Origin of the sequence: Yersinia fenwicki (assembly GCF_043099325.1) — a bacterium.
In the GTDB taxonomy this organism is placed as follows: domain Bacteria; phylum Pseudomonadota; class Gammaproteobacteria; order Enterobacterales; family Enterobacteriaceae; genus Yersinia.
Genome location: NZ_CP170755.1, coordinates 2,996,702 through 3,054,372, shown reverse-complemented (window position 1 = coordinate 3,054,372; position 57,671 = coordinate 2,996,702). Strand labels below are relative to the sequence as shown.

The window sequence follows — 57,671 nt, the reverse complement described above, 5'->3', positions numbered from 1 at the left end:
TTGCTCAAGTGGAAAGTAAACCCACCACGGTGGAGCGTGATGAGTTACTGCACGGTTTGCAAGGGTGGTATCGCTTTTTTGATTGTAATGCTATCGAAGACCCGAACACACAAGCCTTACTGGATAAAATTATTGCTGCGGAATCATCTCTTTATCAGCGGCGCAAGAGTCTTACTCTAACCCATCTCAATACTGCTGGTGAGCGTGTTTCCGCTTCCTTGGGGGAGTTATTAACCAACCAAGGTACCAATGAGAATGCGGAATGTCGGCATAGTTCACATTTGGCGTTACGTGAATTGGAACAATGGCTACTACATAATGGCTTGCCCGAACTAATCAGTTTGCGTAATCGTTTTGCGCGGAATTTGGGTTATCGCAATTACTTTGATTACAAAGTGAATAAAACCGAGCAGATGACTCCAGAACAGTTATTTGCCATTTTAGACCGTTTCGAAGAACAGACTCGTGAGGCGAATTTACGCAGTTTACAGCAATTAGCGGAAGAGAGAGGCCCAGAAACGCTGGAGCCATGGAATATCCGCTTTGCCAGTGGGGGCGACGTCACCCGCCAGTTAGACCCCTATTTCCCTTTTGCCGAGTCACTAGATCGCTGGGTCAATAGCTTTAAGCGGCTGCATATTGGTTTTCGCGGCGCACAGATGAATTTGGATCTGCTGGTGCGCAAAGGAAAATATGAAAATGGATTTATGCATGGGCCAGTCCCGCCTTTTATTGATCAGGGTAAATGGATACCGGCGCGCATTAACTTCACAAGTTTGGCTAAACCTGATCAGGTCGGAAGTGGTGCTTCGGGCCTAAATACGTTATTCCACGAAGGTGGTCATGCAGCTCATTTTTCTAATATTGTGCAAAACTCACCATGTTTCTCACAAGAGTTCCCTCCGACTTCAATGGCCTATGCCGAAACGCAATCTATGTTCTGTGATAGCCTGCTCGATGATGCTGACTGGTTAAAACGTTATGCTAAAAATAGTGCGGGTGAATCCGTTCCTGATGCATTAATTCATGAAAGTATTCAGGCGCGGCAACCTATGCGAGCTTTTAATGATCGTCACATTTTATTAGTGCCTTATTTTGAATGGCAGCTTTATCAGTGGGATGATACACAACGCACACCAGAAGCGATGACTCAACTTGCTCGGGATATTGAGCTGAAAATTTTGGGTGTCAGCGGCAGCCCACGTCCGACATTGGCCATACCGCATTTATTATCAATGGAATCCGCTTGCTCGTATCAAGGTTATTTATTGGCATTGATGGCCGTAGAGCAAACCCGGGCATTTTTCCTCAAACGCGACGGTTATCTGACAGATAACCCGGCTATCGGCCCAGATCTCGCCGAGCATTATTGGCGGTCCGGTAACAGTGTCAGCCATGATGAGACGCTGTATAGCCTGACAGGGGAAGGCTTCAATCCAGATTATCTGGCGAATGTGTGTAATCAAACCGTTGAAGAGGCCTGGCATCAGGCACAGAAGACAATTGAACTGGCGGCAATGCGCCCACAACCGGCAGCAGATTTTGACTTAAACGTCAGTCTGCGAGTGGTTGATGGAGATGAATCTCTGGCTGACAATCAGCAGGGGGATGAGGCTATGTGCCGTACATTCGCCAGCATAATAAATACACGGCTCCAGTCAATATGAATCCTTGTTCTGTATGCATAAAAAAGCCCATCAGTTTTGCTGGTGGGCTTTTTCTCTTACAGCAATGATAGGGCTGATGTGCTCCGCTAATATTACTGCAGTGTATCAAGGGCTAATTAGTTATAAATAACCGCAGTACCGTGCATCAAGTTATTACCTGTTGCTGAAGTGATAGTGTAGGCTTTAGCGCCGGCAGCATCGGCTTTTTCTGCCAGTTGCGCTTTCAAGCTACTCAGGTCAGTAACGCCACTGACGGAAATCACACCCACTTGCTCTAATTTAGCCGCATCCTGACTGTTGACGTACTCAGCAGCAAAACTACCGAAAGATAAAGTAGACAGGGCGATAACTGCAACGAAATTTTTGATGTTTTTCATGTTCTATTCCTATTCGGTTTTAAGTTTGAAAGGGCGTTCCCTTTCGATAGAAGCTATGTTACGCCCTTGGTGTAATTTTGAAACCGGATAGAATTGAGTTACTTGTTCAAAATATTTGACTGAAAATTACCGAGGTTTCATCCCCTCAGGCCGTAACAGATCAAACCGTAAATCATCAGTAATCTGGTAATAAGCGCTGGGCCCACCACCTCGTAAAATAGGCTGGGCGGTCGCTGTTTGGTAAACTCCCTCGGCATTGAGTAGTTCACAATGAATATGCACGGCGATAACTTCACCTAAAACCAGCCAGTTATTAATTACTGCTCCTTCAGCATTTTTTAACTGAATACATTGCGTCAATTTACATTCAAAATTAACCGGACTTTCTGCCACGCAATCGACATTGACTCGGCGTCCACGTCTGGCGGTCAATCTGGCAAACTGAAACTCATCTTGATCTCGTGGCAGAGAGGCTGAGCTATTATTCATGGCCTCGGCCAGCTGGCGGGTCGCCAGATTCCAGACAAATTCTCCGGTTTCAGTGATATTCGCAACGCTATCTTTCCAACCACTGCGGGAAAAACCAATAATTGGTGGGCGGTCACTAAAGCAATTAAAGAAACTATAAGGCGCAAGGTTACGTTGGCCAGACCCACTGACTGAGGAGATCCAACCAATAGGGCGCGGGCTAATAATGGACTTCAGTGGATCATGCGGCAGACCGTGGCCTGCTGCTGGCTCGTAGTAATAATAGTTTTCTGCGCTCATACATTCCTAAATTGCACAATGATCAGATAAGGCCAGAAAAGGTAAATTCATCCGGTATTCTGGTTTGAGATAAATCGACGGGTAGCGAGCAGCCTCTTTTGCTGCTGACCCGTTTCACATGAATTTATGCTATCTTACGCGCCAGAAAATGCCTATCAGAGAGTCAGTACGATGGAAAACAAAAAAGTATTCCCGAAAGAAAAAAGTGGATTGCACCCGCGCAACCGTCATCGCTCACGTTATGACTTTGATGCTCTGTCAGTGAGTTGCCCCGAGCTAATCCCTTTTTTGGCACCGACTGCTTACGGGGATATTTCCATCGACTTCGCTTCCCCACTGGCAGTGAAAATGCTGAACAAGGCATTATTAAAACATTTTTATGGCATTGAATATTGGGACATTCCGGCTGACTTTTTATGCCCACCCATCCCAGGTCGCGCCGATTATGTGCATCATCTGGCTGATTTATTAGCCAGTTGCAATGGCGGAGTTATCCCGCAAGGTAAGAATGTTGCGATTCTGGATATTGGTGTGGGTGCAAACTGTATTTACCCTATTATTGGTCAACGGGAATACGGCTGGCGCTTCACCGGGACTGACATTGACCCGCAAGCTCTGAGTGCGGCAAAAATGGTGGTATCCATGAATCCGACACTGAAAAATACCCTGCGGCTTAAGCAACAAAAAAATCCGCAAGCGATTTTCAACGGTATCTTGGCGGTGAATGAGCGCTATGATGCCACATTGTGTAATCCGCCGTTCCACGGCTCAGCAGAAGAAGCAGCAGCAACTACGCGACGTAAACTGCATAAACTGGGTAAAAGTGAAGTTGCAGCCAGGCCGGTACAAAACTTTGGTGGTAAAAATAGTGAGCTATGGTGTGAGGGTGGGGAAGAGGGTTTTGTCAGCCGTATGGTGGCAGAGAGCGCGACGAAGGCACAAAACTGCTTCTGGTTTACTTCACTGATTTCTAAAAAAACAACATTACCTGCTATCTATCATGCTCTGCGTTACGCCAATGCAGTTGAAGTTCGTACCATTGATATGGCCCAAGGGCAAAAAGTCAGCCGCTTTGTTGCATGGACGTTCCTGACGCCGGAGCAACAGGCGGCCTGGAAAGCTGAACGCTGGTAATCCCCTTCGTCCTTGACGCTAGAGGGGGGGGAGCGGCGTGCACTCAACCGAGTCACTGACTGTTCGTTGATCTTAGAATAAATAAGCTCATCGGGATGCGTTTACTGGTCATCTGGTGGCAATATTCAATCATCTGGATATTGCCCTATTTACTGCTATTTTATTTCAATATCGGTCAGTTAGCTTTCAATCTAAATACTTTCGGCTATGCTAATTAAGATAATTCTTAGTTGGGCGATATTGCCGACAAGTGTAGGTTTTATTTTTTCTCTATATTTAATTTTATTTACTCAGCTATCTCATCGTCCAGGGTGAAGAATAAAGCTTAAAGAAAATTCTATTAAGGGTTTTCCGGGCTTTGTTGTGCAAACACGTTGATGGTCACATGACTTATTTGCAGCACGATCTTTCACCATAAGGACTCAACTTATGTTGTTTAATTTCAGCTCATCTCATGTATCAAAGCGCGCCGAACTGACCTCGATTGATAGTGCCGTTCCTATGATTATTTTCCAACCTGATGGCACAGTAAAATACGCTAATTCCTTATTTCTACAGGCTATGGGATACCAACGAGAAGAGATAGTCGGGAAGCATCATAAACTGTTTTGTGACCCCAAATATCTACAAAGTGATGCTTACCGTCGCCACTGGCAATTACTCAATGAAGGGCGGGCCATTACCGATAATGTTAAACGCATTCGTAAGGATGGCAGTATTATTTGGCTACAAGGGACATATACACCGGTGCTCGATAGCCAAGGCCGGGTGGTGGAAATCATTAAACTTGCCAGTGATGTGACTGAGCGAATGTTGCAGTCTCAGGAACACCAGAGTTTATTGGCTGCGCTAAATCGCTCAATGGGAATGATCACCTTCACACCTCAAGGTATTATTTTAGATGCCAATGATAATTTGCTAAATGTTATTGGTTATTCACTGGCTGATATTCGGCATAAATCTCATCAGATTTTGTGTGCTCCAGAATTCGCCCACTCCGATGAATATCGTGATCATTGGCAGCGGTTAGCCCGCGGTGAGTTCATTGTTGGGCGCTTTGAGCGCATAAACAGTCGTGGTCAGCGTGTTTGGCTGGAAGCGAGCTATAACCCGATTATGGACAAGGAGGGGCAGGTACTGAAAGTGGTGAAAATCGCGCAGGATATAACGCAATTGATGTTGCAGCAGGAGCAGGAAGAGAATCTGATTCGTGATGTGCATCATTTATCATTAACCACCGATCGGTCAGCATCGCAAGGGGCTGAGATTGTCCAGCAAGCCGTTCGCGGTATGCAGGAAGTAGAGTCGGTTGCTCGCGAAACTTCTTATGTTATCAGCGAGTTAGGTCGTTGCTCGACTGAAATTGGCACCATTGTTGAAGCCATTCGTAAAATTTCCTCGCAAACTAACTTATTGGCAATCAATGCTTCAATAGAAGCGGCTCATGCCGGTGAACACGGTAAAGGTTTTTCTGTCGTGGCGAGTGAAGTGCGTATATTGGCAGAAAGTTCACGTAAAGCAGCCACTGAAATCGAGCATATGACCAAGACTATTCAGAGCGGTGTGATGGCGGCCATCAAGGGCATGGGCGTGTGTGTCGAGCAGGCTGGCGGTGGTGTTACGTTGACCCAAGATGCCGGTGAAGTTATCCATCAGGTGAATATTGGGATGCAAGATGTGGTGAAGTTGATGACAGCCTTTTCTCAGGTCAAGAATCAGCAAACCCATATATGACTGGGTACTAGCACAAAAAAAGGCGGATATCAGTAAAGATACCCGCCTTTTCTATTTTAACCACATGACTTTATTGCTCTACTAACCCGTACATCAGGAAACGTGTTGCAGGAATTCCCGTAAACGTTCACTGGGTGGATTTGAGATTAAACTATCTGGGTCACCATCTTGTGCCACCCGGCCTTTATCGATAAAGATCAGGCGTGATGCCACTTTTTGCGCAAAGCCCACTTCGTGGGTAACGATAACCATTGTCATGCCTTCTTCAGCCAAATCTTTCATTACCGTCAAGACTTCATGACGCAATTCCGGATCCAGTGCTGAGGTGGGTTCATCAAACAGCATGAGCTTAGGTTTGACCGCCAGAGCACGGGCGATAGCCACGCGCTGCTGTTGCCCACCGGATAGCTCCGCTGGGTAATGATGAGCACGCTCTTCCAATCCCACTTTGGTCAATAGCTCCATAGCGAGTTTGTTAGCCGCTTCCTTAGACGCTCCACGCACACGGATGGGGCCAAATGCCACGTTTTCCAGCGCAGTCAAATGCGGGAACAGGTAAAACTGTTGGAATACCATACCTGCTTCCTGACGAATCAGGCGTTCATCAACTTTGGGATCATTGACATCCAGACCATCGACAATCAGCTGACCACTGGTAATGACTTCCAGCTTATTGATACAACGCAGCAGGGTAGATTTACCCGAGCCGGAAGGACCAATAATAACCACCACTTCTCCCTTGGTGATATTCAGATTGATGTCGTGGAGCACCTGGGTTTTACCAAAGTGTTTGGAGACGTTTTTGAATTCAATCATATTATTTTCAGTTTTCTTTCTAACCGGCGCAGAACGAAGCTCAGAGCCAAGGTGATTATCAGGTAGATAACCGCAACCGCACTCCAAATTTCCATGGCGCGGAAATTACCGGCAATAATTTCCTGACCCTGGCGAGTCAGTTCAGCTACGCCAATCACGATAAACAGTGAGGTATCTTTGATGCTGACGATCCATTGGTTACCCAATGGTGGCAGCATGCGGCGCAGAGCTAAAGGTGCAATCACGTAGCGCAAGGTATCGCGTTTGGACAAGCCCAACGCCAGACCGGCTTCACGGAACCCATTATGAATTGACAGCACCGCACCACGGGTAATTTCCGCGATGTATGCGCCTGAGTTAATCATGATCGTCACAACGGCTGCTGAGAAGGGATCGATGCGCACCGGCATCATCATCGGCAACGCGAAGTAGATGAACATCACCTGCACCACAATTGGCGTGCCACGGATCAACTCAATAAACACTAATGCGATATTTCTGCTCAGCCAGCCGCCATAGGCGCGGGCAAAACCTGCTATAACCCCAATAATCAGGCCGCCAAGCAACCCCAGGACCGAGATCCACAGGGTTAACTTGGCGCCTTCAAGCAGGATTGGGATGGCGGGCCAAATAGCGCTCCATTCAAACTGCATGGATATTCTCCTGGTTATACTCGTCATTCTTCAAGCTGCAGGTGCGTTGGTTACGTTCGTTCACCCCAGTCACTTACCTGTGTAAGCTCTTGGGGACTCACTCGCTTGCCGCCTTCCTGCAACTCGAATTATTTAGAGTATAAAAAATTTAAAAATGAATTACTTAGGTTCTACACCGAACCATTTTTTATAAATTGCAGCGTAAGTACCATCTTCTTTCAGGGATTTCAGCGCGGCGTTAACTTTTTCACGCAGGTCACTGCCTTGTGGGAAGGCTACACCATATTGTTGAGCTTTAATGGAATCGCCCACGGCTTTGAACTGGCCATTACCGGCAGTTTTGATGAAGTAAAGGATGTTGGGTGTGTCATGCAAAACAGCATCAGCATTACCTGTACCTAACTCCAAATACGCATTGTCGATATTCGGGAACTGGCGCAGGTCTTTGGTTTTGATATTGGCTTTGGCATAATCGACAGAGCCGGTGCCGCTTTTCACTGCCAGCACTTTGCCTTTCAGATCAGCTTCGCCTTTGATGTCGTTGTTATTCGCTTTAACCATCACCAGCAAGCCGCTGTTGTAATAGCCATCAGAGAAATCGACTGCTTTTTTACGCTCATCGGTAATGGTGATCCCGGCCAGTGCCAGATCCACATTTTTAGTTTGCAACGCAGGAATGATGCCACTGAAATCCATTGGTTTCAGGGTGTATTTCAGATCCAGTTTTTTCGCGATGGCATCCCATAAGTCGATATCGAAACCGACATATTTATCCCCTTGTTTGAACTCAAAAGGAACGAATGCGGTGTCTGTTGCAACAATCAGTTCTTTTTCTGCGGCGTGGGAGCTAACGGCAAAGGCCAGCGCGAGAGCGGCCAATGAAACTTTGACAAGTGACTTCATAAGTGGGAGTTCCTTTGTGCTTTTGTGGATATACCCTTTGTTGCTGATATTGCGGTTAAACTGCAATGCCAATCGCTAGGGGCATGAGGATCCATTTTTATATTTCAGGGTGCAATATGAAAAGATCGTGCCAGAAATGCAAGTTATTTAAAAATAAAGAATTTTCTCAGGCTAATTCTCAAGCTATAGGTTAATTGGCTTTGATTGCACCAAAATAGCCCACCAAAATGGTGCGTTAATATCATTATGGTGCAAGTATCCAATTATTTACTTATTATTAACTCGGCAGTCAATAATAAACAATCTATAACCAACATTAATGTAACAATATTGTTAACTGTATCGGGTTTTTGTTCGAAAAGAGGGCAATGTTGAAGAATGTTGAAGAGAGGGGGAACTATCTGAGCTGGCTATCTTTACTACCACGTCGGTTATACCCTGAATGGATTGTTTGATGTTTATCTAATTCGTTTTGGCAGGTCAGGCAATGTTTAACGCCGGCCAGCGCTTTGCTTCTGGAATGATTTGACCACATTCCAGGCAATACATTTCGCTATCACCTTTGCCAAGCGCGAGACGTGCACGCTCAATAGCATCTTCAAGCGTGGAGTCAATTTGCTCTTGTACTGCACCGTCACTAGCCCATCCACTTGCCATATGACCTCCGAAAACAGAGCCGGATAGCCGGCCCTGTTTGATTAATCATTACATTGATTATTTTTCAAATCTTTCATCTTTCAAACTGTATACCCTAAATAATTCGAGTTACAGGAAGGCGGCCACTGAGCGACAAATTGGTTGTAAACCATTTTGAACAGCGCTTGCGCTGGTCCGTAGGGTGAGCCTCTGATGAGGCTCATAATCCCCAGGAGCTTACACAGGTAAGTGACTGGGGTGAACGAACGCAGCTAACGCACATGTCGCTTGAAATATGACGGGTATAGATGGCTATTCTATGTTGGCTTCGAGGAACCACAGGAATTTATCAAGGTCACGCGATGCAGCAGTAAACATGTCTTTGCTCAGTTCATCAGGGACTTGATCGATAGCTTTACGAATGAAGTTCGCCACCACACCATACCTGTGAGCCAACTCTTTTAGGTGATCTTGCACGCTATGAATGTGGGTTGGGTAGCTCTCTAACGGTGTTTTTTCAGTCACAAGTTGCGCAGTACCCAGGGCAACGCCACCGAGTTGTACTGCACGTTCTGCAAAAGTATCCAGATGATCATTGATGGCAGTGCGGAAGCCATCAAGCATTTCATGGACGGCGATAAAATTGGCACCGCGCATATTCCAGTGCGCCTGTTTGGTGATAAGCGACAGATCGATAAACTGAATAACCAGCTCATTTAATAGTTTAATTGTCAGTGTCTTAGTATGTTCATCAACATCATTACGTGTATAGATGAGCTCGGACGATTTTGCTTTTACCAGTTTTGCTGTACTCATAATAGGTATCCCTTTATTGAGTTGATTACCAATTTCTTAACCGCAATAAGTATAACAAAGATATTTAATTTTGCAGGACAGATAGTGCCTATCAATTAAATAGCCGATTGCTGGAACTGTTTAAAAGTGTAATTTAGTGTTTCATATATAAAATATTATCATTCTTATTGTTACGTCCAATCGGTAATGACTATTACTCTGATTTATATGTATTTTTATATTGTAAAATACAAAGGGTTTTATCTGTAAGCTATTTTATTGAGATATATCAGTGCAGTAAGTCGGTCAATTAATTTAATCGGTATCCTTAAAAGGGTATTTTGGCGTGCGAGCAACAATAAATAAACGTGGAAATGCGAGTAAGCGCCGACCATTCACTTGCTGTGGATATGCAGTGTCAATAATAGTCAGGTAATCTTTCAGGAAATCCAATCGCATCGATTCAGAGAGCGGCTCAAGAAAAGGCCGTAAACCGGTCGCGCGCAGCCAATCGACAATCGCCTGTGCTGATGGCATAGGGTGGTAGTAGGTGGTGCGCCAAATATCGACTTGCTCAGCATTGGGAGCCAGTAAGTCATAATATTGATTCGCCGTGAGCACTTTAGCTCTCACGACTCCGGCCTCTTGCAGTGTTTGCTGCCACGGGCCATTTTCGGCGACTTCCCTCATCGCTCTATGGCTCGGCTCATCCAGATTATCCGGCATTTGCACGGCAAGTATTCCGTTGGCGGCCAGTTGAGAAAACAGATAAGGGAAGAGTTGCTGGTGGTCTGTTAGCCACTGGAGTGATGCATTGGCATAAATCAGGTCTTGTGGCTCTGCTGGTTGCCATTGACGGATATCGGCCTCAAGAAAGGCACAATCGGGCAAGCGCTGTTGCGCGCTGAGCAACATAGCGCGGGAATTATCAACTCCAACCAGTTGGGCGTCTGGGAAACGTTGATGCAATAGTTGTGTTGAGTTACCTGGCCCACAACCTAAATCACTGATACGTTGTGGTATTATCGCTGGAATATGGGCCAGTAGGTCGTGAGCAGGGCGGGTGCGTTCAGCTTCAAATTGGCGATATAAATCGGGATCCCAGTCTTGCATATATAGCCTCCGGTGAAAAAAGTCTTACAGATTTTGTAATGGCCCGCTGAACAATACAGCCCCGGTAGGTTGGCCAGTCGGCGAGCCACCACGAGGTTCTAAACTGATTGCCAGTAATGAATTACCCGTTAACTGGTTTTCAGCCAAGATCAGCTGTGTCGGCCCTTGAGTATTTAATAACCCCAACGAATGCGGCTTTTCACCGGCCGGAATACTCCATAATTCAAGGCTATTGGTGTCACTGACTGTCACAGGATTCAGTGGTGCTAATGTCAAACTGCGGGTTGATTTATCCAGACTGACAACCCATTGGCCGCTCTGCTGGCTATTGGACAGCACTGCCACCGGTATAGCTGCCGTTGGCTCGACCAATAATCTTGGTATGAGTAATATTGCTGCCAGACACGCAGCGACAGCCCAACCGGCATAAGACCAAGGGTTTCGCTTCATGTGGCGGATATTGATGGGGGGTAACTGCAATTCGAGCCGTTTCCAAACGCGTTCAGGTGGTTCTAACGGCGCGAGCTGGTTATCAAGTTGAGTAAATAGGCTTTGCCAACTGGCAACATCCGCTGCAAGCCGGGGATCACGGCGGACTCTGCGTTCAAAACGCATCCGAGCTAGCCCGCGCAGGGTGCCCAGTGCATACTCTGCGGCGAGTGCGGAGTCATATTCGCGTCTGTTTTTCATAAGCCTACACAGTCCTTTAGGTGGTCCAGTGCACGACGTATCCAGCTTTTTATCGTACCGAGGGGTTGCTGTAAATGAACAGAGATTTCCCCATGAGAAAGCCCTTGATAATAAGCCAGCATAATACTTTGGCGCTGTTCAACGGGCAGATGTGTTAGACAATCGGCGAGTTGTTTAGCCTCACTGTCTTGCTGCAATTGCGCCAGCGGTGTCTGTGTGTTGTCGGTCAGCGAGTCGGTTTCATCATCGTCTAATGATTGCAGACGATTATCACTACCTCGCATCAGGTCGATAGCCCGGTTGCGAACAATATGAGTTAACCAGGTGAGTGGCGCACTGAGTTGCGCATTGTAATGACCGGCCCGGCTCCAGACAGTGAGAAAACTGTCGTGTAAAACTTCTTCTGCCCGGGCGGGGTTACGCAACATCCGTTGTGCGACCGCGAATAATCGAGGGGATGTGAGACGGTAAAGCTTTTCAAAAGCGGACTGATCGCCTTGAGCAATGGCATCTATCAGCCCGATTTGCTGTTCCACAGTACATTCATTCATGCGTCAATCCCTAAAAAACCGTCAGGTGCAGTGAGACACTGCACCCAGTATAGACCGGTTTTATTTAGGCATCAGGACGGTATCAATAACATCGATCACACCATTTTTCTGTTGTACATCATAGGTACTGATATTCGCGATGTTACCTTTTCCATCTTTAATTTGAATATTATGTGGTCCATTATTCATAATCCATAATGGTTGGCCATTGACCGTTTTCAGTTCGGCAGTCCCGCCTCCGGCCTTGATTTTACTTTCCAGTTGTTTCATATCGTACTTCCCGGCCACTACGTGATAGGTCAGGATTTGCGTGAGCAAGGCTTTATTTTCTGGTTTGACCAAATTTTCAACCGTACCTGCGGGCAACTTTGCAAAGGCGGCATTGGTGGGCGCAAACACGGTAAAGGGCCCAGCCCCTTGTAGGGTATCCACCAATCCGGCAGCTTTGACGGCGGCAACCAAGGTGGTGTGATCTTTTGAGTTAACTGCATTCTCGATAATATTTTTGCTTGGGAGCATCGACGCCCCCCCGACCATGACAGTGTCAGACATCATGGCGGCCATAGAAACACTGCTGAAGACTAAAGAAGCACAGATAGCGGTACGAATGAGCGTTTTCATAATGTATTCCTGTAGGTTGAGGTGAAGCCTTGCCTCACATCTACCTATACGAATCAGCAGGGTGCTTTGGATGCAAAAAAAGTGAAAAATAATGCATAAAAAAGACCAACCCGCGTAATGACTGGGCTGGCATGCTATTAATGAATCTACCTTTGGCGGGAAACGGAGTGTTCAGCCCTGATTAGGGAGCAGAGCTCTATGCATTACATAGGCATCCACATAACCCAATTGGCTGTGATTAAACGCGCCAGGCAGTGTGGCGATAATCTCAAAGCCGAGTTTTTGCCACAGGGCAACTGCCCGCGTATTGGTGCTGACCACAAAGTTAAACTGTATGGCCCGATAACCCAGAGCAGTTGCCTGCTCAATACAATGAAGCCCTAGTGCTTTGCCGATACCCAGCCCGCGAGCTTCTCCATCAACCATAAAGGATGCATTGGCGACATGATTACCGAGGCCACGTTGGTTATCGATTAACTTGTACATCCCGACAACTCGCCCCTCATGCAGGGCTACCCAGCACCGAACACCAGTGCCAAACCAGTAATCATAAGCATCTTGTTTGGAGGTGTCTGATGTGAATACATAGGTGTCGCCGCGACTGATTACCGCTTGAAACAGCGGCCAAATTTCAGCAAAATCGGCTGCTGCTGCCATTCTGATTTCCATATTTGGCTCCTGTTTAAGCAATTTCGTCAATCTGCGGTTTAGATTTTATGGTCAGGGTCGCGCCAATGGAGGCGCTGATAATCGATACTAAAGCTAGCCACTGAATCAGCGTCAGGTGTTCATTTAAGAATATCAGCCCTGAAATTGCCGCCAATGCTGGCTCTAAGCTCATTAATGTACCAAATGTACGAGTAGGCAGGCGGGTCAATGCGACCATTTCCAGTGAGTAGGGCAAAGCGGTAGATAGAATAGCGACGGCTAAAGCAACGGGTAAAATGGCTGGGTCGAACAGCGCCAGACCGTTATAAGCCACCCCAATCGGGCAGAAAACCAGCGCAGCAATTAAGGAGCCAACAGCCATAGTTCCTGGCCCATGATCACCGCCAGCTTTTTGCCCTGAAATAATATAAAGCGCCCAGCAGGCACCCGCACCCAGAGCACAAGCTGCGCCAAATAAATCAATGGTTCCGATGCTACTTCCCAGCGGTAATAGGAACCAGAGGCCCAGAATCGCCAACCCTACCCAGATGAAATCGACCGGACGACGTGAGGATAACATGGCGACTGCCAGCGGGCCGGTGAACTCCAAAGCGACGGCAATACCTAATGGCACTGTTTTTAATGACAGGTAAAAAAGGAAATTCATTCCACCTAAGGTCACCCCATAAACCAGCAAGGGTAACCGGCTGCCTTTTTCAAATCGCATCCGCCAGGGTTTAAAGATAATAAACAGAATCAGTGTGCCGATGCCAAGTCGTAACGACGTTATTCCTTGTGCACCAACCAGTGGGAACAGACTTTTGGCCAATGATGCGCCACTCTGTATTGAGATCATGGCGATCACGAGCAAGAAAATGGGGAGTAACGGGAGTGAATGTTTGGATGGGGGAGACAAAGACATCCTGTAGAGCCTCAAAGAAAATAGTAAGTATCAATCCTTGCCAGTGTAAATGAAATGTCGAGTGAGTGTTTAAAAATTACCGCCAGACATAACAAAGACGAAAAAAAGAAAATAAAATTATTACTGTCTAAGAATGATGGTTTTTAAAGTGCTTATTGGTGCTTTTTTGAACGTTAAAAATAAGAATAGTCTGGAATGAGTTTTGGTGATGGATGTCACAAAAAGGAGTAACATAGCCAAAATATACAAGCGCATTAGTAAGATAGATGATACTTGAAACTCTTTGTTACACCAAATAAATGATTAGACAATCATTAGTAAGCAGAGTTTCACGCTAATTTTTGCTATAATTTCACCGTATTTTAGTTTCACTTAAAAAATTGCGTCTTTCGAGGTGGTTATGAATAAAATTGCATGTCTTTCAGCTGTAGCAGCTTGTGTATTAGCAGTGACCGCAGGTTCAGCCTTTGCAGGTCAAAGCACCGTTTCTGGTGGTTATGCCCAGAGCGATTACCAAGGTGTTGCTAACAAATCTTCAGGTTTTAACCTGAAATACCGTTACGAGTGGAGTGACTCTCAACTGGGTTATATCACCTCTTTCACTCATACGGAAAAAAGCAGCTTCGGCGATAGCGCGTCTGTTTACAACAAAGCACAATACAACGCGATCACTGCTGGTCCAGCTTACCGTATCAACGATTGGGCTAGCGTTTATGGCCTGGTAGGTGTGGGTTATGGTCGTTTCAGCCAGAACTACCCAACATCTCCTAGCGACAAAAACAGTACCAGCGATTACGGCTTCACCTACGGCGCGGGTATGCAGTTTAACCCAATGCAAAATGTTGCCCTGGACGTTTCTTACGAACAGAGCCGCATCCGCAATGTTGACGTTGGTACTTGGGTTGCTGGCGTTGGTTACACTTTCTAAGCAACAGCTTAGGATGATCAGCATTCATCTTTAAAGGTGAATCCTGTATTTAATAAAAATCCGCTTTCGGGCGGATTTTTTGCGTCTGTCATCGCAATAGTATTGATGGGAAACTAAAAGTTATCTAACTGCATTCGCTGCATCAGTAATTAAATCAATAATTTGTTGGGGATGCGATAGATGGGCTGAGTGGCCCGAAGGTAGTTCAACCACTTTCTGTGCCTGAATTCGTTTGGCGAAGTCGCGTTGTGTTTCAACTGGCAACATTCTATCTTCAGTTGAAATTTGATACCAACAAGGTTTGACTCGCCAGGCCGGCTGAGCAGACTTATCAGTAAAAACACGAGCCGCTAATGGTTTTTGCGTCATGGCCATCACTCGCGCTTCACTTTCATCAATATCCTGACACACATTCTCGTGAAACTGGTCTGTGTCGATCCATAAAAAGCCATTATCGTCAGGACGAATGTATGCTGCGCCTACCGGCGGTTTACGCAATGCATAAGTGCTGGACAGGCTTTCACCTGCATCCGGGGCAAAAGCCGCTAGATAAACCATCCCGACAACATTTTGCAAATGCCCGACTTGAGTAATCACCATCCCACCGTAAGAGTGGCCGACTAATAATGTAGGGCCATACAATGCAGTTGTGAGCTTGATGGTGCGCTCAACATCATCGGCCAACGACGTTAACGGATTTTGTATTGCAATCACCCTGTGGTCCAAAGCGTACAGGGCTGGAATAATATGACGCCATTGTGAGCCATCAGCCCACGCGCCATGTACTAATAAAATATTAAGCTTTGCTGCCATATATCCCCCAGGGCAGGTATTAAGCGGTACACAATATCTTTATGTGGAAACACTATTCTTGACGAATAACAAATTCTACTCATTTAAGGTGACTGCTATTAATTGAAAGGTCAGTTCATTTTTCATATGTTATTAAAATTAACAAGGTCTGTTGCTGGGTATAAGTATAAAACCATGGGAGGTGATATCTTTAAGATAAAGACGAAAATGAAACGATAAATTAATCTATTGAAATGTTAATTAGCACTATAAAATCTTTTATAGTCAAAAGTATTTTACTTTATATAAATAAAAACAAAGCATTAACAATGTTTTTTATTTTTCTGTCGAAGCGCAAATTACTGGTAAAAATAGAATAATATGGCACACTCTTATTAGCTCTGATCTATATTCACTGTTCATATCGTGATTAACATATCAAGCTAATTAAATAACAATAGAACCTTATAAAACAGTTAGTTACTATAAAATAAGTAGCTAAAAAATAGGTTGTGATCATGACGACACTCAGTGAACAAGCAGCACCTATGCTACATGATACTAAACTTGAGCAACAAATTTTGCGCCGCTCGATTTTTTGTACTTTATTCATTGCCATTATGGGGATTATTTTCGGCATTGTATGCGGGTCGATGTCGATAATTTTCGATGGAATGTTCTCTGCTTTAGATGCAGGTATGTGCAGTTTATCTCTATTAGTTTCTCGATTGCTTAGCCAACCCAATAGCCGCCGTTTTCAATATGGTTTCTGGCATGTAGAACCTCTGGTATTAGCTTTCAATGGCAGTCTACTGGCCTTTCTCTGTCTGTATGCTTTTGTTAATGCGGTTAAAGGCATTATTGATGGTGGGCGTGAATTAGAGTTAGGTTGGGCGATTGTGTATGCTTTGGTTGTAAGCATTTTCTGCTTTACTATCTTTTTAAAGCAACGTCGTTTGAATAGACGTGTTAAGTCCGAGTTAATCGCATTAGATACCAAAAGTTGGCTGATGTCGGCGTGTATTAGCTCTGCTTTATTAGTGGCTTTTTTACTTTCCTGGAGTATGGAAGGCACACATTATGAACATTTGATTGTTTATACTGACCCTGCTGTACTGGCGCTGTTAACACTGATATTGATATCTGTTCCGATAAAGACTGTCATCGCGGCTGTCCGAGAAGTATTACAAATGACACCGGATACACTGGACGCCTCGATGGAAAGTTTGATGGATAAACTGATGACGAAATATCAATTTATCGATTATTCGCATTACGCTACCCGCATTGGTCGTGGCTTATTTGTTGAGATTCATGTGGTTATTCCACCAGAAATGGAAAATAGCGGCGTGTCTTATTTTGATAAAATACGTGAAGAGATATCCCATGCGATTGGCGAACCAGGGCCACATCGTTGGCTAACTATCTCGTTCACGCGCAACTCTAAATGGTTGTAGCGTAAACGGCGATGGGTAAGGTGGTTTATATTAACTAACCGGGGTAATAAAGATGATAACTGCTCAGCGCCATATTAAACTTAGGCCTATCGAAGTACCACCGAGATTCAATGCTATTACTAAAGTAGCGATTAGCGATAATACAATCACTGCTCGAAAAGCTAAAATTATCGCCAATATGACTCAGGCTAATATCGATTATTTGCTGGTTTATGCCGATAAAGAGCATGGTGGTAATTTTGAGTACCTTACCGGTTTTATCCCCCGATTTGAAGAAGCTGCTTTGGTGCTACATGCCTCCGGAAAAGTCTTTTTATTGTTAGGCAACGAGAATTTAAAATTGTCTCAATATGCGCGGGTGAGCAATACAGCGATTCATGTTCCCTATTTTTCGCTACCGAATCAACCCATGAATAACAGCAAAACCCTCGCTGATTTATTGGCAGATACTGGCGTGCAGCAGGCTAAAAAAGTCGGTATTGCTGGGTGGAAGTTATTTACCAGTAAGTTGGATGAAAATAACCAATTGTTTGATATTCCACATTTTATTTTATCTGCAATAAAACAAACCGTTTCATCGTCAATACCGGTGGTTAATGCGACAAGCCTATTTATTGGTAGTGATACAGCAGCTAGAGTGACTAACAATGCCAATGAATTAGCTCATTATGAATATGGTGCTAATCTGGCCTCTAATTGTATTCTTAATGCATTGACTGCGGTAGATATCGGTGTGACTGAGAAGCAACTTGGCTCTTATCTGGCAGATGAAGGGCAGCCAAATACTGTTGTGATGATTGCTGCAACTGGTGATCGTTTTGAAAATGCTAATTTGTATCCGGGTGATAAAGTTGTGAAACTTGGCGATAAAATATCATTAACTACCGGGTATAAAGGTGGCCTAAGCAGTAGAACGGGTTATGCCGTACATCACAGCGATGAGCTGCCTTTGGCGCAAAGGGATTATCTCGAGAGAGTTGCTATTCCTTATTACACCGCCGTCGTGACCTGGCTGGAAAATATCCGTATCGGTATGTCGGGTAAAGAGATGTATGCAGTAATTGAAGCTATTTTACCGAAGTCACAATACCATTGGTCATTAAATCCTGGGCATTTGGTCGCGGATGAAGAATGGTTGTGTTCGCCTATTTATAGAGACTCGGAAGAAAAAATTCGCAGTGGAATGTTATTCCAAATCGATATCATCCCGGCAGTGAAAGGTTATGCAGGAGTCAGTGCGGAAGACTGTATTGCATTGGCTGACCAACATTTACGTGATGAACTGGCCGCCCATTACCCCGATGTTTGGCAAAGAATACAAAAACGGCGTGATTACCTTGGTAATATACTGAATATTCATCTCAGCGAAGAGGTATTACCGATGTCTAACACCGTGGGGTATCTGCGACCTTTCTTATTGGAAAAATACAGCGCACTGCAATGCACCAATGAAGCTCAAGGCTAATCTCTCATTTATTTCATGGGGCTGTTCGGCCCCAAATCTCACTCACTTTCCACTCCTGCTGAGATTTCATGCAAACTGAGGGCGATACTCTTGCCATCTTGTGGCATAATGCGCGCCGAATCACATTTTCTAGTATTCTTGAATATCCCTATTCAGTAATCCAATCGAGAGCGAGCTCTGTGCTAAGTACTAACAATATCACCATGCAATTCGGCAGCAAGCCGCTGTTTGAGAACATTTCAGTAAAATTCGGTGGCGGTAATCGCTATGGCCTGATCGGTGCTAATGGTTGTGGTAAATCCACATTCATGAAAATCCTTGGTGGTGACCTGGTGCCGAGTGGCGGTAACGTATTCCTTGACCCTAATGAGCGGCTGGGTAAGTTGCGTCAGGATCAATTCGCCTTTGAAAACAACACAGTGCTGGACACCGTTATTATGGGTCACGGCGAGTTGTGGGAAGTGAAAGAAGAGCGCGACCGCATTTACGCTATGGCTGAAATGAGCGAAGCAGACGGCTATAAAGTGGCTGATCTGGAAGTTGCCTACGGTGAAATGGATGGATATAGCGCAGAAGCTCGTGCCGGTGAATTGCTGCTGGGTGTCGGTATTCCAGTTGAACAGCATTATGGTTTGATGAGCGAAATCGCGCCTGGCTTTAAATTGCGCGTATTATTGGCGCAGGCTCTATTCTCAGATCCAGAAATTTTGTTACTCGACGAACCGACCAACAACCTGGATATCGATACAATCCGCTGGTTGGAACAAGTTCTGAATGAACGTAGTAGTACCATGATCATTATTTCCCATGACCGTCACTTCCTGAATATGGTCTGTACTCACATGGCGGATTTGGATTATGGCGAACTGCGTGTTTATCCGGGTAACTATGACGAATATATGACTGCGGCGACCCAAGCTCGCGATCGTTTGCTCTCTGATAACGCTAAGAAAAAGGCCCAGATCTCTGAGCTGCAATCTTTCGTCAGCCGCTTTAGTGCCAACGCTTCTAAATCCAAACAGGCGACTTCACGCGCCCGTCAAATTGATAAAATTCAGCTTGATGAAGTGAAAGCTTCAAGCCGTCAGAACCCATTTATCCGCTTTGATCAGGATAAAAAATTGTTCCGAAATGCGCTAGAAGTTGAAGTGCTGACTAAAGGTTTTGATAACGGCCCACTGTTTAAAAACCTTAATCTGCGCCTTGAAGTGGGTGAAAAAGTCGCTATTCTTGGGCCGAACGGTATTGGTAAATCGACTTTACTGAAAACCCTGGTAGGGGATTATGAAGCGGACGCCGGTACCGTGAAATGGTCTGAAAACAGTAGAATTGGCTATTACGCGCAGGATCACGCCAGTGATTTTGAAATTGATCTAACAGTATTTGACTGGATGAGTCAGTGGAAACAGGAAAAGGACGACGAGCAGGCTGTGCGCAGTGTGTTGGGTCGTTTACTGTTTAGCCAGGACGATATCAAGAAGAAAGTTAAAGTCCTATCTGGTGGTGAGAAAGGGCGCATGCTGTTTGGTAAGCTGATGATGCAGCGGCCTAATATTCTGGTAATGGATGAGCCAACCAACCATTTGGATATGGAATCGATTGAAGCACTTAACATGGCATTGGAAATGTACGAAGGCACGTTAATCTTCGTTTCCCATGACCGTGAGTTCGTCAGTTCACTGGCGACCCGAGTGATTGAGATGACACCGAAAAAACTGATCGACTTTACCGGTAACTACGAAGATTATCTGCGTAGTCAGGGTATTCAGTCCTGATTATTTGACCGCGTGTTAATAAGAGAGCTGATGCCATCCATGCATCAGCTTTTTTTTGCCCGAAATTTCGCTAATCCTTACCGCAAACCTCGCAGTTGGTGTCTTTTGCTAGTTTTAAACTCCGAAACTCAGCCGCCATAGCGTCATACATTAATATGCGGCCTGATATCACCTGCCCATAATGAGTCAGAAGTTTTATCGCTTCCATCGCTTGTAGATTGCCAATAATACCCACTAATGGAGCCATGACTCCGGCTTCAACGCAGGTTAGGACGCTATCACCAAATAACCGGCTCAAACAGCGATAGCACGGCTGATTCTCTTGATAGGTAAATACACTGACTTGCCCTTCCATACGGATTGCCGCACCTGAAACCAGTGGCTTACGCTGCGCGTGGCATAGGCGGTTAAGTTGCTCACGACTGGTGACATTATCGGTACAATCTAACACCAATTGATGTTCAGCTATGGCAATGGCAAGTTGTTCATCATCTAACTGGGCATCAATGGTTTTGATTATCAGGCTGGGATTCATCTCAGACAAAGTTAGTGCCGCAGAAGCCACCTTAGATACGCCGATACGGTTATCGCGGTGCAGAATCTGCCTTTGCAAATTGGAGAGAGACACCTTGTCAAAATCCAGCAGTGTGAGATGGCCTACACCTGCCACTGCCAGATATTGTGCAGCGGCACACCCGAGGCCACCTAATCCAACGATTAGTACCTTAGCGACATTCAGTTTTTCCTGACCGTCAAAATCAAAACCACGTAGGACAATCTGCCGGTTATAACGTAGGGCTTGTGCATCGGAAAGTTCAGGCAACATATCAGGCTCTCAGAAATTTATTGGGCCAATAATCAACTAGCGTAATAGCTCATTAAACAACTCTATTTCAACAAATTCGCCGATTTCGACCGAACCACGTTCTCGCTCAAGCACGATAAAACAGTTGCCTTGGCTGAATGAGCTGAATATATGTGAGCCTTGATGGCCAGTTGTACTTACTTCCAGTTCACCACGAGAATTAGTTGAGAAAATCCCCCGTTGGAAATCCAAACGGCCCGGCGATTTTTTCAATTTTGTTATCGTTTTTGCTTTCAGACGTAACGGTGGTTGCCATTCCGAGTAGCCGGAGATTTTAGCGATAAGCGGTTGTACCAATTGATAAAACGTCAGCGCTGCAGAGACGGGGTTACCCGGAAGGCCACAGAACCAGGCATTATCTAATTTTCCAAAAGCAAAAGGTTTGCCGGGTTTTATGGCTAACTTCCAGAAACCAATATCACCCAGTTCCTCCAGCATCTGTTTGGTGTAGTCGGCTTCACCGACAGAAACTCCACCACTACTAATAACCAAATCAGCGACGGCATCAGCTTGCTCAAATGCTTTGCGTAATGCCTGTTGATCATCACGGATAACACCCAGATCAATAATTTGACAACCTAACTGTTGCAACATTAAACGAACCGCAAAGCGGTTGGTATCGTAAATTTGCCCTTCTCCCAAGGGTTGCCCAACTGGCTGCAACTCATCGCCGGTAGAGAAAATAGCCACTTTCAATGTGCGGAACACAGTCAGTTCTGCAATTCCTAGTGATGCCAAGAGAGGAAGTTGCGCTGCACCGAGTTTAACGCCAGCAGGGAATACGGCCGCCCCTTGCTGGATATCTTCACCTGCCAGTCGAATGTTTTGCCCAATCCGGACACTACCATTGAAGATAACACCTTGTTCACTCACCACGGCTTGTTCTTGCATGATGACTGCATCGGTACCTTCGGGGATAGGAGCGCCCGTCATAATTCGAACACAACTATATGCTGGCCATTTTTCTTTAAACGGTGCTCCGGCAAAAGCTTTGCCTACCACCGGTAACGGCATTGTGCTGCTAAGCTCATTACAGCGCACAGCATAACCGTCCATTGCTGAGTTAGCAAAAGGGGGGACGGCAATCGGGGATGTGATTGCGCTGGCTGTGATACGCCCCGCAGCATCAGTGAGTGCAATGGCTTCGGTAGTCTGTAATGGCGTGACCTGTGACAGCATTTTGGTCAGAGCTTGTTCCAGAGAGAGTAAATCCGAGGTGTTACAGTGATCCATGCGGGACTCCGTGGTCTGATGGCACCGTAGCCGGAAGCTATAACGGGTGCACGGCAATAATCAATTGAGGGCGCCATTATGGCAGAGATTGCTATGCGGGTGAATTGATGGGGGGCAAAGAGGTCACAGTCTGATATTGTCTTGAGTTGTATCATTCTTTTTTATTGGCATTTTTTTGTCAGGTGACACTGGAGGTAATATGGATTATCAAAAAATTCTGAAATTCTGGTTTAGTGAAATGGACCCCGCATTGTGGTTCAAAAAAGATGAGGATTTTGACACCCATTTACGTCAGCATTTCGGTGCCATTTGGCAGGCTGCTTCTAAGGGAGAACTGGCTCACTGGCGGCTGAATATTGAGGGCCGCCTGGCAGAAATTCTGATATTAGATCAATTCAGCCGAAATCTATTCCGCGATCTACCGACTTCTTTTTCCTGCGATGGTATGGCCTTGGTGTTGGCACAGGAGGCGGTCAGCAGTGGCAAAGCTGGGCAGCTATCAGACACGCAGCGAGGGTTCCTCTATTTACCCTTTATGCATTCTGAATCCGCATTAATCCATCAGCAAGCATTGAAGCTATATACCGAACTAGGTAATGAGACTCAACTCGATTATGAATTGCGGCATAAGGCAATTATTGATCGCTTCGGCCGCTACCCACACCGCAATCATATTCTCGGGCGAGTATCCAGTGCCGAGGAGCAAGCTTTTTTGTTACAACCCGGATCTGCTTTTTAGTCTAAAACTCTTCCCTAATAAGCCCTACATTGTCAGCATTCTGTCTGTTTATTGAAGGGCAGAATACTGAGTTATCATGTTACAATTCAAGCTATTATAATGTTGCTTCAGTAAGTATTGGCTAAATAACGTTGAATGGTCGCCAGTAATTTCCCTGTTCCACAACATGTATCATCATATCCTTCGGTATGTCGGCGGTTAATTACTCGGTCATGGGGACAACCGCCGTGGCAAATGGAAAACCACTCACAATGGTGCATTTTTTCAGTTGCAGTTTTTTCCTCATTGATGGCTTGTTGATTATGCGATGAATGAGCGAGAAGATCCGCCAAGTCAGTATCTAATAAAGATCCATAGATGCTACCTTTATCACCCACATATTTGTCACAGGGAGAGATGTCGCCATTGGGTTCTAAGGTGATAATTTCTTGCGAGCAATTGCCAGACCAATAACATGCGGAAGGTTTATTTTTGGCATCTTTCAGTACACGAATAAAATCATCAAAAACAGCAATATGTATCTTTTCCTGATAACCGTTTACCCAAATAGTAAACAATGTTGATAAAAACTGGATAAATTCAGCATAACTGATAAATCCTTCGCCAACATACTGTCCTTTAACGAGCCTATTATCCGGAACTATATTAAGAAACTCAATGTGGGTTAATTCTATTGAGATAAAATAGTCCAACATTTCTTTCATATCAGTTTGATAAACTTCGCGGTCAACGACAATAAGAGCACCATATGGAATATCATGTTCTCGAAGTTTTTTTATTCCTTTTGCTATGCGATCAGATGTCTTTCTTCCTCGATAGTCTACCCGTCGCTTATCATTTACCGCGGGTACACCATCAAGACTAATTCCGACATTCATGCCAATACCTTTAATAAATATTAACCACTCATCTGAGATATTGACGACATTTGATTGCATGGTATTGGTTATATATTGCTCTGGTCGCTTAAATTGTTGCTGCAACCAAATAAGCTTTTTAAAAAAAGCAGGTTTTAGCAGTGTGATTTCACCGCCATGCCAGACAAACTCAAATCTATTTACATTAGGAATGGCAAGGATCTGCCGCACTGTACGGACGAGGGTATGAAATGATACCGTCTGATTGGGGCCTTCTGCCCACGAGTGGCAGTAGGTACAACGAAGGTTACATAAACGAGTTGCCTTCAATACAACAACTAACTTTTTTGCTTTAATGGTTTTCACTGAGATACTTTTTTTTATCTCCTCGTTGAATATATCTAGCTCATCACTATCGAGTAATTTTTTTGCTGGTATTCTACCAATGAGATAAGATGATAGTATTTTGTATTCACATATCTCAAGTTTTTCCAATTCTGTGAGATCTATTTCGTTTATCTTAATACATTCAATGTATTTTACCGGAATTATATTATTCATAGTCTATTCCTATTTTTTCATGTAAGTTATCCATCTCTCATATTTATTATTCTGTTGCCATATGCAGAGGCTTCATTTGAATGTGTAACCATAATAATAGTTGTACCTTTTTGGTTTATATATTTTAATTGCTGTAATACAGCGCGGGCATTTTTACTGTCTAAATTGCCAGTAGGTTCATCAGCCAAGAGCAATGCAGGGTTAGATACCATCGCTCTGGCGATAGCGACTCGTTGTTGTTGACCTCCTGAGAGTTGCATTGGTTTATGATGTTTCCGGTTATCAATATCGAACAGGTCTAAAACTTGGTTAACTTGTTCGGTACTTTCCTTTTTGCCAATACCACGATATTTAAGTGGTAAAGCAATGTTATCAAAAATAGATAAGTGTGAAATGAGATTGAATGATTGAAATATATAACCTATTAATAATCTCCTTAATATTATTTTTTGTGAATAACTGATGCCAATAATATCTTTTCCTGCCAGTGTAAATGAACCGCTGTCAAGGTTATCAAACAGACCGATGATATTAAGTAATGTTGATTTACCTGAGCCTGATGGTCCCATGATAGAAACAAAATCACCGTTCTCAACACTGAAATTCAGATTGTTAAGGACCTTGGTTTTGATTATTTTGGTGGTGTAACATTTCTCGGCATTTTGTATGTTTAGCATGTTATTTGAATCCAATAATATCGTATTCACTATTGTTAGTCTCTGGGGGGATGACAATTATTTCCCCTGCCTTTATTCCTGCTGTTATTTCTGTTTTCATTGTATTTCGACGCTTTATCTCAATTTTAGATTTAATGGCAAGATCGTTCTCTGGCTGATATATATATATGAAATTACTTCCATCATCATCGAAAATGATACTATCAGTAGGTGCGATCAGCACTGGATTACTTTCTTCTTGTAATGGAATTTGTATTTCAATAGATTGTCCTCTTTTAAGTAGAGAGGTAGTTCCATGTAATGGGATCAGTTTTGCCTTGAATTTACCATTTTCAACAATAGTTGATACTGAATCAATAAGTAGTGATGCTTCTTGGCCATTTATTATTGCCGAAATTTGTTTTTTTGGCTTAATTTTATCGAGGTAGTATTCACTGAAATAAACATTAAAATAATATGATTCAAGGTTGTCAATAATTGCAATTTTTTCGCCGGGTTTTATTTGTTGACCCAGTTCTACATCAAGGATAGATAAAGCTCCACCAATGGGTGCTGCTATAACCAATTGTTCCATGCCGCTCTCAATGATATCCATCATTCTTTCCAGTAATAGTATGGAATCATTTATACTTTTGAATTGTGATGGGAATGAGTTTTTATTTTTATTATCGTGTTCTTGTAAAATTTTACTTTTTATTTGCCAGTTTTTTAACATGCCGACTTGGTTTTCCAATTCGGATTTTGCAATCATTGATTTCATATCGAGGACTTGATGCCTTGCCAAATCTTTCGAAATAGCCATTATTTGATGCTGAGCCTCTTGTATATCAATTTTTGTATCTCGCTCATCTTGTTCTAACTGTATTTTCATATTACGGAGATTATTTATTTGCTCGGTAATATTCACTATTCGGGATGTTGCTTCCAGCATAAAATCGTAGTTGGACAAACGAATAATAACATCGTCTTTCGCGACAGTATCAAAAGCTTGTTTGGCCACTTCGATGACTTTTCCTCCTCGTTCACTTGATACAATTATGCTTTCTTTAGGTACCGCGATAGCTCGGGTTGTTAGCACTTCCTGATACACTTCTGATTCAATAGTATGGAAAACCGCATCTTCTCGTGATATGAGTAAAGAACTCTGAGTGGTAGATAAATAATAAATATAATAAATACATGAAATGACAACTAATAACACGCAAATAATAATTATTTTCTCAGTTATGTTTTTGTTTTTTCTCTGCTCAATGTTTATATCCATAGTTTTACTTCTTCTTCTGACTATTTGGTCTGTGACTATTTAAAATAAGTGTAATGATCATGACGATAATTATGCATAAAATAAAAATAATAAGTGAACTTGTCGCGTAAATATAAGATAAACCTTTAACTACACTGTATTGTTTCAGCCAAATTTGCAATAACAGAAAGCCGACAGGTAGTGATATTATCACTGCTATGAGGATAGGTGTAATATTCTGTTGTATAAAGAAAATAATATGCGTATAAATTGAACCGCCAATAGACTCCATTATTGCTAGTGTTTTTTCGAGCCGTTTGGTCTCTGAGGTGCCGATTATTATCGTGCTTATTGAAACTAATATAACTGTAAATAATGTTACTGTGTTTATTGTGTTATACATAAGTATATTATTGCTGAAATATTCTTTATGTAATTTGTTGGTCGGCTTTATGTGTTCAGTATTAACATGATGACGTTTTAATATTTTCTCAACTTTCCCGAAATCTTGAATGTTTTCAAGTTTAACTGCGCCATAGCGTTGGGGGGTATTTTGAATGAAAATAAGTAAGGGGGGCGGTGTGTCCTCTCTATCTGCCAGATAAAAGTCATCGATCACATTCAGTACCCTAACTGATTGCTGAGAGTTATTCTCCTGAATATAAAATACAGTATTCAGTATATGGTCATAGGACTGTTTTCCCATTAATGTCATAAACGATTTAGTGGCAATTGCATGGCGAATATTGCTATTATCGCTAGATGATAATGGTTTTTTGTCGCCTGCCAGAATATTTATCCCCCAAGTATTAATAAAGTGTTCATTTACCTTTAGGATGTTAACTGTGGCTAGTTTGTCTTTTTCTTGCTGATCGTTATGGAATACAGAAATATTATGTCGCGACATGTCAAATGGTCGCCAGCTGCTCAACGAGATACTATTAATCCCAGCTGCACTCCTTAATTCATCTTGTAAATTATTTATTGCTGTTTTTGATTTTAATTCATCACTTAGTATAAATGTTATTACGTTTTCTTTTTTATAACCAAAATTGTCATTTTTCATAAAATGTATCTGTGTCGTTATGCCTGCCCACAGATATATGATGATACCTGCAATAATGATCTGCATGCAGAACATAATACGAGTTATATAGTATGACTGAGATGATTGTGCAGCAATGCTGTTACTATAGGTATTATTGGGCAAAGTAAGCGTCAGCAAAAAGAGGCCGTGGGCGAGTAAAATAGCTGCGTAAGTTAGCGCCGTAGTCATAGATAGCGCTGTTGAGAAGTCATCACTGCCATGAGTAAAGATAAGTTCTCTGGCACTATCGGAAAATTGCACGAGTGACATCAAAATAAAAAGAGCCACTAACAGCACAAATACAGTTTGGAATGTAGCAATAAAAAATGCTTCTGTGATTAGCTGGTAATGGGAAGCACCAAGGGCTTTTTTTATATAGAAACTGTTTCTCTTCTTTGTATTTATCACATTGTTTATATTTAAAAAATTCATTGTCGTAGCAAAAAAAACAAACACGCCTGATGCATATAAAATATTTAAGTATGAGCTTGAAACTACAGTGCTTATTTCATCAGGTAATGCATTGTCGTAATGGATATCAGCAATGTTACGTGCTGAAAGCTGGATGAATTCTTCTGGGCTAAAAGGGGCTCCTGGGAGTTGTGGTGCGTGCTGAATAACTTGAGAATTTAGTTGCTCTGCGGTGGGGCTCATCCCAGATTTCATCGTGATAAAAGCATAGGCATGGGTATCATACCAATCATGTCTTTTATCGTGGTAGCCATCTAATATTTCAGGAGCGAATGCGATAACAGCAGCCGTTTTAAAACGGCTGGATGGATTAAATTCAACAACATCTTTAATGAGAAATTGGCCTTTATCACCTAACGTTATGACATGCCCTTGAGGATTATCCAGATGAAGATATTGTCGGTTAAACTCTGGGGTAATGATAATTTCATTCTGCGCCAGATAGAGATTTTTTTGTTGATAAGGATTTAATGTGTTGAAAAAATCGGTACTCACTGCATAGATATCAATATTTGAATACGTCTTATCATTGACATGTAGGTTGGTGAAAATGCGTACGATGTAATCAACATTCTTGATGTTTTTATCATTTCTTAATACGGAAATAAGTGGGAAGGGGACTTGTGCTGATTTCACTTCATCACCGTTAGGTAGATTAAATGATGTTTCTATCCGATATATATCTTTATAGTTATTATTATGTTTTTCAATACGAGAGTCTGTTAAATAAATAACTAATACAAAAAATAGTGAGATCAATCCTATGGCTGTTATTAGTATTGCTAACAGGCTTGAAACTGGGCTTAGCTTCAGATCATTGAAAAATTCACTTGTTAGCATGGGAAGTATCTCACTGATTTTGATAAAACTGATTTTGATAAAATAGAGTGATAGTGCTATTTTATTTATGCAATATATCAAATAATTATAATCAAGATGCTAGCAACAGCATCTTAATTTGTTTTAATGAAAGATGTCATTATATAGTCTATTGTTGTGTAAAGCTTTTTGACCAATTCCATGCGGTTATTTGGTTGTCGGAGTTGCTGCATTTTAGATTTTCTATTTCATTATCATTTATAGAAAATGAATTATTTTTAAATGATTGTTCTAACGACTCTAACTTAGTCTTTAATGCCATTAAATTAGCGTTATTTATTCTTTTATTTGATTGATTTGAAGTAAACATATAAATCTCCTTTTAAGTTTATTCCTTTTTTGTTCTGCTCAGCCTCGTAGAGTATTGAGCCATTTATTTGTAATTCTTTTCTCCGATTTTATCAATGTTTTTTTCATCATGCTTTTTATAATAATTTATTAATTATGTTATTAAACTAAAGGATTATTAGTTATTAGCGTAACGAGAGTAAACTATATATCTGCAATAAAATAAAAAGCTCCCGAAGGAGCTTTAATATTTCTATTATTGTTGAACGACTAAGTTATATCCGTTAACGATGTAAGTATTCCGCATGGAAACGCAGATGATCTTCAATAAATGTAGCTATGGTGAAATAGCTGTGATCATAGCCCGGCTGAATACGCAAAGTCAGAGGCCAATCACGTTGACGAGCCAATTCTGCTAATTTTGCCGGCTGCAACTGATCGGCAAGGAATTGATCACCATCTCCTTGATCAACCAATATTGGCAACTGGGTTTGTGCATGCGTGAGTAAATGGCAGCTATCATATTGTAACCATTGACTTTCATCGCTACCCAGATAAGCACTAAAAGCCTTGCGACCCCATGGAACCTGGCACGGGTTGACTATCGGCGCGAAAGCGGAAACGGATTGATATTGCTGCGGATTACGTAGTGCCAACATCAGCGCGCCGTGGCCCCCCATTGAGTGACCACAGATAGATTGACGATCGCTCACACTGAAATGCTGACGGATCAACGCAGGTAACTCGTGGCTGACATAGTCGTACATATGAAAATGCTCAGACCAGGGCGCTTGTGTTGCATTCAGGTAGAACCCAGCTCCTTGGCCTAAATCATAGCTGTCATCATTAGGTACATCATCGCCACGTGGGCTGGTATCTGGCATCACCAGTACCAACCCGAGTTCTGCTGCGATCCGCTGTGCGCCAGCTTTTAACGTGAAGTTTTCATCATTGCAGGTGAGCCCTGATAGCCAGTAAAGTACCGGAGGCGGGTTATCATCCCGTGGTGGTGGCAGATAGATGCTGAAGGTCATATTGCAATTCAGGCTGCTGGCGGCGTGGCGATAGCGTTGCTGCCATCCACCAAACATCCGGTGCTCTTCGAGAAGTTCAAGTGACGTGCTCATGCGTTGTCTGCCTCCCTGCGCTATTTATTTTGTAAAGTATGTTTTTGTGATGACTGATCAAAATGAATCACGGTACGGATAGATTTGCCTTCATGCATCAAATCAAAGGCTTCATTGATTTGATCCAAACCCATGGTATGAGTGATGAAATCATTTAGGGCAAATTTTCCATCCAGGTACTGCTGCACAATACCCGGTAATTCTGAGCGACCTTTGACTCCGCCAAAAGCAGAGCCACGCCAGACTCGACCTGTGACTAGTTGGAACGGGCGAGTTGAAATTTCCTCCCCTGCTCCGGCGACACCGATAATAACTGATTCGCCCCAACCTTTATGGCAGCACTCTAAAGCTGAACGCATGACATTGACGTTACCAATACATTCAAATGAGAAATCGACGCCGCCATCGGTCAGCTCGACAATCACATCCTGAATAGGTTTATCATAATCTTTCGGGTTAATCAGGTCAGTCGCACCCAGTTTGCGGGCCAGCTCGAATTTGCTGGTATTGAGATCGATCCCGATAATTCGACTGGCACCGGCCATTTGTGCGCCAATAACTGCAGATAAACCAATGCCACCCAAGCCGAAGATAGCCACTGTGTCGCCCGGTTTCACTTTGGCAGTATTGATAACTGCACCCATGCCCGTTGTCACACCACAACCTAACAAACAAACTTCTTCTAATGGCGCTTCTTTATTGATTTTTGCCAGTGATATTTCTGGTACAACGGTCAATTCAGAGAAGGTTGAAGTGCCCATGTAATGGAAAATAGGCTGGCCATTCTTAGAGAAGCGAGTGGTGCCATCGGGCATCAAGCCTTTACCTTGAGTGCTGCGAATTGCCTGACACAGGTTAGTTTTGCCGGAGCGACAGAATTTACATTCACCGCATTCAGGTGTGTACAGTGGAATCACGTGATCACCTACCGCGACACTGGTCACGCCTTCGCCAATCGCTTCAACAATCCCGCCACCTTCGTGGCCCAGAATTGCTGGGAATACCCCTTCAGGATCTTTGCCCGATAAGGTGTAGGCGTCGGTGTGGCAAACCCCACTGGCGACGATCCGTACCAGTACTTCACCTTTTTGTGGTGGCATCAAATCAACTTCTTCAACGGATAATGGCTGGTTTGGCCCCCATGCGACTGCTGCGCGGGTTTTAATCATCTCCATGGTGTTGCTCCTATAGCTTCTGCGTAATGAGTGTTATATAAATATATTCTTTATGTGTCATATATGTTGCTGTTGGTTGTTCTCGGTAACAGCAGATGACACTTGTATGAATTATGGTCGGAAACCATGGCTCTGCCCGCTCAGTTACTGAGTTTCAATTTGCTCAATGATCAATTCTTTGAGGGCGCGTACGTTGGGGCTAAAGGCATCTTTGCGCCAAATGAGCCAGGTTGCCGTCTCGGCAATATCGTGTGGCAGGTGATGTACTTTTACCCGTTCGTGACCGGGGAGAAGAGCCAATACTGAATGCGGGATCAGCGCCAACCCCGCGCCACTTGCCACACAAGCTAGCATGGCATGGTATGACTGGATTTCCATGATATGCCCAGGTAAACAGCCTGCCTGACGGAACCAGCTTTCCAGTCGTAACCGGTAAGAACAACTAGGGCGGAAGGCAAACAGAGTTTCATCCACGGCATCACGAGCTTGATTAATCGGTAGATGATCCAGACAGGAAATGATAACTAACCGCTCTTCAAAAGAGCGGCAGCCGTGTAGTTCATCATGCTGTACCGGGCCATCGACCAATGCCGTCGCCAGTGTTCCGGCTCGAACTTGTTCAATAATTTCGCCGGATGTCCCCGTAGTCAGTGACAAAGAGACTTTGGGATAGCGCTGGTGATAAGCCGCGAGCAGGTTAGGCAGGCGAGTGGCGGCGGTGCTTTCCATGGTACCGAGTGGGAAATTGCCCGCAGGTTCACCCGCATGAGTAATGCTCATGGCCTCTTCGCTTAGCGCCAGAATACGGTTGGCATAGCAAAGGAAATTATGGCCCATGGGTGACAGGCGTAAGCGCTGCTTTTCACGGATAAACAGGTCTGCACCCAACTCGATTTCAAGTTGACGCAAGCGTGTCGTTAAATTTGATGGGACGCGGTGCATCTGCTCCGCTGCTCGGGCAACGGAGCCGGTTTCCGCTACACAACAGAACATGCGCAGCTGAGTCAGATCCATGGGTGTTCTCTTTTTGTGATGAACTTAGTGCGTATTATTCATTTTTTGTGATTCTAATGCTCAGGCATGATATTCGCAACTTTCTTTTAACCGACTGTCCGCGTAATAAGCTGGCAGCAATAGATGGATTGGGCAGATGGCATTAAGAATTGCATTGAGTGGTTTTCTGGCATTAGTGGTGGCGATGGGGATTGGTCGCTTTGCTTTCACCCCCCAAGTGCCGCTGATGATTGCAGAGCATCAATTCACTCTGACCGGGGCAGGGCTAGTTGCGGCATTTAATTATCTGGGATATCTGGTTGGTGCTTTTGATGCCATGCGGGCCAGACGCCATGTCGAACGCCGTTTGTGGTTAGGGGTTTGGGGGGCGGTGGCGTTAACTCTGCTATCTGCTGTTGTCGACGGGCCGTGGTGGCATGGTGTGGTGCGTTTTACCATTGGTTGGGCTAGCGGCTGGTCGATGGTGTTGGTAGCGGCCTGGACTAATGAACGACTAGCTCATTTTGGCCGTCCTGCGCTGAGTGCCGCGGTCTTTGCTGGGCCGGGTGCTGGTATATTCATCAGCGGTATGTTGGCAGTGCTAATCCATAGCTATGGTTTATCTGCAAGTGAGGCCTGGCTGGTGTACGGTGTATTGGCGTTGGCTATTATTGCGGCTATTAGTATCAATTTACCGCGCAATGGCGAGTTGCACCGTCCCCATGTTACCGCGGTACCACTGACTTTAACGCCAGCACTGAAACGGTTGGTGTGGAGCTATAGCCTTGCGGGGTTCGGCTATATTTTACCTGCCACATTTTTATCGCAGATGGCAACCGCTCGCTTCCCTGAAAGCCTGTTTGCCCAGTTTGTTTGGCCTGTTTTCGGCGGTGCCGCGGTGATAGGTATTATCCTTGGTATTCTGACGCGACATTGCCTGACATCACAAACTCGACTGGCATTAACCCTATGGGTACAGGCCTTGGGGGTATTGTGTGCCGAGATGGTGCCGGGGGTCAGCGGGCTGGTATTAGGTGCTTTATTAACCGGCGGCGGGTTCCTGAGTGTCGTCCAGCTTTCTTTGCAACATGGTCGTGAGTTGGCACCAGAACACACCCGTTACATGGCCGGTTTATTGACTACGGGTTATGCCATTGGGCAGTTGGTTGGCCCGATATTATCCGCGATGTCGACCGCCTTAACTCACCGGTTGGAGCCAGCGTTATATGTTGCAATAGTAGCACTGATTATTGCTGGCGCTTTGGTGATTAAAACGCCAAGCCGAGCGCGGGAAGCTGTCGTCCAGCCAGATGCAACTGTTTCATCATGATAAAAAGAGCCACTGGATATGAATAACAATCATCGAAGATTAAGAACAATTACTGGATAATCATTTTGCTCTCAACTAAAGTGGGGAGCAAAATCTGAACGTGATCTGCATCATGTTTATTCCGCTCAGATACGCATGCCTGTTGGAGAAAAGAATGTCATCGCTGAGTAAAGAAGCTGAGCTGGTTCATGAAGCACTGCTGGCCCGTGGCCTTGAAACCCCATTGCGCAAACAAGAATTAGATGCCGAAATGCGCAAGACCCGGATTCAGGAACATATGACGCAAGTCATGCAATTGTTGAATCTTGATTTATCTGACGATAGCCTCGCCGATACACCAAGACGCATTGCCAAGATGTATGTTGATGAGATTTTCTCTGGGTTGGATTATGAGAATTTCCCCAAAATTACCCTGATCGAAAATAAAATGAAGGTCGATGAAATGGTAACGGTGCGAGATATCACCCTGACCAGTACCTGCGAACATCATTTTGTGACGATTGATGGCAAAGCGACAGTGGCCTATATCCCGAAAGACAGTGTGATTGGTTTATCTAAAATTAACCGTATCGTGCAGTTTTTCGCCCAGCGCCCACAAGTACAAGAGCGACTCACACAACAAATTTTGTTAGCGCTGCAGACCTTGTTAGGAACAAATAATGTCGCTGTCTCCATCGATGCCGTGCATTATTGTGTGAAAGCACGCGGGATCCGCGATGCGACCAGTGCGACCACCACTACATCATTGGGCGGGTTGTTCAAATCCAGCCAGAATACTCGCCAGGAATTTCTGCGTGCTGTTCGTCACAACGGCTAATTAGCCTTTTGCCAGAGCGGGCACCAATGGGTGCCCCTATACAGGATGTCGGGTATGCGTCAACGCATCGCAACGTTAGACAGCGCGCGAGGTCTGGCCATTCTTGGCATTCTTCTGCTCAATATTAGTGCTTTCGGCCTTCCTAAGGCTGCTTATCTTAATCCCGCTTATCTTGGTCTTCCCTCAGTATCTGATAGTTGGACATGGGCCATTCTTGATATTGTCGCGCAGGCCAAGTTTCTGTCTATTTTTGCTATCTTATTTGGTGCGGGTCTGGAGCTGTTACTTAAACGCGGTAAAGGCTGGATACGGGCGCGTCTTTCCCTCTTATTGTTACTGGGATTGATTCACGGCATTTTCTTCTGGGATGGCGATATTCTCTTTGCCTATGGTTTGATCGGCCTGGTGTGCTGGCGAATGATTCGTGATGCCAAAGATGCTGCCAGCTTATTGCGCACCGGTGGCGTGCTTTATTTACTCGGCGTGGCGGTATTATTGCTGCTGGGGTTTATCACTAGCGGGGAACCGGGCCGATTCTGGCAACCCGGGCCGGCAGATTTGCAATATGAGCAATTCTGGAAATTACAGGGCGGGGTTGAAGCCTGGAAAAACCGGATCGATCTGTTGTCATCCAATTTGATTGCTATCGGCGCGCAATATGGCTGGGAGCTGGCGGGTTCTATGCTTTTTGGTGCCGGGCTGATGCGTTGTGGTTGGTTACGTGGTGAATTCAGTCTGCGTCATTACCGCTTACTGGCCGCCTGTTTGATACCGCTTTCATTAATTATTCAAATACCGGGTGTGGCGCTGCAATGGATGGTCGTGTGGGATTTCCGTTGGACCGGTTTTTTGCTACAAGTGCCGCGTGAGCTTGGCGCACCCTTGCAGGCAGTAGGCTATCTGGCACTTCTGTATGGCTTCTGGCCAACATTATCGAGCTGGCGAGTCAGTCATTGGCTGGCACAGGTTGGCCGTATGGCATTGAGCAATTATTTATTGCAGACATTGCTATGTACTCTGATTTTCTATCACTTTGGCTTTTATCAGCAGCTAGATCGTCTGCAATTGTTAGCTGTTGTTCCGTTGGTTTGGCTGTGTAATATTCTTTTCTCCTTGTTATGGCTGCATTATTTTGCCCAAGGGCCGGTTGAATGGCTGTGGCGCAAGTTGACCGCTTATGCTTGTGGGCAATCGCTACAAGCGCGCAACACTCGATCCTGAATATACCTAAAACAGGATAATGATTGAGCAGTTGCAAATTTGTATGTAAACGTTTTCTTTCTTGTGACGTATTTCACGTGGCAATCTCAACAAACTGGGTAGGATAGGCCACCTGCCATGACAGGTTGTGTTCAACATATGCATGGCGACTTATTGACAAAATAAGACACAGGATAAGGTCATGGCCGCTCTGCATTCAGCTGGAAACAGTATAACTATTCGCGATGTGGCCTCACGGGCGGGCGTTTCGCTGGCCACAGTCTCACGAGTGCTTAATAATAGCGCTTCTATCCGACCAGAAACTCGAGCTGCGGTGCTGAAGGCGGTGTCAGAGCTGGGCTACCGCCCAAATGCCAATGCGCAGGCACTGGCAACTCAAAGCAGTGATACGGTCGGTGTGGTGGTGATGGATGTGTCAGATCCCTTTTTTGGCGCATTAGTGAAAGCGGTAGACACTGTTGCTCAGAGACATCAAAAATATTTGCTAATTGGCAATAGCTATCATCAGGCAGATAAAGAGCGACACGCCATTGAAGTGCTGCTCCGACAGCGATGTAATGCTTTGGTCGTTCATGCTAAGGCCTTGAGTGATGGTGAGTTAATCGCTTTTTTAGCGCAAGTTCCGGGTATGGTTCTGATTAATCGGATTATTCCCGGATTTGAGCATCGTTGCGTAGGATTAGACAATGTTAGCGGTGCGCAAATGGCATGCCGCCTGCTACTCAAACAAGGCCATCAACGCATTGGTTTCCTCGGTTCCAATCACCCTATAGATGATGTAATGCAGCGTCAGACTGGCTACCTCAATGCACTTGAGGGGGCCGGTATCACTGTACCTGATACCTGGCGCGCCTATGGTACCCCAGACTTAGCCGGGGGAGAGCGCGCTATGATTGACCTGCTGGGGCGTAATTTGCAACTTAGTGCAGTATTTGCTTATAACGACTCAATGGCGGCTGGAGCACTGGCGGTGCTAAAAGAAAACGGTATCAGTGTTCCTGAGCAGTTTTCACTGGTGGGCTTTGATGATATCCCGATTGCGCGTTATACCAGTCCTAAATTAACCACAGTTCGTTATCCTATTGTTTCTATGGCAACTTTAGCCACAGAGCTGGCACTAGAAGGTGCGACTCGTGCGCCAGACCCCCATGCGACCTATTGTTTTAATCCGACACTGGTGCCTCGGCACTCTGTCGCAATTTGTGGTGTCGCTCACTAGTTCGGTATTTATTCTTGTGTAACCGTTTTCAATCTGTGAGAAAATTCACAGATTCTTAACAACGGCCCGTCTATGCTCTAGTTGTTTTCTACCTGAATGTATCAATATGTCATCAGTTACCGGATAAAAAAATACACGGTAGCGGGTTTTAGAATAGCGATTTACAAACACAGTTCCGCAAACAACGAGTTTGTAAATGACATGGTTTTTGACGACTCAGGCAGTTTTTCGGAGTGGAGTGCGCTCAAGGACGAAAGATATTTGTGTCAGCTGCTTTGAACGATGGGTCTTTCTCACGTTAAGGCGATGGTGTTATCACCCTGTACTACCCTACATAAACCCGGAGATACAAATGAATAAGAAGGTTTTCACATTAGCGACTCTGGTTGCCAGCATGATGTTCGGCGCGGCGGCTCAAGCTGATACCCGTATTGGTGTCACTATTTATAAATATGATGACAACTTTATGTCCGTGGTCCGTAAAGCTATCGAGAAAGATGCTAAAGCATCTCCTGACGTTACCTTGCTGATGAATGACTCTCAGAATGACCAATCCAAGCAAAACGATCAAATTGACGTGTTGCTGGCTAAAGGCGTAAAAGCGTTAGCAATCAATCTGGTTGACCCAGCTGCAGCGCCAGTGGTTATTGACAAAGCTCGTGCAAACGATGTTCCAATCGTGTTCTATAACAAAGAACCTTCACGCAAAGCGCTTGATAGCTATGACAAAGCTTACTATGTCGGTACAGACTCCAAAGAATCTGGTGTTATCCAGGGGGAGTTGATCGCCAAACATTGGAAAGCTAATCCAAATTGGGATTTGAACAAAGATGGCAAAATTCAGTTTGTACTGTTGAAAGGCGAGCCGGGTCACCCAGATGCTGAAGCCCGTACCACTTATGTCATTAAAACTCTTAACGAGAAAGGTATTCCAACCCAGCAGTTGCAGCTAGATACCGCAATGTGGGATACCGCCCAGGCTAAAGATAAAATGGATGCCTGGTTATCTGGCCCTAACGCCAACAAAATTGAAGTGGTTATCGCGAATAACGATGCTATGGCAATGGGCGCAGTAGAAGCATTGAAAGCGCATAACAAAACCAGCATTCCAGTCTTTGGTGTTGATGCCTTACCTGAAGCGTTAGCTTTGGTTAAATCGGGTCAAATGGCCGGTACTGTTCTGAATGATGCGAATAATCAGGCTAAAGCGACCTTCGATCTGGCTAAAAACCTGGCCGATGGCAAACCTGCCGCTGAAGGTACTAAATGGAAAATCGACAACAAAATTGTACGTATTCCGTATGTAGGTGTTGATAAAGATAACCTGGCTGAATTTACTAAATAACAGTCGATATTTGTTAGATACCCAAGAACAACGGGTAAGAAAGAAATATTAACCTTCTGGCCCCGGTACTTTAGCGGGCGTTGAGTGTCGGGGCTGAAGGTTTTCTGTTGCATTGATCCTTATTTTAGAATGCGCGCTGACTGGCCGGAGTTTAACACCCAGCTATTCAGTGGCGATTCTTAGCCAGGTATAACTATGGCCGATATTAATACAGCACAACCTCGCGAGTGGTTGCTGGAAATGAGTAATATTAATAAATCATTTCCGGGCGTAAAGGCGTTAGATAACGTAAATCTTAAAGTACGGCCAAATTCTATCCATGCGTTAATGGGAGAGAATGGTGCGGGTAAGTCAACGCTATTAAAATGTCTGTTTGGTATCTATAAAAAAGACTCCGGGAGTATTATCTTCCAGGGGCAAGAAATAGAATTTAAAAGTTCTAAAGAAGCATTAGAACATGGTGTGTCGATGGTGCATCAGGAGTTAAACCTGGTATTACAACGCACCGTAATGGATAACATGTGGCTGGGGCGTTACCCAACCAAAGGTTTCTTTGTCGATCAAGATAAAATGTACAAAGATACCAAAGCTATCTTCGATGAATTGGATATTGATATTGATCCACGCGATAAAGTTGCCACTTTATCGGTATCCCAAATGCAAATGATCGAGATTGCTAAAGCTTTTTCTTACAATGCAAAAATAGTTATTATGGATGAGCCAACTTCCTCATTAACTGAGAAAGAAGTTAATCATCTATTTACCATTATCCGCAAATTGAAAGAACGCGGCTGTGGAATTGTTTATATCTCCCACAAGATGGAAGAGATATTTCAGCTGTGTGACGAAATTACTATTTTGCGTGATGGTCAGTGGATTGCCACTCAGCCACTGGAAGGGCTGACCATGGATCAAATAATCTCCATGATGGTTGGGCGCTCACTGAGTCAGCGTTTCCCTGATCGCCTCAACAAGCCAGGTGAAGTCATTCTGGAAGTGAAGAATTTGACCTCACTCCGCCAGCCTTCAATCCGTGATGTCTCCTTTGATCTGCATAAAGGTGAGATTCTGGGGATTGCCGGATTGGTCGGAGCTAAGCGCACTGATATTGTTGAAACATTATTTGGTATCCGCGAAAAAGTAGCTGGTACGATTAAATTGCATGGTAAGAGTATTAATAACCACAGCGCCAATGAAGCCATTAATCACGGTTTTGCATTAGTGACGGAAGAGCGTCGCTCAACCGGGATTTATGCTTATCTCGATGTGGGTTTTAATTCCCTGATTTCTAATATTCGTAACTATAAAAACAAATTTGGGTTGCTGGATAATACCCGTATGAAGAGCGATACCCAATGGGTTATCGATGCTATGCGAGTCAAAACACCGGGTCATCGCACTAGTATTGGTTCTTTATCGGGTGGGAATCAGCAGAAAGTCATTATTGGCCGCTGGCTATTAACTCAACCAGAAATATTAATGTTGGATGAGCCGACTCGGGGAATTGATGTCGGTGCTAAGTTTGAAATCTATCAGTTAATGACTGAACTAGCGAAGAAAGACAAAGGAATTATTATTATTTCCTCTGAAATGCCTGAGCTATTAGGGATCACTGACAGAATTTTGGTAATGAGTAATGGTCAAGTTGCGGGAATTGTTGAAACCAAACAAACCACGCAAAATGAAATATTACGTCTTGCATCCTTGCATCTCTAATCTAGTCGAAGGTTCTTATTATGAATGCGTTAAATAAGAAAAGCATGCTCACTTACCTTAAAGAGAGCGGGATTTACGTCGTATTATTCGTATTACTGGCAATAATTATTGTTAAGGACCCGACATTTTTAAGCCTGATGAACTTAAGTAATATTCTGACCCAATCTTCTGTGCGTATTATTATCGCGCTCGGTGTTGCGGGGCTGATTGTGACTCAAGGTACCGACCTGTCAGCGGGGCGTCAGGTGGGGTTAGCAGCGGTGGTCGCGGCAACGATGCTGCAAGCCATGGATAACGTTAATAAAGTTTTCCCAGATTTGCAGACTGTACCTATCCCAATCGTTATTTTAACCGTGTGTTTGATTGGCGCGATTATCGGTTTGGTCAACGGTATTATCATTGCTTATCTGAATGTGACACCATTTATTACCACATTGGGCACCATGATTATTGTTTACGGGATTAACTCCCTGTATTACGACTTCGTGGGTGCTTCACCGATTGCTGGTTTTGACCCTGCATTCTCAACCTTTGCACAAGGATTCTTGCGATTTGGTGATTTCAAACTCTCTTACATTACCTTTTATGCATTGATTGCTATCGGTTTTGTTTGGGTGCTATGGAACAAAACGCGCTTTGGTAAAAATATTTTCGCCATCGGCGGTAACCCAGAAGCTGCAAAAGTTTCTGGTGTTAATGTGCCACTAAACTTAATCATGATTTATGCGCTGTCTGGTGTGTTCTACGCATTCGGCGGGATGTTGGAAGCGGGCCGTATCGGTAGTGCAACTAATAACCTGGGCTTTATGTATGAGTTGGATGCGATCGCTGCTTGCGTAGTGGGCGGGGTATCCTTCAGTGGTGGTGTCGGTACTGTTATCGGTGTTGTGACCGGGGTTATCATCTTTACCGTGATTAACTACGGGTTGACTTATATCGGTGTGAACCCGTACTGGCAGTACATTATTAAAGGTGCGATCATTATCTTTGCGGTAGCTCTGGATTCGCTGAAATACGCCAAGAAAAAATAATCAGCCATTAGCAAGATAAAAAAAGCCAGCCAGAGTCAAACTCGGCTGGCTTTTTTAACTGTCATATTCTTCGTCAAAATTGTCGAAAGACATTATCATCCCCAGCACTGCTCAATGGGCCGGATTACGCAGATAAATAATCCAATAGGTCAGTCCTACTAATAACCCGCCACCAATAATATTGCCGATCGTCACCGGAATAAGATTATCGATAATAAAATTGGACATGGTGAGGGAAGGGAATTGGTCTGGCCCTGAATTAATCGAATGCCAGAATTCAGGTGATGCAAAATCACGGATCACAATAGCTAATGGGATCAAAAACATATTAGCAATGCTGTGCTCAAATCCACTGGCAACAAACATACCAATGGGGAGAAGCATCACCACGATTTTGTCTGTCAATGTATGGCCAGAATAACTCATCCATACAGCCAGGCAGACCATCAAGTTAGCCAGTATTCCTAAACACACTGCTTCTATAAAGGTATGGTGTAATTTATGATCTGCTGTTTGCAGCACATTTAGTCCCCATAAACCATTCGCTGCAGTATGCTGACCGGCATACCAAATCAGGGCAACAAAAAACAGTGCGCCAATCAGATTACCGAAATAGACATTGATCCAATGGGTAATTAGTTGTTGCCAACTGATCTTGCCACTGGCTTTGGCTACCACAATCAACACCGTAGAGGTGAACAAATCAGCACCGCAGATAATCACCAGGATCAGGCCGAGGGAGAAACATAAACCGCCAACTAATTTTGCCAGTCCGTATGCGACACCTGCGGTACCGGTGGTTGCTGTTATGTAGAAGACAAAAGCAATGGAGATAAACACACCAGCGGTCATCGCTAAATAAAAAGTGGTTGCTGGATTTTTAGTGGCTTTATATATACCAACTTGTTCTGCAAGCTTTGCCATATCAACGGGAAGTCGCAGATCAAAGGGATTTTCAATACTCATTGATAGCTCCTTGTTGCTTATTTTCTTGTTAAGGGAAGGGTAAGTTAGAATTAAATATTTATTTTAATGACAGGGTTTTTATGCATTTTTCATACCATGAGGTTGACGTCATCTTTACAACGTGCTGGTGGGGATAATGACTGGATCAGGTATTTTATGCGGGGTTTTCAGTGTATATATAGTCACTTCGTTATGTATTTATTTATACATCGATGAGGTGGTCGTGAACATCAATTAAAAAAGATGTGATGGTATATAACTTTATGTTTTATTTGTCCTTTTGATGTAAATGAGACGTGATTTCAATAATAAGTCTTTATAAGTGAATGTGGTAAAATAGTTTGTTAATCCAGATCAAGCTTATCGCGGGTTAATATATATTTGTTCATTTCAATACCTTAAAGTAGTTATCATCCATTTTTTGGGCTTAATTACTTTGGGTATATATGGATAGCGCAAAAAAACTACCCCGTCCCACATTGGCTCAAGTCTGGCAAGACACATTGTTCACGGTATCGAAAAAGTTATTATTGCTGCGGGATATAACCGATTTAGTTAACGAACTCAGGAAACTCTCTTTTTCTGTCGTTCGTTTCCAGCGGGTCAATTTATTACTGCTTAATCCCCTGTATAATCAAATGACGCTTTATACCCATGATGTTGTGTCTGACACTGTTGTGGCGTCGCAGAATATTTTATTTGCCGAAGGCCCCGGTGGGCTGGCATGGCAACAACAGACGCCTTTGCAAACTGATAGTCGCCGCATGCAAAGGGAGTTTTCTGCTGTTGGCGATTTAGCACCGTATCAGGAATTACATGCTGGCTGCCATTTCCCTTTGGGCCATGATAATCATTGGTCGGGCTGTGTTGAGTTTATTAAAACCGATAACAGCCAGTTTGATGAGCAAGCTATTTCCTTTCTGGGTTTATTGGCAGAAGTGGTGGCTATTGCGGTCGACAATATTACAGAGATAAATCGGGCATTTTCCGAGCGCGAACGGTTGCGCTTTGAACGGGATCATTTCCGTATATTAGTGGATGTCACCAATACAGTTATTTCTAAACTTGAGCTGGATGTCTTAGCGGCAGAGGTTTCAAAAGAGATACATCGCTTTTTCAATATTGATTATATCAGTTTGGCAATATGCGGTACGCACAATGACAAAAACAAACTGAATGTTTTTTCTACTCGCTATCAGTCTGGTAAAGCGGTGCAGCATCAACAAGCCTGGATAGATATGACGGGTACATTAGCCGGACAGGTTTTACACAACCGGGAATTATTACTCGTCAACCTGGCTGATATTGCTCTTTTGGCTCCAGATGATAAACAACTGGCAAATATGCTGGATGCTGGTTTACAGGCAGTTTGTCTATTGCCACTATTTTTCGGTCATAAGATGTTGGGCGTATTAAAGCTGGCACAATGTCAGAGTGATATTTTCACTGACAGTAACCTTAAGTTGTTACGACAAATAGCCGCGCGAATTGCTATCGCAGTCGATAATGCCTTGGCTTACAACGAAATTACCCGTCTGAAAGATTCATTGGTCAATGAAAATCTCTATTTGACTGACCAGATTATTCATAATGAAGAGTTTGGCGAGATAGTGGGTCACAGCGCTGCTATTCAAGCGGTGCTGGAACAGGTTGAAATGGTGGCATCCAGTGACTGTACGGTATTGATCCTGGGGGAAACCGGCACCGGTAAAGAGTTAATTGCTCGCGCCATCCATAATTTAAGTACCCGTAAGAATAAACGCATGGTGAAAATGAACTGTGCGGCTATTCCCTCCGGTTTAATGGAGAGTGATCTGTTTGGTCATGAAAAGGGAGCTTATACTGGTGCGGCCTCACAGCGTATTGGTCGTTTTGAAATGGCGGATGGCGGCACGTTATTTCTCGATGAAGTTGGGGATATCCCTCTTGAATTGCAACCTAAACTCCTGCGAGTTTTACAAGAGCGGGAAATAGAGCGGCTGGGGGGCAGTAAAATTATCCCGATTGATGTTAGGTTGATTGCCGCGACCAACCGAGATTTAAAACTAATGATGGTCAATCGGGAATATCGCAGTGATCTCTATTATCGACTTAATGTTTTTCCAATTGTGATCCCCCCTCTGCGTGAGCGACCTGAAGATATCCCTTTGTTAGTGAAATTTTTCACTCAGAAAATAGCCAAACGCATGAACCGCACTATTGATACTATTCCGAGTGAGACATTGCGTTTACTCAGTCGCCTACCTTGGCCGGGTAATATTCGCGAACTGGAAAATGTTATTGAGCGGGCGGTGATCCTCAGCCGTGGCACCACGCTAAATTTACAGTTACAAGAACTGGAATATCATTTATCGCCATTAGAAGTGGCGAAACCTATATTGGAGCGGGTGGTTCACAAACCATTATTACCTGAGAGTGAAGAGCCAGAGTTTTCAGAATCCGAACGTGCGCGGATTATTCGCGTCTTAAGGGAAACCAATGGTGTAGTCGCCGGGCCGAAAGGCGCCGCAATTAAGCTGGGACTGAAACGCACCACGCTGTTATCCCGCATGCAGCGGTTAGGAATCTCAGTAAAAAGTATCGAAGACGAAGATGGGATGGAATAACTCATATAATTGTTTTCTTTGTTCTGATTTATATTCTATTTGCGTAAGCAGCAGAGTTGAATCAAGGGGAAACACGCCGTTGGGGCCGTCAGCGGCGTAAGCCGCCGAAGTGCCCCTAGGCGTGGGCCCACTGTACTTTGTTCGCAGCGCAGTAGCCGTTAACCGATCAACTCACTTCGGCTTCCCTACGTAACCGCGCCTTCAACTGGCTATACTCTTGCTGCACGTAATTTTCCGCCCAAGTTTGATCGGCAATGGCTTCCAATTTCACCGCACAATACTTATATTCTGGCGTCTTGGAAATTGGGTCTAGATGGTCCAGTGTCAACTCATTACACGCGCCGATCCACCACTGATAAGTCATATATACCGCACCCACATTGATACGTTCACTGACTGACACCCGAGTAATAACCTTACCGCGACGTGATGCAACCCACACCAATTGTTGATCCTGCAAGTGCATTTTATCTGCATCCTGCGGGCTGATTTGCACGTAGCCCGGTTCATCGGCCAGTGTTTGTAATGCTGAGCAGTTGCCAGTCATGGAGCGGCAGGAATAGTGGCCGACTTCACGTACGGTACACAGCACCAGCGGATACTCCTCATCCACCTGCTCCATTGGTGCGCGCCATTCGCTGGCAAACAACAGCCCTTTACCGCCGGGGCGATCAAACTTATTACCCGCATATAACCACGGTGTGCCGGGGCTGTCTTCAGTAGTACAAGGCCACGGAATATAGCCCAAACCGGCCATTTTTTCGTAAGTTGCACCGTAATACAACGGACATAGCTCACGGAGTTCGTCCCAAATCTCTTTAGTATTGTTGTATTTCATCGGATAACCGAGGGCTGTCGCCATTAGGCTGATAATTTCCCAATCCGGTTTGACGTCACCTTGGGGTTCTACTGCTTTCTCAAATCGTTGGAAACCCCGGTCGGCGGCAGAATAAACACCTTCATGTTCGCCCCACGAGGTTGCTGGGAAAATTACGTCAGCTTCGGCGGCGGTTTTGGTCATAAAGATGTCTTGTACAATCAGCAATTCCAATTCGTTGAATGCTTCGCGCATCATCGAAAGGTCCGGTTCGGTTTGCAGCGGATCCTCGCCCATCACGTAGTTGGCTTTGATTTTGCCTTCTTTAACCTTGTGCGGAACATCGGTCAGCGAGTAGCCAATCTTGTCAGAAAGAGAAGGAACTCCCCAGGCTTTGGCAAACTTCTCCAGTGTCGCGGGGTCAGTCACGGCTTGATAGCCGGGGTACATATTAGGTAATGCCCCCATGTCGCAGGCACCTTGCACGTTATTTTGTCCACGTACTGGGCCGACGCCGACATTGGGTCGGCCTAAATTGCCGGTCAGCAGTGCCAACCCTGACAATCCTTTAACCACATCCACGCCCTGACCCCACTGGGTAACACCCATGCCCCACAAAATGGTGGCAGAAGGTGCGGCAGCATAGATGCGCATCGCTTCACGAATGGTGTGTGTTGACAGGCCAGTGATGCTTTCGACATACTCCGGCGTGTATTTGGCAATGATTGCACGATATTCGTCAAAACCTTCGGTATAACGCGAAACATAGTCTTTATCGTAGAGTTCTTCAGTAATAAGCACGTTGGCGAATGCATTCACCAGCGCCATATTGGAGCCATTTTTCAATGGTAGCCACAGATCGGCAATACGTGCAGTTTCGATATGACGTGGATCGCAAACAATGACTTTAGCGCCTTTCTCTTTGGCTTTGAGAATGCGGCGGGCCACGATTGGGTGGGAATCAGCCGCGTTATAGCCAAACACCAAAATACACTGGGTATCTTCAATTTCGCAGATGGAATTACTCATTGCGCCGTTACCCAGAGTCACCTGCAAACCCGCGACTGACGGGCCGTGACACACACGAGCACAGCAGTCAATGTTGTTATTGCCAGTGACGGCCCGAGCAAATTTTTGCATCACATAGTTGGTTTCATTGCCCGGTCCACGGGACGAACCAGTATGCATAATGGCTTCTGGCCCATATTTTTCTTTAATTGTGCGCAATTTACTGCTAGCGAACTCGATAGCTTCGTCCCAAGAAACCGCTTCTAGCTTGCCGCCTTTTTGACGACGAATCATCGGCTGTTTTAAGCGCGGCGTCAGCAGCTTGGTATCATTGAGAAAATCCCAGCCATAATAGCCTTTCAGACAAAGTTCACCCTGATTGGTGACGCCATTTGCTCCTTCAGCACCAACAACTTTGCCGTTTTCGACCAGTAAATTGATTTTGCAGCCGGAGCCGCAGTAAGGACATACCGTTAATGCTTTATACATTTTTAATCCCCTTGGCCTTTTAGGCTGACTAAAAGTTCATCTCGTTGGCTTCGTCCAGTGCGGCGCGCAGCTGTTTCTTGCGTAGCATGGCTTGCATAGTGTCACGACCAATCAGGTGTAATGCCTGAGTAGGGCAAACCGAGATGCAGGCTGGCCCGGCGGCTCGCCCTTCACATAAATCACATTTTTGCGCTTCAGCTTTGAGGCAAAAGCCCTGCGAGATGCCGTTGAACATCACTTCAACCTGTTTGGTCACCACGTTCATGGCACCGTAGGGGCAGGCAACGACGCAGGTTTTGCAGCCAATGCATTTTTCCTGCAACACCTGAATACTGTCTGCAGCCCGCACAATCGCGCCGTTCGGGCAAACATTGGCACAAGGCGCATCCTCACAGTGACGGCACATAATGGTGGTACTGACATTCATTCCTTTGACCACTTTTAAACGCGGGGCGAAATTGGTTTTGGTCATGGCGTCCAGCTTGCCACCGTTGTGTGCCAGTACGCAGGCGACCTCACAGGTGCGGCAACCAATACAGTTTTTGGGGTCTGCTATTATGAACCGGTTCATTTTTTCCTCTCCTTACCGTCATCTTTCAAAGTTCAGGTGCGTTGGCTGCGTTCAATTACCCGAATCACTGACTTGAGTCAGCTCATCGGGATGCATTCACTTGCCGCCTTCCTGCACATTGAAAGCTATTGGGTATCTATGTCATCTTTCAAAGTTCAGATGTGTTGGCTGCGTTCAATTACCCGAATCACTGACTAATTACCTACATATTGCATGGTTTATGCCAGATTGAAGTGATGGGCGTAAATTTAACTAATGTAATTGTTTTAAAAGGGATTAATGAGTTTTTGATATAACGGAGGAGAGTAGAGAAACTGTCGGCAGGTGTGACGTCGGCAAATTTGACGACACCACACCGTCACTCAATTAAAGGTGGCTAAACCCACCGTCACCGTGCCAATGCGGTAATTGCTGATACAGTGTTTCGACGGCCTGTTTGACAACATCGGTCATCGGGAAGTAGAACGCCACCAGGGTAGGTTGGATGCCGACGAAGATAACGTCGCTGATATCTTCCTTTAGCTGATCAATCAGAAAATTGAGCGGTAAATTATGCGTGCTCATGATGAACATCTCGGCAATTTTCTCCGGATCAATAATACGAATCTCTCCCGGTGGTAGTTCCATATCGGCGGCATCAACAATAATCAGGCGGGTGGGTTGCAAAGCACGAATGCGATGTACCACATTTTCCGGTGCCGAGCCGCCGTCGATAACTTGCCAGCCAACTAATGGTTGCGCAGTCATGTGCTCAGCCAGTAACGGGCCTGCGCCATCATCACCCATCATGCTATTGCCGACGGTTAACACGACATTTGTAGCTGTATATTGATGTTTCATGGGCGGCGCTTCACCATTAAATAAATTGCCGGTTCCTGTTCAATATCGTACAGGGTTTGCAGCAGTTGTTGGCTCCAGGGTTGGTGCAATGAATCGGCATTCTGTGTCAGTGGCGCAAAAGCTTGGGCCAGTAATTGGGTATGGGTGCTGTCGATGGTGATTTCGCCAAATTTCAGCAAGCCCGCCATTTTGCGGCGAGCTTCACCTTCGGGTAACTGACTGAACCATTGCTCATACTCAGCCAGCGGGCATTCCATAATGGCTTTTAAGCAATCAATGACGCCGACATGGTGGCCGATAGCCAGTGAGTAATACATCACTTGCTGCGCCTGCTCGGGCATATCTTCATCACTGTCGAGGAACTTCTGGTTCAGGGCATAAAAGATCACTTTAGGCATCAACATGCTCTCCTGCCAGCTGTATCAGGGTTATCTGTTGCAGATTGGCAAATATCTCACTTAAACGCGGATCATCTTGTTGCTGGAGGTAACTCTGGCAGCGCTGTTCCAGCCCTTGCAACGGTTGATTGACCAGTAATGACAAAAAGCAGTCAGTGATTTCACGCCCATGACGATACCCAGCCATGCGGCGGGCCTCACGTTCTAATAATACCCGCAGAGTTAACGGTGCATCAGGGTGAATAAGCGCCACGCGTTCATCGGCGGCTTCCTGGTGATCCTCACCTTTTAGTTTTTGTTCCAGCAAGCCCAACGCGACTGCAAAGCCATAAATGGTGGCTGCCGGAGTGGGAGGGCAACCGGGGATATAAACATCAATGGGCACAATAGTATCGCTGCCGCCCCAGACACAATACAGGTCGTGGAAGATGCCACCGCCGCAGCCACAAGCGCCATAAGAGACACAAATTTTGGGGTCAGGAGCGGATTCATAAGCACGTAAGGCCGGTGTGCGCATGGCGCGAGTGACGGCGCCGGTGAACAGTAAAATGTCCGCATGGCGTGGTGAGGCAACCACTTTGATGCCAAATCGCTCGGTGTCGAACAGCGGTGTAATTGAAGAGAAAATCTCAATTTCACAGCCATTGCAACCGCCGCAGTCCACGCGATACACATAGGCCGAGCGTTTGATATCTTTCAGCAATTTGCCTTTTAACTGGGCGATAGAAGAGTCAAGCGCAGCGGGTTGGCTAACGTGATGGCCCCAAGCTGGTTTCAACGAATGTGATTGGCTCATCAATTGCTCCCCCCTTCAGGGTGGTGATTCGATATTATGCTGTTATTCATGGAAACATTATTTTTTATGGAGATATTGTCATTACCTATAATGTTCTGTTTGCGCTTACAGTCAGGACAGGTTTCAAAATGGGGCCGCTGTTGCTCGACATCATCAATACTCATCCCGGAATGAATCAACAGTGCCATGACGTAATCCACCTCTTTTTTCGGTGCAAAAGGCTGCTGGCACTGCTGGCAATAGGCGAGAGTAAAGGTGGCGCGCTGATATAAATCGGCTTTATTGAATACCGCCAATTCAAACTCTTGTGATAGCACAATGGCGCGGGTTGGGCAGACTTCTTCACAGCGGCCACAAAAAATGCAACGTCCCAGGAACAGCTGCCACTGGCGAGTGCCCTCAGCAAGGTCGGTTTCCATCGTCAGCGCATTGGCGGGGCAGGCCATCGTGCAGGCGCCGCAGGCAATGCATTGCTCGGCATCATATTGTGGTTTGCCACGGAATCCGTGACTGACCTCAAGTGGCTTAAACGGATATTTCACCGTGGTATCGCCGACTTTCAGGATGGTTTTAAACAGTTTTAACATTCTTCATCCCTCTATTTGAGCGGCGAATGGGTGCGCTCAATGCCATAGCGTTCGATCTCTTTATACGGCACGGTGACGGATTTCTGCTTGCGTACATCCACCAATGTCACCCGGTCGGTGCAGGAATAACAGGGATCGAGGCTGCCGATAATCAATGGCGCATCAGAAACCGTATTGCCGCGCAGCATGTAGCGCAGCACCGGCCAATTGGCGTAAGTAGCGGCGCGGCAGCGCCAGCGGAACAGCTTCTGATTGTCGCCGGTCATGCTCCAGTGGACATCTTCACCACGCGGCGCTTCCGAGAAACCAAGGGCAAACTTATATGGCTGATAGTGGACTTTCTCCTCCAGCAGCGGCCCGCCCGGCATATGGTTTAGCCCGTACTCAATCATGACCAGCGAGTCGAAGAACTCCCGCACCCGCACCAACAGGCGTGAATGCACGTCACAGCCATCAAGGCTAAACAGCTCTTTCGGGATATTGGCGTAGTTGGCGTAAGGGTGGTCGTGGCGCATATCGCGTGCATAGCCACTGGCGCGGATCATCGGGCCAACTGGGCTGAAATCACGCGCTATTTTGCGATCCAGCATGCCAACGCCCACGGTGCGCTGCTCGATATTGGCGGTGCTCATCAGCATATCCACCAGCTCGCTGATATCAGCACGCATCTCTGAGACTAATTGCAGCGTTTTAAGGCGGTCGGCTTTCAGGATATCGCGCCGCACCCCACCAATGAGATTCAGGCCGTAGGTTTTTCGCGCGCCGGTGAGCATCTCGGCGATAGTCATGGCTTTTTCGCGCACTCGGAAGAACTGCATAAAACCGGTATCAAACCCGACAAAGTGGCAGGATAAACCGATATTGAGCAGATGGCTGTGTAGCCGTTCCACTTCCAGCAAAATGGTGCGGATCATCTGCGCTCGCGGTGGCACAATAATGCCGAGCGCATTCTCAATTGACGAGGTGTAAGCCACGCTATGGGTGAAGCCGCAAATGCCACAGATGCGATCTGACAGGAAAGTGACGTCGTTATAGCCCATGCGGGTTTCAGCCAGTTTTTCCATGCCGCGATGGACATAAAACAGGCGGTAATCGGCGTCGATAATATCTTCGCCGTCGACGAATAGCCGAAAGTGACCTGGCTCATCAGAAGTGATATGCATCGGGCCGATGGGTACCACCCGGCTGCTACTGCCCGCTTCGTTTTCAAACTGATAGGTTTCAGTGTTGCTGGTGGGGGTCGGGCGCTGGCGGTAATCCATGGTGTCTTTGCGCAGCGGATAGAGGTCGTCTGGCCAATCATCGGGCAACACTAAACGGCGTTCATCAGGCAAGCCAACAGGTTGCAGGCCATACATATCGCGCACTTCGCGCTCACCCCAGACGGCTGCTGGAACTCGTGGTGTCACGGACGGGAACTCGGGCCGCTCGGGGCTAATCAGCGCTTTGACAATCACCCAGCATTTATCGCCATACTTTTTACCCGTATCAATGCCGTATTGTTCGCGGCCTTCCATTGACAGCACATAGTAGATGGCAAAATAGCCATTCAAACTACGTTCGTCATTACCAAATAGCACTGATAACCAACCGCCTTGCTGATAATAAAGGTGTTCAACCACATCCGGCAGACTGTTCAGTTTAATGGTTATCGTCAGTTGATCAGGCGTTTGCCACTCTTCATCAAGAATTGCTGTTGGAAATTGTTCCCGCAGCCGGGCCACATAGGTGGCTCCCAGTTTTTCACCGCTGTGTGGCTGCCCTGAAACTAAGTGAGCTGAAATAGGCGTTTCGTGAGTCACGTTACATCTCCTGACGAGTCGGGGTGAATGGCAGAGCGGCGTGCGTATCTGCGATGGATGGAGTCAATAGGGCCGGTGAAATGTCTTTTATTGGCGTGGGCAATGGCCACGGCAACATAAAGGGTTGTTGGATAGGGTCGCGGCTGTCGTTATTGAGGACAATCTGCGCCGCATCAGTCAGCAAGCGGGTCACTGGCGTGGGAATATGCACTCCGAGCAACAACATCAGCAGTAATAGAATCGCCATCGGTGCAGTGGTAAGAATACCCAGTTCACCTTTGCTTACCGCCGTCGGTGGGGTACCCAGCACCGTACTGGCTATCATGCGTACCAACCCCGCCAGTACCAAAGTGAGCAGCAATAGCAATACAATAACTAAGGTGATATGACCGGCTTTAATCGCGGCGGCGACCACCATAAACTCACTGATAAACACGTTAAATGGCGGCATTCCTGCCAGCGCCAATGCGCCACCGGCCAGCATTACCGCAGTGAGCGGAGCCACACGGATGATGCCTTTGATCGCCCCCATATCCCGCGTGCCATATTTCAGCAGCACATTGCCAGAACCGCAGAACAGTAAGGTTTTTGCCAGGCTGTGATTCATGGTGTGAAACAGCGCGGCTAATACCCCCAGTGGGCCTCCAATGCCTAAGGCCACGGCGATTAACCCCATGTTCTCCACACTGGAGTAAGCCAGCAAACGCTTCATATCGCGCTGTGCCAGAATAAAGAACGCAGAGACGGCAACCGACATCATGCCGAAGACCAACAGCAACATTTGTGGGAAATGCGGCCCGATGGCGGCACTGATAATGATGTAATAGCGAATGATCACCAGCAGGGCACAGTTGAGTAATACCGCGGATAACAAGGCGCTGGTGGGGCTGGGGGCTTCGCTGTGGGCATCCGGCAGCCAGGAGTGCATTGGGAACAGGCCGGTTTTGGTCCCAAAACCAATCAGGATAAAGACAAATGCCAGATGCATCAGGCTAGGATCTAGTTCTTTGGCATGATCGGCAACCACCGTCCAGAAGATAGCGCTGCCGGGATCAGCCAGCACATTGGCAGCATTGGCATACACCAACACCGTGCCATACAGCCCGAATGCCACACCAACGGTACAGATGATAATGTACTTCCACGCCGCCTCCAATGAGGAGCGCTGGCCGTATAATCCCACCAAAAAGGCCGAACTGAGGGTGGTGGCTTCAATGCCAACCCACATCAGAATCAGGTTATTGCTGGTCACTACCAACAGCATGGTAAACAGGAATAGATGGAAAAAGCCGTAGTAATTACACAAGGTGCTGACAGTAATTTCACCGTTATTCACTTCATGGCGCATATAGCCAAGGGAGTAAAGACCAGTGATAAAGCCAATAACACCTAAAATAGCGAGGAACAGCGCACTGAGGCTGTCGATATGCAGCCAATGGTGAACTGCCAGAATTTCCCCGCCCACTGCCACCCGGCACACTACCGTCAATGCCACTATCAGCAGTAAACTGATGCCTGCAAAATGTACCCAAGTGGTTGCCATGCGGGCGGCACTCCCCAAGGCACGACAAGCAAATGCCAGCAGCGAGGCTATTAGAGGTATCGCCAGCAGTAACAGCAGCAGGTCAGTATTGCTCATTTTATTACCCCTTTAGCGCTGTCAGTTGTTTAACATCCAGCGTATGCAGCGTGCGGTAAATTTTGCGCGCCATTAGCGTCATCACAATCACGGCGAAGATGGCATCAGTGGCAATACCTACCTCGACCAACTCCGGCGCGCGGAAAGCTAACAATGCCAACATTAGGTGCGCGCCGTTTTCCATCAGGCAATAACCGAAGATGTTTTTCAGGATATTGCGTTGGGTGACGATACACAGCAGGCCAATCAGGAAATGCCCAAGTGACACCGCCAATGCCGGTTTTAGCGCACTGACCATCGGCAATTGCACTGGCTCGACCACGAAGTAACTCAGTAAAATGATGATGGCGGCGATAAATATCAGGCCGGCGGTACCTACCACGCCGCCGTTGGCTTTAGGGTCTTCCATCTGGCGAAATGCGCGATACATAATCCACGGCACCAATATCACTTTGGTGATAAAGGCGGTCAGCGACCACATATACAGCTCGTGGGCGTGCAAGGTTTCGGCTAATACCAGGAAAATAAGCACCAAGACCAATGACTGCAAAGCATAAAATAGTGCCGACGTGGCCGGTTTTTTCACGATAATTACCAGCAGCGAGGTAATAATAAGCAGGCCAGCTAGATTGTTGACAAGAAGTGTTCCGGTCATTTTTTACTCCCTTATCCGAGCCAGGCGACGGCAATAAAACTTGAACACACCGACATCACCACTAGCACTACCAGCACGCCCTGCATGGCTAATGGTAGCGGTTTGGCACTGGCGACTTCTTCTGATGGCTTGCCGGGTACAGTTTGTCCGAACCAGTAGAGGAACCAGCCAAAGCTGGCAACCGATTCAATCAATGCCAGTACCAGCAGCGGTATCAACAGCCAATGTTCATGAGAAAGTGAGAAACCGGCGGCGAAAATGGGGAATTTACTGAAGAAACCGTTAAATGGCGGTACCCCAGTGATGGCCAGTGCGGCCACACAAAATCCAACGCCCAATAGCGGCATTTTGCCCATGATGCCTTTAAGTTTGGGTAACATGCGGGTGCCGCAGCTGTAACTCAGCGCCCCGGCGACCAGGAAGAACAGGCTCTTGGCAAATGCGTGGTTGAAGATGTAGGCAATGCCACCATCAAAGGCCAATTTCGAGCCGTAGATAGCCAAAGACAGTGCGAAGAAAATGTAAGACAACTGGGTAATGGTGGAGTAGGCCAGTAGCCGCTTCATATCTTTTTGCGGCAGATACATAAAGAAGCCGTAAATCAAGGTAATAACCGCCATCACCATACCGACAGTACCGATGATCTGCGGCACATCACCGGCAGAGTAGATGGCGCGAGCGAAGATATAGACGCCGACTTTGACCATTGACGCGGCATGCAGGTAGGAACTGACTGGGGTCGGGGCCTCCATCGCATCCGGTAACCAGATGTGCAGTGGCAACTGGGCCGATTTCCCCCAGGCGGCAAACAGGATGCCTCCGAACACGATGATTTTGGTGGTGCTATCCAGTTGCGCCAGTGCCGTTAAAGCAAAGGTGCCGGTATTGACCAGTAGCACTGCCGCCGCCAAATACAGGCCGATGGCCGCCACATGGGTGACCAGCAAGGCTTTTAGCGCCGAGCGCAATGACTTCTGGCTCTGGTAGTAACCAATCAAACCCCACGAGCAGCCGCCGGTAATTTCAAAGAAGAACAACTGCCCAAGTAGCGTGGATGATAAGACCAGCCCTGCCATTGCGCCGATGAAGACCAATAACAGCGCATAATAGCGATTGGTGCCCTCGTGAGGATGCTCGCGATTACCTAATGTCAGATAACCGGTGGAATAGATACTGACCAGCAAGCCGAGGAACACCACGGCGAAAGCAATCAAGGTGCTGATGCGGTCGATGGTCAGACCGAACAGCGCCATATCACCATAATGAATTAGATCAAAAGTGACATCCACCTTGCCGCTCCTCAGATAGGCATAAGCCAGCAGAACGGTGCCGAGGGTGGCCAGCAGTGAGAAGAAGGTACAAGACCATTTCGCCCATTGCTGTGGTAAACAGGCAGTGAGAATGGCACCGGCAAACGGAACCAGAATGGTCGCAAGGGCGATATTTATAAGAGCCAGGTTATCCATGATGGGTTTATTAGCTCCTTAAAGGCCGGTGAGATAGAAAACCAGAGACAAGGCAGCGACGCCAAACCCCAGCCAGGTAACACGGGAGGTCAACAGGAAGCGCCCACGGGCAATACTGTTTTCCACGATGGAGGCCAGTACAAACACCACCACCAATTTGATAACGCAGGCCACCAGCGCCCACAGCAAGCCCGGCCCACTCAGTACCGCCAGCTTGCCAAAGGGGATAAACACGCCGAGGAAAAGTTGCGCCACCACCACCTGTTTCAGGCTTATGCCCCATTTGACCAAGCCCAGCGAGGCACCGGAGTACTCGGTCAGTGGCCCTTCCTGTAGCTCTTGTTCCGCTTCAGCGACATCAAACGGAATTTTGCCCATTTCGATAAACACGGCGAAACCGCAGGCCAACAGCGCCAGAGCCGTTGCGGTCGGTGACTGCCAGTGCCCTTGAGATAAGGTAGTACTGATGGTGCCGATATTGGTTGAGCCAGCAATCAGACCAACCACCAACAGTGAAAGGATTAATGTCGGTTCAACCAACACCCCCAGCGTCAACTCGCGGCTGGCACCGATACCGGCGAAGATACTGCCGCTATCCAGGCCTGCCAGTGAGAAGAAGAAGCGGAACAGCGCGAACAGATACAGCAGAGCTATCAGGTCGCCCGCCACGCCAAAGGGGGAGGCCAGCGTGAAAATGGGTAACGTCATGGCAATCAATAACATGCTGCCTAGCAGTACATAGGGCATCAACCGGAAAATAATCCCGGCATTGGCCGGTGCCACATCCTGACGTTTCAGTAGCTTGGCTAAATCTCGATACTCTTGCAGGATGCCCGGCCCACGGCGCGAGTGCATTCTGGCTCTTACCATGCGCGAAATCCCCGCCATCAGCGGTGCCAGCGCCAGCATCACCAGCGCCTGCCCGATGGCGAAAGCAATCATAGAGAGCGCAGGCATATCAGTAGTTGGCATTGCTCGTCTCCTTAAATAGCCGCAATAATCAGCAGGGTTACCAGCGCGGCGACCACATACAGACAGTAGAGGCGGAAATCACCCTGTTGCAGCCATTGAATTCGTTGGCTGAGCCATTGGATAGAACGGATAAGCGGGGCCACTATTTTGTCATCCCAGACAGGTTCCACCCGGCCCGCACCACTGATGGAATATTCCAGCGTACGCTGCATCATTGGGGCGGGATCGAGTGTTTTACGCAGTCGATAGAGCGGGGCAAACATGGCTCGCAGGGGTTGAGTAAAACCACCGGCCGAGACCGTCATGGCCTGCTCATAGGCATAACCGCAAGCCCAAGGGTCGCCACCATGACGAAATGCCAGGCGGCTGCCTCTGTAGAAGCTGGCAACCAGTAAAATCACCAGCGGCAAAATCAATAAACCAAAGAAGATATATAGAGTGGACAGCATGGCCTGAGAGCTGTGTTGCGGGAATAAAACCGCGCCTTGCGCGACCTGTAAAGAAGGCACCGGAGGAGCCGTTATCAAGCTGGAGGCAATGCGGCCAATCACTGGTGCGACGTGGGTGGCACCTATTCCCAAAGCCAGGCAAAGCAGCGCCAACAACAGCATGGCAGTAGTCATCGGCCAGGGGACTTCGCGCGCAAGGGCGGCTTTTTCGGTGCGCGGCAGGCCGCAGAAGCTGATGCCATAAACTTTCACAAAACACATGGCAGCCAATGCCCCCGTCATTGCCAGCAT

Annotated in this window: 52 protein-coding genes and 1 pseudogene (2 of these 53 running past the window's edge); 16 read left to right on the top strand and 37 right to left on the bottom strand. The window is 45.9% G+C overall.

Going from position 1 to position 57,671, the window contains the following annotated elements; genetic code table 11:
- Positions 1–1,667, top strand: the 3' portion of a protein-coding gene (locus ACF3VQ_RS13985; protein WP_392431678.1) for a M3 family metallopeptidase. 196 nt of this gene lie to the left of the window's left edge; only the last 1,667 of its 1,863 coding nucleotides appear in the window; its start codon lies off the left edge, out of view; its stop codon occupies positions 1,665–1,667.
- A 116-nt stretch (positions 1,668–1,783) separates the two neighbouring features.
- On the opposite strand, the gene ACF3VQ_RS13980 is transcribed toward ACF3VQ_RS13985, so the two are convergent.
- Positions 1,784–2,044: a YdgH/BhsA/McbA-like domain containing protein gene (locus ACF3VQ_RS13980; RefSeq protein WP_392431677.1), complete on the bottom strand. Its 261-nt coding sequence runs from the start codon at positions 2,042–2,044 to the stop codon at positions 1,784–1,786.
- Between the two features lie 126 nt (positions 2,045–2,170).
- Positions 2,171–2,812, bottom strand: coding sequence for a flavin reductase family protein (locus ACF3VQ_RS13975; RefSeq protein ID WP_392431675.1), 642 nt, complete (start codon positions 2,810–2,812; stop codon positions 2,171–2,173).
- 171 nt (positions 2,813–2,983) lie between these two features.
- Between ACF3VQ_RS13975 and rlmF the strand changes: the two genes are divergently transcribed.
- Entirely contained in the window at positions 2,984–3,946 is a 963-nt protein-coding gene (gene rlmF, locus ACF3VQ_RS13970) for a 23S rRNA (adenine(1618)-N(6))-methyltransferase RlmF (protein WP_392431673.1), read from the top strand.
- Positions 3,947–4,375: 429 nt separating this feature from the next.
- Positions 4,376–5,680, top strand: a complete 1,305-nt coding sequence (locus tag ACF3VQ_RS13965; RefSeq protein ID WP_392431671.1) for a PAS domain S-box protein — start codon at positions 4,376–4,378, stop codon at positions 5,678–5,680.
- Positions 5,681–5,773: 93 nt separating this feature from the next.
- On the opposite strand, the gene glnQ is transcribed toward ACF3VQ_RS13965, so the two are convergent.
- The 11 genes and pseudogenes from glnQ to rhtA form a co-directional block, all read right to left on the bottom strand.
- On the bottom strand, positions 5,774–6,496 hold the full coding sequence (gene glnQ, locus ACF3VQ_RS13960; RefSeq protein ID WP_392431669.1) for a glutamine ABC transporter ATP-binding protein GlnQ: 723 nt from the start codon (positions 6,494–6,496) through the stop codon (positions 5,774–5,776).
- Entirely contained in the window at positions 6,493–7,149 is a 657-nt protein-coding gene (glnP, locus tag ACF3VQ_RS13955) for a glutamine ABC transporter permease GlnP (RefSeq protein WP_005168189.1), read from the bottom strand. The genes glnQ and glnP overlap by 4 nt, the downstream gene beginning before the upstream one ends.
- A 159-nt stretch (positions 7,150–7,308) precedes the next feature.
- A complete protein-coding gene (glnH, locus tag ACF3VQ_RS13950; protein WP_025377729.1) occupies positions 7,309–8,052 on the bottom strand; it encodes a glutamine ABC transporter substrate-binding protein GlnH in 744 nt (247 codons plus the stop codon).
- A 397-nt stretch (positions 8,053–8,449) separates the two neighbouring features.
- Positions 8,450–8,709, bottom strand: a pseudogene (locus ACF3VQ_RS13945) (DksA/TraR family C4-type zinc finger protein).
- 291 nt (positions 8,710–9,000) lie between these two features.
- The gene (gene dps, locus ACF3VQ_RS13940) at positions 9,001–9,504 is read right to left on the bottom strand and encodes a DNA starvation/stationary phase protection protein Dps (protein WP_392431666.1); all 504 of its coding nucleotides are present in this window, start codon (positions 9,502–9,504) and stop codon (positions 9,001–9,003) included.
- Between the two features lie 294 nt (positions 9,505–9,798).
- The gene (gene tam, locus ACF3VQ_RS13935) at positions 9,799–10,596 is read right to left on the bottom strand and encodes a trans-aconitate 2-methyltransferase (RefSeq protein ID WP_392431664.1); all 798 of its coding nucleotides are present in this window, start codon (positions 10,594–10,596) and stop codon (positions 9,799–9,801) included.
- Between the two features lie 24 nt (positions 10,597–10,620).
- Positions 10,621–11,286, bottom strand: coding sequence for an anti-sigma factor domain-containing protein (locus ACF3VQ_RS13930; RefSeq protein ID WP_392431662.1), 666 nt, complete (start codon positions 11,284–11,286; stop codon positions 10,621–10,623).
- The gene (locus ACF3VQ_RS13925; protein WP_392431660.1) at positions 11,283–11,837 is read right to left on the bottom strand and encodes a sigma-70 family RNA polymerase sigma factor; all 555 of its coding nucleotides are present in this window, start codon (positions 11,835–11,837) and stop codon (positions 11,283–11,285) included. The genes ACF3VQ_RS13930 and ACF3VQ_RS13925 overlap by 4 nt, the downstream gene beginning before the upstream one ends.
- 60 nt (positions 11,838–11,897) lie before the next feature.
- Positions 11,898–12,458, bottom strand: coding sequence for a fasciclin domain-containing protein (locus ACF3VQ_RS13920; protein ID WP_019081065.1), 561 nt, complete (start codon positions 12,456–12,458; stop codon positions 11,898–11,900).
- A 171-nt stretch (positions 12,459–12,629) separates the two neighbouring features.
- Positions 12,630–13,127 carry a GNAT family N-acetyltransferase gene (locus ACF3VQ_RS13915; RefSeq protein ID WP_392431657.1) on the bottom strand — a complete coding sequence of 166 codons (498 nt, stop codon included), beginning with the start codon at positions 13,125–13,127 and terminating at the stop codon, positions 12,630–12,632.
- A 13-nt stretch (positions 13,128–13,140) separates the two neighbouring features.
- Positions 13,141–14,028, bottom strand: coding sequence for a threonine/homoserine exporter RhtA (rhtA, locus tag ACF3VQ_RS13910; RefSeq protein ID WP_392431655.1), 888 nt, complete (start codon positions 14,026–14,028; stop codon positions 13,141–13,143).
- 400 nt (positions 14,029–14,428) lie between these two features.
- Here rhtA and ompX point away from each other — a divergent pair, with 400 nt between their 5' ends.
- Entirely contained in the window at positions 14,429–14,956 is a 528-nt protein-coding gene (ompX, locus tag ACF3VQ_RS13905) for an outer membrane protein OmpX (protein ID WP_392431653.1), read from the top strand.
- Between the two features lie 120 nt (positions 14,957–15,076).
- Here ompX and ACF3VQ_RS13900 read toward each other — a convergent pair whose 3' ends face one another.
- Complete coding sequence (locus ACF3VQ_RS13900; RefSeq protein WP_392431651.1) at positions 15,077–15,769, bottom strand: alpha/beta fold hydrolase; 693 nt, start codon at positions 15,767–15,769, stop codon at positions 15,077–15,079.
- Positions 15,770–16,266: 497 nt separating this feature from the next.
- On the opposite strand from ACF3VQ_RS13900, the gene ACF3VQ_RS13895 reads away from it, so the two are divergent.
- The 3 genes from ACF3VQ_RS13895 to ACF3VQ_RS13885 all read left to right on the top strand — a co-directional run bounded on the left by ACF3VQ_RS13895 (position 16,267) and on the right by ACF3VQ_RS13885 (position 20,445).
- Positions 16,267–17,205 carry a cation diffusion facilitator family transporter gene (locus ACF3VQ_RS13895; RefSeq protein WP_392431650.1) on the top strand — a complete coding sequence of 313 codons (939 nt, stop codon included), beginning with the start codon at positions 16,267–16,269 and terminating at the stop codon, positions 17,203–17,205.
- 52 nt (positions 17,206–17,257) lie between these two features.
- Positions 17,258–18,670, top strand: coding sequence for an aminopeptidase P family N-terminal domain-containing protein (locus tag ACF3VQ_RS13890; RefSeq protein ID WP_392431648.1), 1,413 nt, complete (start codon positions 17,258–17,260; stop codon positions 18,668–18,670).
- A gap of 179 nt (positions 18,671–18,849) precedes the next feature.
- Positions 18,850–20,445 carry an ABC-F family ATPase gene (locus ACF3VQ_RS13885; RefSeq protein ID WP_392431646.1) on the top strand — a complete coding sequence of 532 codons (1,596 nt, stop codon included), beginning with the start codon at positions 18,850–18,852 and terminating at the stop codon, positions 20,443–20,445.
- Between the two features lie 70 nt (positions 20,446–20,515).
- On the opposite strand, the gene moeB is transcribed toward ACF3VQ_RS13885, so the two are convergent.
- Both moeB and moeA read right to left on the bottom strand, forming a co-directional pair.
- Positions 20,516–21,271: a molybdopterin-synthase adenylyltransferase MoeB gene (gene moeB / locus ACF3VQ_RS13880; RefSeq protein ID WP_392431644.1), complete on the bottom strand. Its 756-nt coding sequence runs from the start codon at positions 21,269–21,271 to the stop codon at positions 20,516–20,518.
- A gap of 36 nt (positions 21,272–21,307) precedes the next feature.
- Positions 21,308–22,543 (bottom strand): molybdopterin molybdotransferase MoeA, encoded by a 1,236-nt coding sequence (gene moeA / locus ACF3VQ_RS13875; RefSeq protein WP_392431642.1) that lies wholly within the window; start codon positions 22,541–22,543, stop codon positions 21,308–21,310.
- A 199-nt stretch (positions 22,544–22,742) separates the two neighbouring features.
- Here moeA and ACF3VQ_RS13870 point away from each other — a divergent pair, with 199 nt between their 5' ends.
- A complete protein-coding gene (locus ACF3VQ_RS13870) occupies positions 22,743–23,282 on the top strand; it encodes a DUF924 family protein (protein WP_221871424.1) in 540 nt (179 codons plus the stop codon).
- Between the two features lie 107 nt (positions 23,283–23,389).
- Here ACF3VQ_RS13870 and darE read toward each other — a convergent pair whose 3' ends face one another.
- From darE to ACF3VQ_RS13830, 8 genes are all read right to left on the bottom strand, one after another.
- Positions 23,390–24,700 (bottom strand): darobactin maturation radical SAM/SPASM protein DarE, encoded by a 1,311-nt coding sequence (darE, locus tag ACF3VQ_RS13865; protein ID WP_392431639.1) that lies wholly within the window; start codon positions 24,698–24,700, stop codon positions 23,390–23,392.
- 26 nt (positions 24,701–24,726) lie between these two features.
- The gene (darD, locus tag ACF3VQ_RS13860; protein ID WP_392431637.1) at positions 24,727–25,377 is read right to left on the bottom strand and encodes a darobactin export ABC transporter ATP-binding protein; all 651 of its coding nucleotides are present in this window, start codon (positions 25,375–25,377) and stop codon (positions 24,727–24,729) included.
- Between the two features lies 1 nt (position 25,378).
- Positions 25,379–26,641 carry a darobactin export ABC transporter periplasmic adaptor subunit gene (darC, locus tag ACF3VQ_RS13855; RefSeq protein WP_392431635.1) on the bottom strand — a complete coding sequence of 421 codons (1,263 nt, stop codon included), beginning with the start codon at positions 26,639–26,641 and terminating at the stop codon, positions 25,379–25,381.
- Between the two features lie 4 nt (positions 26,642–26,645).
- Positions 26,646–29,018 (bottom strand): darobactin export ABC transporter permease subunit, encoded by a 2,373-nt coding sequence (darB, locus tag ACF3VQ_RS13850; RefSeq protein ID WP_392431633.1) that lies wholly within the window; start codon positions 29,016–29,018, stop codon positions 26,646–26,648.
- A gap of 148 nt (positions 29,019–29,166) precedes the next feature.
- Positions 29,167–29,367, bottom strand: a complete 201-nt coding sequence (darA, locus tag ACF3VQ_RS13845) for a darobactin family peptide antibiotic (RefSeq protein WP_392431631.1) — start codon at positions 29,365–29,367, stop codon at positions 29,167–29,169.
- A gap of 262 nt (positions 29,368–29,629) precedes the next feature.
- Entirely contained in the window at positions 29,630–30,472 is an 843-nt protein-coding gene (fghA, locus tag ACF3VQ_RS13840; RefSeq protein WP_392431629.1) for an S-formylglutathione hydrolase, read from the bottom strand.
- A 20-nt stretch (positions 30,473–30,492) separates the two neighbouring features.
- Complete coding sequence (locus ACF3VQ_RS13835; protein ID WP_392431627.1) at positions 30,493–31,647, bottom strand: S-(hydroxymethyl)glutathione dehydrogenase/class III alcohol dehydrogenase; 1,155 nt, start codon at positions 31,645–31,647, stop codon at positions 30,493–30,495.
- Between the two features lie 144 nt (positions 31,648–31,791).
- Complete coding sequence (locus ACF3VQ_RS13830; RefSeq protein WP_392431625.1) at positions 31,792–32,661, bottom strand: LysR substrate-binding domain-containing protein; 870 nt, start codon at positions 32,659–32,661, stop codon at positions 31,792–31,794.
- Between the two features lie 136 nt (positions 32,662–32,797).
- Here ACF3VQ_RS13830 and ACF3VQ_RS13825 point away from each other — a divergent pair, with 136 nt between their 5' ends.
- From ACF3VQ_RS13825 to mglC, 7 genes are all read left to right on the top strand, one after another.
- Positions 32,798–33,970, top strand: coding sequence for a YbfB/YjiJ family MFS transporter (locus ACF3VQ_RS13825; RefSeq protein ID WP_392431623.1), 1,173 nt, complete (start codon positions 32,798–32,800; stop codon positions 33,968–33,970).
- Between the two features lie 154 nt (positions 33,971–34,124).
- On the top strand, positions 34,125–34,787 hold the full coding sequence (folE, locus tag ACF3VQ_RS13820) for a GTP cyclohydrolase I FolE (protein ID WP_392431621.1): 663 nt from the start codon (positions 34,125–34,127) through the stop codon (positions 34,785–34,787).
- Positions 34,788–34,841: 54 nt separating this feature from the next.
- Positions 34,842–36,008, top strand: a complete 1,167-nt coding sequence (gene yeiB / locus ACF3VQ_RS13815; RefSeq protein WP_392431619.1) for a DUF418 domain-containing protein YeiB — start codon at positions 34,842–34,844, stop codon at positions 36,006–36,008.
- Positions 36,009–36,189: 181 nt separating this feature from the next.
- Positions 36,190–37,227, top strand: a complete 1,038-nt coding sequence (galS, locus tag ACF3VQ_RS13810; protein ID WP_392431617.1) for an HTH-type transcriptional regulator GalS — start codon at positions 36,190–36,192, stop codon at positions 37,225–37,227.
- A 352-nt stretch (positions 37,228–37,579) separates the two neighbouring features.
- Entirely contained in the window at positions 37,580–38,572 is a 993-nt protein-coding gene (gene mglB / locus ACF3VQ_RS13805; RefSeq protein WP_019081044.1) for a galactose/glucose ABC transporter substrate-binding protein MglB, read from the top strand.
- 195 nt (positions 38,573–38,767) lie between these two features.
- On the top strand, positions 38,768–40,288 hold the full coding sequence (gene mglA, locus ACF3VQ_RS13800; RefSeq protein WP_050075198.1) for a galactose/methyl galactoside ABC transporter ATP-binding protein MglA: 1,521 nt from the start codon (positions 38,768–38,770) through the stop codon (positions 40,286–40,288).
- 20 nt (positions 40,289–40,308) lie between these two features.
- On the top strand, positions 40,309–41,319 hold the full coding sequence (gene mglC / locus ACF3VQ_RS13795; protein WP_004388732.1) for a galactose/methyl galactoside ABC transporter permease MglC: 1,011 nt from the start codon (positions 40,309–40,311) through the stop codon (positions 41,317–41,319).
- Between the two features lie 111 nt (positions 41,320–41,430).
- Here the strand turns inward: mglC and focA are convergent, their stop codons facing one another.
- Positions 41,431–42,285 (bottom strand): formate transporter FocA, encoded by an 855-nt coding sequence (focA, locus tag ACF3VQ_RS13790; protein WP_392431614.1) that lies wholly within the window; start codon positions 42,283–42,285, stop codon positions 41,431–41,433.
- A gap of 446 nt (positions 42,286–42,731) precedes the next feature.
- On the opposite strand from focA, the gene flhA reads away from it, so the two are divergent.
- Positions 42,732–44,891, top strand: coding sequence for a formate hydrogenlyase transcriptional activator FlhA (gene flhA / locus ACF3VQ_RS13785; RefSeq protein ID WP_392431612.1), 2,160 nt, complete (start codon positions 42,732–42,734; stop codon positions 44,889–44,891).
- Positions 44,892–45,057: 166 nt separating this feature from the next.
- Here flhA and fdhF read toward each other — a convergent pair whose 3' ends face one another.
- From fdhF to hyfB, 12 genes are all read right to left on the bottom strand, one after another.
- Complete coding sequence (gene fdhF / locus ACF3VQ_RS13780) at positions 45,058–47,205, bottom strand: formate dehydrogenase subunit alpha (protein ID WP_392431610.1); 2,148 nt, start codon at positions 47,203–47,205, stop codon at positions 45,058–45,060.
- 28 nt (positions 47,206–47,233) lie between these two features.
- Positions 47,234–47,776: a 4Fe-4S dicluster domain-containing protein gene (locus ACF3VQ_RS13775; protein WP_392431608.1), complete on the bottom strand. Its 543-nt coding sequence runs from the start codon at positions 47,774–47,776 to the stop codon at positions 47,234–47,236.
- A gap of 366 nt (positions 47,777–48,142) precedes the next feature.
- A complete protein-coding gene (gene hycI / locus ACF3VQ_RS13770; protein ID WP_392431606.1) occupies positions 48,143–48,616 on the bottom strand; it encodes a hydrogenase maturation peptidase HycI in 474 nt (157 codons plus the stop codon).
- Complete coding sequence (locus ACF3VQ_RS13765; RefSeq protein ID WP_392431604.1) at positions 48,613–49,014, bottom strand: formate hydrogenlyase maturation HycH family protein; 402 nt, start codon at positions 49,012–49,014, stop codon at positions 48,613–48,615. Before ACF3VQ_RS13765 ends, hycI begins: the two co-directional genes overlap by 4 nt.
- On the bottom strand, positions 49,007–49,810 hold the full coding sequence (locus ACF3VQ_RS13760; protein ID WP_392431602.1) for an NADH-quinone oxidoreductase subunit B family protein: 804 nt from the start codon (positions 49,808–49,810) through the stop codon (positions 49,007–49,009). The genes ACF3VQ_RS13765 and ACF3VQ_RS13760 overlap by 8 nt, the downstream gene beginning before the upstream one ends.
- Positions 49,810–50,397: a hydrogenase 4 subunit H gene (gene hyfH, locus ACF3VQ_RS13755; protein ID WP_392431600.1), complete on the bottom strand. Its 588-nt coding sequence runs from the start codon at positions 50,395–50,397 to the stop codon at positions 49,810–49,812. Before hyfH ends, ACF3VQ_RS13760 begins: the two co-directional genes overlap by 1 nt.
- 11 nt (positions 50,398–50,408) lie before the next feature.
- Positions 50,409–52,199 (bottom strand): NADH-quinone oxidoreductase subunit C, encoded by a 1,791-nt coding sequence (locus ACF3VQ_RS13750; RefSeq protein ID WP_392431598.1) that lies wholly within the window; start codon positions 52,197–52,199, stop codon positions 50,409–50,411.
- 1 nt (position 52,200) lies between these two features.
- Entirely contained in the window at positions 52,201–53,838 is a 1,638-nt protein-coding gene (locus ACF3VQ_RS13745) for a hydrogenase 4 subunit F (RefSeq protein WP_392431596.1), read from the bottom strand.
- A 4-nt stretch (positions 53,839–53,842) separates the two neighbouring features.
- Positions 53,843–54,493 (bottom strand): hydrogenase 4 membrane subunit, encoded by a 651-nt coding sequence (gene hyfE / locus ACF3VQ_RS13740; RefSeq protein ID WP_019081033.1) that lies wholly within the window; start codon positions 54,491–54,493, stop codon positions 53,843–53,845.
- 11 nt (positions 54,494–54,504) lie between these two features.
- A complete protein-coding gene (locus ACF3VQ_RS13735; protein ID WP_392431594.1) occupies positions 54,505–55,959 on the bottom strand; it encodes a hydrogenase 4 subunit D in 1,455 nt (484 codons plus the stop codon).
- Positions 55,960–55,977: 18 nt separating this feature from the next.
- On the bottom strand, positions 55,978–56,931 hold the full coding sequence (locus tag ACF3VQ_RS13730; RefSeq protein WP_005168282.1) for a respiratory chain complex I subunit 1 family protein: 954 nt from the start codon (positions 56,929–56,931) through the stop codon (positions 55,978–55,980).
- An 11-nt stretch (positions 56,932–56,942) separates the two neighbouring features.
- Positions 56,943–57,671: the 3' portion of a hydrogenase 4 subunit B gene (gene hyfB, locus ACF3VQ_RS13725; RefSeq protein ID WP_392431592.1), read on the bottom strand. It continues 1,299 nt past the right edge of the window; the window shows 729 of its 2,028 coding nt (coding positions 1,300–2,028); its start codon lies off the right edge, out of view — the gene reads right to left on this strand; the stop codon is at positions 56,943–56,945.

Excerpts from the sequence above, each read along its gene's own strand:
- ACF3VQ_RS13915 (WP_392431657.1), bottom strand. The coding sequence starts at position 13,127 with ATGGAAATCAGAATGGCAGCAGCAGCCGATTTTGCTGAAATTTGGCCG.
- glnH (WP_025377729.1), bottom strand. The coding sequence starts at position 8,052 with ATGAAGTCACTTGTCAAAGTTTCATTGGCCGCTCTCGCGCTGGCCTTT.
- rhtA (WP_392431655.1), bottom strand. The coding sequence starts at position 14,028 with ATGTCTTTGTCTCCCCCATCCAAACATTCACTCCCGTTACTCCCCATT.
- ACF3VQ_RS13925 (WP_392431660.1), bottom strand. The coding sequence starts at position 11,837 with ATGAATGAATGTACTGTGGAACAGCAAATCGGGCTGATAGATGCCATT.
- ACF3VQ_RS13835 (WP_392431627.1), bottom strand. The coding sequence starts at position 31,647 with ATGGAGATGATTAAAACCCGCGCAGCAGTCGCATGGGGGCCAAACCAG.
- ACF3VQ_RS13895 (WP_392431650.1), top strand. The coding sequence starts at position 16,267 with ATGACGACACTCAGTGAACAAGCAGCACCTATGCTACATGATACTAAA.
- galS (WP_392431617.1), top strand. The coding sequence starts at position 36,190 with ATGGCCGCTCTGCATTCAGCTGGAAACAGTATAACTATTCGCGATGTG.
- darB (WP_392431633.1), bottom strand. The coding sequence starts at position 29,018 with ATGCTAACAAGTGAATTTTTCAATGATCTGAAGCTAAGCCCAGTTTCA.
- fghA (WP_392431629.1), bottom strand. The coding sequence starts at position 30,472 with ATGAGCACGTCACTTGAACTTCTCGAAGAGCACCGGATGTTTGGTGGA.
- hycI (WP_392431606.1), bottom strand. The coding sequence starts at position 48,616 with ATGAAACATCAATATACAGCTACAAATGTCGTGTTAACCGTCGGCAAT.
- mglC (WP_004388732.1), top strand. The coding sequence starts at position 40,309 with ATGAATGCGTTAAATAAGAAAAGCATGCTCACTTACCTTAAAGAGAGC.
- glnQ (WP_392431669.1), bottom strand. The coding sequence starts at position 6,496 with ATGATTGAATTCAAAAACGTCTCCAAACACTTTGGTAAAACCCAGGTG.
- ACF3VQ_RS13775 (WP_392431608.1), bottom strand. The coding sequence starts at position 47,776 with ATGAACCGGTTCATAATAGCAGACCCCAAAAACTGTATTGGTTGCCGC.
- ACF3VQ_RS13870 (WP_221871424.1), top strand. The coding sequence starts at position 22,743 with ATGGATTATCAAAAAATTCTGAAATTCTGGTTTAGTGAAATGGACCCC.
- fdhF (WP_392431610.1), bottom strand. The coding sequence starts at position 47,205 with ATGTATAAAGCATTAACGGTATGTCCTTACTGCGGCTCCGGCTGCAAA.
- tam (WP_392431664.1), bottom strand. The coding sequence starts at position 10,596 with ATGCAAGACTGGGATCCCGATTTATATCGCCAATTTGAAGCTGAACGC.
- ompX (WP_392431653.1), top strand. The coding sequence starts at position 14,429 with ATGAATAAAATTGCATGTCTTTCAGCTGTAGCAGCTTGTGTATTAGCA.
- hyfH (WP_392431600.1), bottom strand. The coding sequence starts at position 50,397 with ATGTTAAAACTGTTTAAAACCATCCTGAAAGTCGGCGATACCACGGTG.
- rlmF (WP_392431673.1), top strand. The coding sequence starts at position 2,984 with ATGGAAAACAAAAAAGTATTCCCGAAAGAAAAAAGTGGATTGCACCCG.
- ACF3VQ_RS13975 (WP_392431675.1), bottom strand. The coding sequence starts at position 2,812 with ATGAGCGCAGAAAACTATTATTACTACGAGCCAGCAGCAGGCCACGGT.
- ACF3VQ_RS13920 (WP_019081065.1), bottom strand. The coding sequence starts at position 12,458 with ATGAAAACGCTCATTCGTACCGCTATCTGTGCTTCTTTAGTCTTCAGC.
- focA (WP_392431614.1), bottom strand. The coding sequence starts at position 42,285 with ATGAGTATTGAAAATCCCTTTGATCTGCGACTTCCCGTTGATATGGCA.
- mglA (WP_050075198.1), top strand. The coding sequence starts at position 38,768 with ATGGCCGATATTAATACAGCACAACCTCGCGAGTGGTTGCTGGAAATG.
- darD (WP_392431637.1), bottom strand. The coding sequence starts at position 25,377 with ATGCTAAACATACAAAATGCCGAGAAATGTTACACCACCAAAATAATC.
- dps (WP_392431666.1), bottom strand. The coding sequence starts at position 9,504 with ATGAGTACAGCAAAACTGGTAAAAGCAAAATCGTCCGAGCTCATCTAT.
- darC (WP_392431635.1), bottom strand. The coding sequence starts at position 26,641 with ATGGATATAAACATTGAGCAGAGAAAAAACAAAAACATAACTGAGAAA.
- ACF3VQ_RS13900 (WP_392431651.1), bottom strand. The coding sequence starts at position 15,769 with ATGGCAGCAAAGCTTAATATTTTATTAGTACATGGCGCGTGGGCTGAT.
- darE (WP_392431639.1), bottom strand. The coding sequence starts at position 24,700 with ATGAATAATATAATTCCGGTAAAATACATTGAATGTATTAAGATAAAC.
- ACF3VQ_RS13745 (WP_392431596.1), bottom strand. The coding sequence starts at position 53,838 with ATGAGCAATACTGACCTGCTGCTGTTACTGCTGGCGATACCTCTAATA.
- ACF3VQ_RS13980 (WP_392431677.1), bottom strand. The coding sequence starts at position 2,044 with ATGAAAAACATCAAAAATTTCGTTGCAGTTATCGCCCTGTCTACTTTA.
- ACF3VQ_RS13830 (WP_392431625.1), bottom strand. The coding sequence starts at position 32,661 with ATGGATCTGACTCAGCTGCGCATGTTCTGTTGTGTAGCGGAAACCGGC.
- yeiB (WP_392431619.1), top strand. The coding sequence starts at position 34,842 with ATGCGTCAACGCATCGCAACGTTAGACAGCGCGCGAGGTCTGGCCATT.
- moeB (WP_392431644.1), bottom strand. The coding sequence starts at position 21,271 with ATGTTGCCTGAACTTTCCGATGCACAAGCCCTACGTTATAACCGGCAG.
- darA (WP_392431631.1), bottom strand. The coding sequence starts at position 29,367 with ATGTTTACTTCAAATCAATCAAATAAAAGAATAAATAACGCTAATTTA.
- ACF3VQ_RS13825 (WP_392431623.1), top strand. The coding sequence starts at position 32,798 with ATGGCATTAAGAATTGCATTGAGTGGTTTTCTGGCATTAGTGGTGGCG.
- ACF3VQ_RS13730 (WP_005168282.1), bottom strand. The coding sequence starts at position 56,931 with ATGCCAACTACTGATATGCCTGCGCTCTCTATGATTGCTTTCGCCATC.
- ACF3VQ_RS13760 (WP_392431602.1), bottom strand. The coding sequence starts at position 49,810 with ATGAGCCAATCACATTCGTTGAAACCAGCTTGGGGCCATCACGTTAGC.
- ACF3VQ_RS13765 (WP_392431604.1), bottom strand. The coding sequence starts at position 49,014 with ATGCCTAAAGTGATCTTTTATGCCCTGAACCAGAAGTTCCTCGACAGT.
- ACF3VQ_RS13890 (WP_392431648.1), top strand. The coding sequence starts at position 17,258 with ATGATAACTGCTCAGCGCCATATTAAACTTAGGCCTATCGAAGTACCA.
- glnP (WP_005168189.1), bottom strand. The coding sequence starts at position 7,149 with ATGCAGTTTGAATGGAGCGCTATTTGGCCCGCCATCCCAATCCTGCTT.
- mglB (WP_019081044.1), top strand. The coding sequence starts at position 37,580 with ATGAATAAGAAGGTTTTCACATTAGCGACTCTGGTTGCCAGCATGATG.
- folE (WP_392431621.1), top strand. The coding sequence starts at position 34,125 with ATGTCATCGCTGAGTAAAGAAGCTGAGCTGGTTCATGAAGCACTGCTG.
- ACF3VQ_RS13735 (WP_392431594.1), bottom strand. The coding sequence starts at position 55,959 with ATGGATAACCTGGCTCTTATAAATATCGCCCTTGCGACCATTCTGGTT.
- flhA (WP_392431612.1), top strand. The coding sequence starts at position 42,732 with ATGGATAGCGCAAAAAAACTACCCCGTCCCACATTGGCTCAAGTCTGG.
- moeA (WP_392431642.1), bottom strand. The coding sequence starts at position 22,543 with ATGGATCACTGTAACACCTCGGATTTACTCTCTCTGGAACAAGCTCTG.
- ACF3VQ_RS13965 (WP_392431671.1), top strand. The coding sequence starts at position 4,376 with ATGTTGTTTAATTTCAGCTCATCTCATGTATCAAAGCGCGCCGAACTG.
- hyfE (WP_019081033.1), bottom strand. The coding sequence starts at position 54,493 with ATGACCGGAACACTTCTTGTCAACAATCTAGCTGGCCTGCTTATTATT.
- ACF3VQ_RS13930 (WP_392431662.1), bottom strand. The coding sequence starts at position 11,286 with ATGAAAAACAGACGCGAATATGACTCCGCACTCGCCGCAGAGTATGCA.